The sequence below is a fragment of the Streptomyces sp. NPDC006739 genome (assembly GCF_042869815.1).
Classification (GTDB): Bacteria; Actinomycetota; Actinomycetes; order Streptomycetales; family Streptomycetaceae; genus Streptomyces.
Genome location: NZ_JBIAGM010000003.1, coordinates 505,357 through 560,068, shown reverse-complemented (window position 1 = coordinate 560,068; position 54,712 = coordinate 505,357). Strand labels below are relative to the sequence as shown.

At 72.5% G+C, this 54,712-nt stretch carries 56 protein-coding genes (2 of these 56 running past the window's edge); 35 read left to right on the top strand and 21 right to left on the bottom strand.

Translation table 11 applies throughout. From position 1 onward, the window contains the following. The 4 genes in view from ACFYMM_RS09410 to ACFYMM_RS09395 are tightly spaced (each overlapping or abutting the next) and all read left to right on the top strand, a layout consistent with a single transcriptional unit that may run on beyond the window. Window positions 1-163 carry the final stretch of a phytoene desaturase family protein gene (locus ACFYMM_RS09410; RefSeq protein ID WP_388385214.1) on the top strand. It extends 1,247 nt beyond the left edge of the window, so 163 of the gene's 1,410 nt are visible here — the last part of the coding sequence; its start codon lies off the left edge, out of view; the stop codon is at window positions 161-163. Next, window positions 160-666 (top strand): O-acetyl-ADP-ribose deacetylase, encoded by a 507-nt coding sequence (locus tag ACFYMM_RS09405; RefSeq protein ID WP_388385213.1) that lies wholly within the window; start codon window positions 160-162, stop codon window positions 664-666. The genes ACFYMM_RS09410 and ACFYMM_RS09405 overlap by 4 nt, the downstream gene beginning before the upstream one ends. Continuing rightward, window positions 663-980 carry an ATP-binding protein gene (locus ACFYMM_RS09400; protein WP_388385305.1) on the top strand — a complete coding sequence of 106 codons (318 nt, stop codon included), beginning with the start codon at window positions 663-665 and terminating at the stop codon, window positions 978-980. The genes ACFYMM_RS09405 and ACFYMM_RS09400 overlap by 4 nt, the downstream gene beginning before the upstream one ends. Next, on the top strand, window positions 977-1,654 hold the full coding sequence (locus tag ACFYMM_RS09395; RefSeq protein WP_388385212.1) for a response regulator: 678 nt from the start codon (window positions 977-979) through the stop codon (window positions 1,652-1,654). The genes ACFYMM_RS09400 and ACFYMM_RS09395 overlap by 4 nt, the downstream gene beginning before the upstream one ends. Before the next feature lie 19 nt (window positions 1,655-1,673). Here the strand turns inward: ACFYMM_RS09395 and ACFYMM_RS09390 are convergent, their stop codons facing one another. Continuing rightward, the gene (locus ACFYMM_RS09390) at window positions 1,674-2,540 is read right to left on the bottom strand and encodes a LysR family transcriptional regulator (RefSeq protein WP_388385211.1); all 867 of its coding nucleotides are present in this window, start codon (window positions 2,538-2,540) and stop codon (window positions 1,674-1,676) included. A gap of 98 nt (window positions 2,541-2,638) precedes the next feature. On the opposite strand from ACFYMM_RS09390, the gene ACFYMM_RS09385 reads away from it, so the two are divergent. Together ACFYMM_RS09385 and ACFYMM_RS09380 are read left to right on the top strand one after the other, a co-directional pair. After that, complete coding sequence (locus tag ACFYMM_RS09385) at window positions 2,639-4,129, top strand: AlkA N-terminal domain-containing protein (RefSeq protein ID WP_388385210.1); 1,491 nt, start codon at window positions 2,639-2,641, stop codon at window positions 4,127-4,129. 50 nt (window positions 4,130-4,179) lie between these two features. Beyond that, window positions 4,180-4,665, top strand: a complete 486-nt coding sequence (locus ACFYMM_RS09380) for a methylated-DNA--[protein]-cysteine S-methyltransferase (protein WP_388385209.1) — start codon at window positions 4,180-4,182, stop codon at window positions 4,663-4,665. Here ACFYMM_RS09380 and ACFYMM_RS09375 read toward each other — a convergent pair. Then, entirely contained in the window at window positions 4,662-5,414 is a 753-nt protein-coding gene (locus ACFYMM_RS09375) for an NAD-dependent deacetylase (RefSeq protein ID WP_388385208.1), read from the bottom strand. The two genes, ACFYMM_RS09380 and ACFYMM_RS09375, sit on opposite strands and share 4 nt — an antisense overlap. A gap of 77 nt (window positions 5,415-5,491) precedes the next feature. Here ACFYMM_RS09375 and ACFYMM_RS09370 point away from each other — a divergent pair, with 77 nt between their 5' ends. Continuing rightward, window positions 5,492-5,692, top strand: a complete 201-nt coding sequence (locus ACFYMM_RS09370) for a type II toxin-antitoxin system VapB family antitoxin (RefSeq protein WP_388385207.1) — start codon at window positions 5,492-5,494, stop codon at window positions 5,690-5,692. A gap of 3 nt (window positions 5,693-5,695) precedes the next feature. Here the strand turns inward: ACFYMM_RS09370 and ACFYMM_RS09365 are convergent, their stop codons facing one another. Together ACFYMM_RS09365 and ACFYMM_RS09360 are read right to left on the bottom strand one after the other, a co-directional pair. Continuing rightward, window positions 5,696-6,190 (bottom strand): NUDIX domain-containing protein, encoded by a 495-nt coding sequence (locus ACFYMM_RS09365; RefSeq protein ID WP_388385206.1) that lies wholly within the window; start codon window positions 6,188-6,190, stop codon window positions 5,696-5,698. A gap of 25 nt (window positions 6,191-6,215) precedes the next feature. Then, complete coding sequence (locus tag ACFYMM_RS09360) at window positions 6,216-7,295, bottom strand: ADP-ribosylglycohydrolase family protein (protein ID WP_388385205.1); 1,080 nt, start codon at window positions 7,293-7,295, stop codon at window positions 6,216-6,218. 165 nt (window positions 7,296-7,460) lie between these two features. Here ACFYMM_RS09360 and ACFYMM_RS09355 point away from each other — a divergent pair, with 165 nt between their 5' ends. Next, a complete protein-coding gene (locus ACFYMM_RS09355; RefSeq protein WP_388385204.1) occupies window positions 7,461-8,597 on the top strand; it encodes a glycerate kinase in 1,137 nt (378 codons plus the stop codon). An 81-nt stretch (window positions 8,598-8,678) separates the two neighbouring features. Here the strand turns inward: ACFYMM_RS09355 and pssA are convergent, their stop codons facing one another. From pssA to ACFYMM_RS09310, 9 genes are all read right to left on the bottom strand, one after another. After that, window positions 8,679-9,500 (bottom strand): CDP-diacylglycerol--serine O-phosphatidyltransferase, encoded by an 822-nt coding sequence (gene pssA, locus ACFYMM_RS09350; RefSeq protein WP_388385304.1) that lies wholly within the window; start codon window positions 9,498-9,500, stop codon window positions 8,679-8,681. Between the two features lie 22 nt (window positions 9,501-9,522). Beyond that, on the bottom strand, window positions 9,523-10,179 hold the full coding sequence (locus tag ACFYMM_RS09345; RefSeq protein ID WP_388385203.1) for a phosphatidylserine decarboxylase: 657 nt from the start codon (window positions 10,177-10,179) through the stop codon (window positions 9,523-9,525). A 171-nt stretch (window positions 10,180-10,350) separates the two neighbouring features. Next, complete coding sequence (locus tag ACFYMM_RS09340) at window positions 10,351-11,556, bottom strand: acyl-CoA dehydrogenase family protein (protein ID WP_388385202.1); 1,206 nt, start codon at window positions 11,554-11,556, stop codon at window positions 10,351-10,353. A gap of 3 nt (window positions 11,557-11,559) precedes the next feature. After that, window positions 11,560-12,066, bottom strand: a complete 507-nt coding sequence (locus ACFYMM_RS09335; RefSeq protein ID WP_059195327.1) for a MaoC family dehydratase — start codon at window positions 12,064-12,066, stop codon at window positions 11,560-11,562. A 5-nt stretch (window positions 12,067-12,071) separates the two neighbouring features. Then, window positions 12,072-13,031 (bottom strand): HpcH/HpaI aldolase/citrate lyase family protein, encoded by a 960-nt coding sequence (locus tag ACFYMM_RS09330; RefSeq protein ID WP_388385201.1) that lies wholly within the window; start codon window positions 13,029-13,031, stop codon window positions 12,072-12,074. Then, a complete protein-coding gene (locus tag ACFYMM_RS09325; protein ID WP_388385200.1) occupies window positions 13,028-15,151 on the bottom strand; it encodes a protein meaA in 2,124 nt (707 codons plus the stop codon). The genes ACFYMM_RS09330 and ACFYMM_RS09325 overlap by 4 nt, the downstream gene beginning before the upstream one ends. Further along, window positions 15,093-16,436 carry a crotonyl-CoA carboxylase/reductase gene (gene ccrA, locus ACFYMM_RS09320; RefSeq protein ID WP_388385199.1) on the bottom strand — a complete coding sequence of 448 codons (1,344 nt, stop codon included), beginning with the start codon at window positions 16,434-16,436 and terminating at the stop codon, window positions 15,093-15,095. The genes ACFYMM_RS09325 and ccrA overlap by 59 nt, the downstream gene beginning before the upstream one ends. 382 nt (window positions 16,437-16,818) lie before the next feature. Then, window positions 16,819-17,628 carry a TetR family transcriptional regulator gene (locus ACFYMM_RS09315; protein ID WP_388385198.1) on the bottom strand — a complete coding sequence of 270 codons (810 nt, stop codon included), beginning with the start codon at window positions 17,626-17,628 and terminating at the stop codon, window positions 16,819-16,821. A gap of 157 nt (window positions 17,629-17,785) precedes the next feature. Then, the gene (locus ACFYMM_RS09310; protein WP_388385197.1) at window positions 17,786-19,591 is read right to left on the bottom strand and encodes a 3-hydroxyacyl-CoA dehydrogenase family protein; all 1,806 of its coding nucleotides are present in this window, start codon (window positions 19,589-19,591) and stop codon (window positions 17,786-17,788) included. Window positions 19,592-19,992: 401 nt separating this feature from the next. Between ACFYMM_RS09310 and ACFYMM_RS09305 the strand changes: the two genes are divergently transcribed. Then, window positions 19,993-20,568 carry an adenylosuccinate lyase gene (locus ACFYMM_RS09305; protein ID WP_388385196.1) on the top strand — a complete coding sequence of 192 codons (576 nt, stop codon included), beginning with the start codon at window positions 19,993-19,995 and terminating at the stop codon, window positions 20,566-20,568. A 35-nt stretch (window positions 20,569-20,603) separates the two neighbouring features. Here the strand turns inward: ACFYMM_RS09305 and ACFYMM_RS09300 are convergent, their stop codons facing one another. The 3 genes from ACFYMM_RS09300 to ACFYMM_RS09290 form a co-directional block, all read right to left on the bottom strand. Then, the gene (locus ACFYMM_RS09300; RefSeq protein ID WP_388385303.1) at window positions 20,604-21,101 is read right to left on the bottom strand and encodes a GNAT family N-acetyltransferase; all 498 of its coding nucleotides are present in this window, start codon (window positions 21,099-21,101) and stop codon (window positions 20,604-20,606) included. A gap of 199 nt (window positions 21,102-21,300) precedes the next feature. Further along, window positions 21,301-22,881 carry an alpha/beta hydrolase gene (locus ACFYMM_RS09295; protein ID WP_388385195.1) on the bottom strand — a complete coding sequence of 527 codons (1,581 nt, stop codon included), beginning with the start codon at window positions 22,879-22,881 and terminating at the stop codon, window positions 21,301-21,303. A gap of 135 nt (window positions 22,882-23,016) precedes the next feature. Then, entirely contained in the window at window positions 23,017-24,066 is a 1,050-nt protein-coding gene (locus tag ACFYMM_RS09290; RefSeq protein WP_388385194.1) for an Rv2578c family radical SAM protein, read from the bottom strand. A 159-nt stretch (window positions 24,067-24,225) separates the two neighbouring features. Here ACFYMM_RS09290 and ACFYMM_RS09285 point away from each other — a divergent pair, with 159 nt between their 5' ends. The 10 genes from ACFYMM_RS09285 to ACFYMM_RS09240 all read left to right on the top strand — a co-directional run bounded on the left by ACFYMM_RS09285 (window position 24,226) and on the right by ACFYMM_RS09240 (window position 38,424). Continuing rightward, window positions 24,226-24,669, top strand: a complete 444-nt coding sequence (locus ACFYMM_RS09285; protein ID WP_388385193.1) for an SRPBCC family protein — start codon at window positions 24,226-24,228, stop codon at window positions 24,667-24,669. Window positions 24,670-24,836: 167 nt separating this feature from the next. Further along, window positions 24,837-27,245: an MFS transporter gene (locus ACFYMM_RS09280; RefSeq protein ID WP_388385192.1), complete on the top strand. Its 2,409-nt coding sequence runs from the start codon at window positions 24,837-24,839 to the stop codon at window positions 27,243-27,245. A 153-nt stretch (window positions 27,246-27,398) separates the two neighbouring features. Continuing rightward, a complete protein-coding gene (locus ACFYMM_RS09275) occupies window positions 27,399-29,921 on the top strand; it encodes a SpoIIE family protein phosphatase (protein ID WP_388385191.1) in 2,523 nt (840 codons plus the stop codon). Between the two features lie 99 nt (window positions 29,922-30,020). After that, entirely contained in the window at window positions 30,021-30,740 is a 720-nt protein-coding gene (locus ACFYMM_RS09270; RefSeq protein ID WP_388385190.1) for a class I SAM-dependent methyltransferase, read from the top strand. Between the two features lie 68 nt (window positions 30,741-30,808). Further along, window positions 30,809-31,642, top strand: a complete 834-nt coding sequence (locus ACFYMM_RS09265) for a M55 family metallopeptidase (RefSeq protein WP_388385189.1) — start codon at window positions 30,809-30,811, stop codon at window positions 31,640-31,642. Beyond that, window positions 31,635-32,939: a M20/M25/M40 family metallo-hydrolase gene (locus tag ACFYMM_RS09260; protein WP_388385188.1), complete on the top strand. Its 1,305-nt coding sequence runs from the start codon at window positions 31,635-31,637 to the stop codon at window positions 32,937-32,939. The genes ACFYMM_RS09265 and ACFYMM_RS09260 overlap by 8 nt, the downstream gene beginning before the upstream one ends. Window positions 32,940-32,960: 21 nt before the next feature. Beyond that, window positions 32,961-34,916: a prolyl oligopeptidase family serine peptidase gene (locus ACFYMM_RS09255; protein ID WP_388385187.1), complete on the top strand. Its 1,956-nt coding sequence runs from the start codon at window positions 32,961-32,963 to the stop codon at window positions 34,914-34,916. Continuing rightward, entirely contained in the window at window positions 34,913-35,836 is a 924-nt protein-coding gene (locus ACFYMM_RS09250) for an LD-carboxypeptidase (RefSeq protein ID WP_388385186.1), read from the top strand. The genes ACFYMM_RS09255 and ACFYMM_RS09250 overlap by 4 nt, the downstream gene beginning before the upstream one ends. Window positions 35,837-35,855: 19 nt before the next feature. Then, window positions 35,856-36,407: a GNAT family N-acetyltransferase gene (locus ACFYMM_RS09245; RefSeq protein ID WP_388385185.1), complete on the top strand. Its 552-nt coding sequence runs from the start codon at window positions 35,856-35,858 to the stop codon at window positions 36,405-36,407. Between the two features lie 64 nt (window positions 36,408-36,471). Beyond that, the gene (locus tag ACFYMM_RS09240) at window positions 36,472-38,424 is read left to right on the top strand and encodes a DUF5107 domain-containing protein (protein WP_388385184.1); all 1,953 of its coding nucleotides are present in this window, start codon (window positions 36,472-36,474) and stop codon (window positions 38,422-38,424) included. Between the two features lie 8 nt (window positions 38,425-38,432). Here ACFYMM_RS09240 and ACFYMM_RS09235 read toward each other — a convergent pair whose 3' ends face one another. After that, entirely contained in the window at window positions 38,433-38,780 is a 348-nt protein-coding gene (locus ACFYMM_RS09235; protein WP_388385183.1) for a VOC family protein, read from the bottom strand. A 41-nt stretch (window positions 38,781-38,821) separates the two neighbouring features. Between ACFYMM_RS09235 and ACFYMM_RS09230 the strand changes: the two genes are divergently transcribed. After that, window positions 38,822-39,256, top strand: a complete 435-nt coding sequence (locus ACFYMM_RS09230; RefSeq protein WP_388385182.1) for a phage holin family protein — start codon at window positions 38,822-38,824, stop codon at window positions 39,254-39,256. 85 nt (window positions 39,257-39,341) lie between these two features. Here ACFYMM_RS09230 and ACFYMM_RS09225 read toward each other — a convergent pair whose 3' ends face one another. Continuing rightward, on the bottom strand, window positions 39,342-40,298 hold the full coding sequence (locus ACFYMM_RS09225; protein ID WP_388385181.1) for an LLM class F420-dependent oxidoreductase: 957 nt from the start codon (window positions 40,296-40,298) through the stop codon (window positions 39,342-39,344). A 148-nt stretch (window positions 40,299-40,446) separates the two neighbouring features. Between ACFYMM_RS09225 and ACFYMM_RS09220 the strand changes: the two genes are divergently transcribed. From ACFYMM_RS09220 to ACFYMM_RS09160, 13 genes are all read left to right on the top strand, one after another. After that, window positions 40,447-41,778, top strand: coding sequence for an NAD(P)/FAD-dependent oxidoreductase (locus ACFYMM_RS09220; RefSeq protein ID WP_388385180.1), 1,332 nt, complete (start codon window positions 40,447-40,449; stop codon window positions 41,776-41,778). Between the two features lie 95 nt (window positions 41,779-41,873). Next, on the top strand, window positions 41,874-43,721 hold the full coding sequence (locus tag ACFYMM_RS09215) for a transketolase (protein ID WP_388385179.1): 1,848 nt from the start codon (window positions 41,874-41,876) through the stop codon (window positions 43,719-43,721). Next, window positions 43,718-44,644: a non-homologous end-joining DNA ligase gene (gene ligD / locus ACFYMM_RS09210; protein WP_388385178.1), complete on the top strand. Its 927-nt coding sequence runs from the start codon at window positions 43,718-43,720 to the stop codon at window positions 44,642-44,644. Before ACFYMM_RS09215 ends, ligD begins: the two co-directional genes overlap by 4 nt. A gap of 54 nt (window positions 44,645-44,698) precedes the next feature. After that, window positions 44,699-45,121, top strand: a complete 423-nt coding sequence (locus ACFYMM_RS09205) for a gas vesicle protein (protein WP_388385177.1) — start codon at window positions 44,699-44,701, stop codon at window positions 45,119-45,121. Between the two features lie 75 nt (window positions 45,122-45,196). Next, complete coding sequence (locus ACFYMM_RS09200) at window positions 45,197-45,628, top strand: gas vesicle structural protein GvpA (RefSeq protein ID WP_388385176.1); 432 nt, start codon at window positions 45,197-45,199, stop codon at window positions 45,626-45,628. Next, window positions 45,625-46,398 (top strand): GvpL/GvpF family gas vesicle protein, encoded by a 774-nt coding sequence (locus tag ACFYMM_RS09195; RefSeq protein WP_388385175.1) that lies wholly within the window; start codon window positions 45,625-45,627, stop codon window positions 46,396-46,398. Before ACFYMM_RS09200 ends, ACFYMM_RS09195 begins: the two co-directional genes overlap by 4 nt. 4 nt (window positions 46,399-46,402) lie before the next feature. Further along, the gene (locus tag ACFYMM_RS09190; RefSeq protein WP_388385174.1) at window positions 46,403-46,666 is read left to right on the top strand and encodes a gas vesicle protein GvpG; all 264 of its coding nucleotides are present in this window, start codon (window positions 46,403-46,405) and stop codon (window positions 46,664-46,666) included. Further along, window positions 46,663-47,364, top strand: a complete 702-nt coding sequence (locus tag ACFYMM_RS09185; protein WP_388385173.1) for a DNA primase — start codon at window positions 46,663-46,665, stop codon at window positions 47,362-47,364. The genes ACFYMM_RS09190 and ACFYMM_RS09185 overlap by 4 nt, the downstream gene beginning before the upstream one ends. After that, the gene (locus ACFYMM_RS09180; RefSeq protein ID WP_388385172.1) at window positions 47,361-48,503 is read left to right on the top strand and encodes an SRPBCC family protein; all 1,143 of its coding nucleotides are present in this window, start codon (window positions 47,361-47,363) and stop codon (window positions 48,501-48,503) included. Before ACFYMM_RS09185 ends, ACFYMM_RS09180 begins: the two co-directional genes overlap by 4 nt. Next, window positions 48,500-48,841, top strand: coding sequence for a gas vesicle protein (locus ACFYMM_RS09175; RefSeq protein WP_388385171.1), 342 nt, complete (start codon window positions 48,500-48,502; stop codon window positions 48,839-48,841). Before ACFYMM_RS09180 ends, ACFYMM_RS09175 begins: the two co-directional genes overlap by 4 nt. Continuing rightward, window positions 48,838-49,596, top strand: coding sequence for a GvpL/GvpF family gas vesicle protein (locus ACFYMM_RS09170; RefSeq protein WP_388385170.1), 759 nt, complete (start codon window positions 48,838-48,840; stop codon window positions 49,594-49,596). Before ACFYMM_RS09175 ends, ACFYMM_RS09170 begins: the two co-directional genes overlap by 4 nt. Further along, on the top strand, window positions 49,593-49,781 hold the full coding sequence (locus tag ACFYMM_RS09165) for a gas vesicle protein (protein ID WP_388385169.1): 189 nt from the start codon (window positions 49,593-49,595) through the stop codon (window positions 49,779-49,781). The genes ACFYMM_RS09170 and ACFYMM_RS09165 overlap by 4 nt, the downstream gene beginning before the upstream one ends. Before the next feature lie 16 nt (window positions 49,782-49,797). After that, window positions 49,798-50,079 (top strand): gas vesicle protein K, encoded by a 282-nt coding sequence (locus ACFYMM_RS09160; protein WP_388385168.1) that lies wholly within the window; start codon window positions 49,798-49,800, stop codon window positions 50,077-50,079. A 41-nt stretch (window positions 50,080-50,120) separates the two neighbouring features. Here ACFYMM_RS09160 and ACFYMM_RS09155 read toward each other — a convergent pair whose 3' ends face one another. The 3 genes from ACFYMM_RS09155 to ACFYMM_RS09145 form a co-directional block, all read right to left on the bottom strand. Next, a complete protein-coding gene (locus ACFYMM_RS09155; RefSeq protein ID WP_388385167.1) occupies window positions 50,121-50,291 on the bottom strand; it encodes a hydrophobic protein in 171 nt (56 codons plus the stop codon). Between the two features lie 42 nt (window positions 50,292-50,333). Next, a complete protein-coding gene (locus ACFYMM_RS09150) occupies window positions 50,334-51,155 on the bottom strand; it encodes a class I SAM-dependent methyltransferase (RefSeq protein ID WP_388385166.1) in 822 nt (273 codons plus the stop codon). A gap of 111 nt (window positions 51,156-51,266) precedes the next feature. Then, a complete protein-coding gene (locus tag ACFYMM_RS09145; protein ID WP_388385165.1) occupies window positions 51,267-52,766 on the bottom strand; it encodes a bifunctional phosphatase PAP2/diacylglycerol kinase family protein in 1,500 nt (499 codons plus the stop codon). Window positions 52,767-52,923: 157 nt separating this feature from the next. Here ACFYMM_RS09145 and ACFYMM_RS09140 point away from each other — a divergent pair, with 157 nt between their 5' ends. Further along, complete coding sequence (locus ACFYMM_RS09140) at window positions 52,924-54,543, top strand: ABC-F family ATP-binding cassette domain-containing protein (protein WP_388385164.1); 1,620 nt, start codon at window positions 52,924-52,926, stop codon at window positions 54,541-54,543. A 61-nt stretch (window positions 54,544-54,604) separates the two neighbouring features. Beyond that, on the top strand, window positions 54,605-54,712 hold the start of the coding sequence (locus ACFYMM_RS09135) for a DUF6158 family protein (RefSeq protein WP_388385163.1). 177 nt of this gene lie beyond the right edge of the window; the window shows 108 of its 285 coding nt (coding positions 1-108); it begins with the start codon at window positions 54,605-54,607; its stop codon lies off the right edge, out of view.

The window sequence follows — 54,712 nt, the reverse complement described above, 5'->3', positions numbered from 1 at the left end:
CCTGCAGACCCTGCTGCGCCCCAAGCTGTCGCTGTCGCCGTACAGCACCCTCCACCCGGCGGTGTTCATCTGCTCCTCGGCCACCCCGCCCGGCCCCGGTGTGCACGGCATGTCCGGACACAACGCGGCCAAAACCGTATGGAGGAGGCTGCGCCGGCCATGACCACGATCACGTTCGTCCAGGGCGACATCACCCACCAGAGTGCCGACGCGATCGTCAACGCGGCCAACTCCTCGCTGCTGGGCGGCGGAGGCGTGGACGGCGCCATCCACCGGCGCGGCGGCCCCGCGATCCTGGCGGACTGCCGCAGGCTGCGCGCCTCCCGGTACGGCAAGGGCCTGCCCACCGGCCAGGCGGTCGCCACGACGGCGGGTGAACTGGACGCGCGCTGGGTCATCCACACCGTCGGACCGCGATTCAGCCGCGAGGAGGACCGGTCGGAGCTGCTGGCCTCGTGCTACCGGGAGTCGCTGCGGGTGGCGGACGAGCTGGGCGCCCGCACCGTCGCCTTTCCGGCGGTCTCCGCGGGCATCTACGGATGGCCGGTCGAGGACGCCGCCCGGATCGCGGTGACGACGGTACGGGCGGCGCGGACCTCGGTCGAGGAGGTCAGGTTCGTCCTCTTCGACGAGACGGCGTACGCCGCGTTCGAACGGCAGAGCTGAGTCCCGCGCGGACGACCTCTCGGATCCTCCAGGAAGCCCTCACCAACGTCACCAAGCACGCGGCCACCTGCACCGCGCGGGTCCGGCTCGCCCACACCGCCCACCACCTGACCCTGACCGTCACCAACGACACCCCGACCGCCGGCCGCCCCGCCGCCCCGGCCACCTCGAAGGGCGGCTTCGGCCTGCTCGGCATGCGCGAGCGCGCCGCGGCCGTGGGCGGCACCTTCCACGCCGGACACCGGCCGCGGGGCGGCTTCGAGGTCGCCTGCGCCCTTCCGCTCGACAGCCACGACGAGAGCCCCTCCCCATGACCATCCGCGTCCTGCTCGCCGACGACCAGGCCCTGCTCCGGGCCACCTTCCGCATCCTCATCGACTCGGTCGAGGACCTGACGGTGGTCGCGGAGGCCGCCGACGGCCGGGAAGCCGTCGACCTCGCCGCCGAACACCGGCCCGACGTGGTGATCATGGACATCCGCATGCCCGACCTCGACGGGGTGGCGGCCACCGCGGCCATCTGCGCGCGACCGGAGCTGTCGGGGATCCACATCCTCGTCCTCACCACCTTCGAGAACGACGAGAACGTGGCCAAGGCCCTGCGCGCCGGCGCGAGCGGCTTCCTCGGCAAGGGCGTACGCCCCGGGGAACTCGTGTCGAGCATCCGCACCGTGGCGGCCGGCGACTCACTGCTGTCACCCATGGCCACCCGGGCCCTCATCACCCGCTTCCTGGCCACCCCGGACACCGACGGCCTCCTCGCGTTCCCCGACGCCGTCAAAGCCCTGACCGACCGCGAACGCGAGGTCACCGCCCTGGCCGCCTACGGCAGGTCCAACGCGGAGATCGCCGACCGGCTCGTCCTGAGCCCGCTGACCGTACGCAGCCACATCCAACGGGCCATGACCAAACTGCACGCCCGGGACCGCGCCCAGCTCGTCGTCATCGCCTACCAGAGCGGCCTGGTGAAACCGCAGCCCCCCAACTGATCCGGCCGGCCGCCACCGGTCAGCCCTGGGTCAGCCGGGCCCTCGCCGACCTGCGGAAAGCCGGCAGCAGCGGGTTGCGGTCGGCGGGGCGGGAGGCCAGGACGACCTGGACCGGCTCGGCATCCGCCACCCGCACGGCGGTGAGGTCGGGACGCAGGTTGGCGGTGAAGCCCGCCGGGGCGAGGGAGACCAGCTCGCCGCCGGCGACCAGCTCCAGCTTGTCCTCCACGGTCTCCACGAGCGGACCCTCGGCCGCCCCCTGCCGGCAGGCCGGGCGCTCGCCGCCGGAGAACCGAGGGAGCGTCTCACCGGCGAGGTCGTCGAGCGCCACCGACTCCTTGCCGGCCAGCCGGTGGTCCAGCGCGACCAGCAGCACCCGGGGCTCCTCGTAGAGGACCGTCACGTCCAGCCCGTCGGTGGGGAACATCAGCCGGGCCACCGCCACGTCCACCCGGTGGTCCAGCAGCGCGGCGAGCGGCTCGTTCCACGCCAGGTGCCGGGTACGGATGTCGGCCGTGGGATGCCGGTGGCGCAGATCGCGCACGGCCGGGGTGACGATCAGGTTCGTGGTGTAGCCGACGGTGAACCGGTCCGGACCGGCGGCCGCCCGGGTACGGGCCGCGGCCCGGGAGGCGGCCCGCAGCAGCTCCCTGGCCTGCGGCAGGAACACCTCGCCCGCCTCCGTCAGCCGGGTCCCCCGCGAGGTGCGGTCCAGCAGCCGGGCCCCCAACTGCTGCTCCAGCCGCCGGATCTGACGGCTCAGGGACGGCTGCGTGAGACGCAGTACGGCGGCGGCACGGCCGAAGTGCAGCTGCTCGGCGACGACGGTGAAGTACCGCACCAGACGCAGATCCAGGTCCGCCGGCAGCAGGGGGGAATCGGGCACCCCTCGACTGTAGCCCCGGCCCGCGCGGCCGGGACCGCCCCAGGGCCATGTCGGATTTCCGCCAGCGGTGCCGCCGTCGCATGGCCGATGCTGGAGCCATGCAGACAGGGACGCACCTCGACCGGGACCACTGCGTACGCGCCGTGCGGTCCAAGGACGCGCGGTTCGACGGCTGGTTCTTCACCGCCGTCCTGACCACCCGCATCTACTGCCGGCCCAGCTGCCCGGCCGTCCCGCCCAAACCCGAGAACATGACCTTCTACCCGAGCGCCGCCGCCTGCCAGCAGGCCGGATTCCGGGCATGCAAGCGCTGCCGCCCCGACACCAGCCCCGGCTCCCCGGAGTGGAACCAGCGCGCCGACCTGGTGGCCCGCGCCATGCGGCTCATCGCCGACGGCGTCGTGGACCGCGACGGCGTGCCCGGACTCGCCGCCCGCCTCGGCTACAGCGCGCGGCAGGTGGAACGGCAACTGCTCGCCGAACTGGGCGCCGGACCCCTCGCCCTGGCCCGGGCGCAGCGCGCCCAGACCGCCCGCCTGCTGGTGGAGACGACCCCGCTGCCGATGGCGGAGATCGCCTTCGCCGCCGGTTTCTCCTCGATCCGGACCTTCAACGACACCGTCCGCGAGGTCTTCGCCCTGTCCCCGAGCGAACTGCGCGGTCGCGCCCCGAAGTCCGGCGCCACCGGCACCGGCGGCACGCCCGGCACACTGTCCCTGCGGCTGCCCTTCCGCGCCCCGCTCAACCCCGACAACCTCTTCGGCCACCTCGCCGCCACCGCCGTACCCGGCGTCGAGGAGTGGCGCGACGGCGCCTACCGGCGCACGCTCAGGCTGCCCTACGGCCACGGGATCGTCGCCCTGGCCCCCACCCCCGACCACATCGCCTGCCGCCTCACCCTCAGCGACCTGCGCGATCTGACCGTCGCCAGCAGCCGCTGCCGCCGCCTGCTCGACCTGGACGCCGACCCGGTCGCCGTCGACGAGCAACTGCGCGGCGACCCGCTGCTCGCCCCGCTGGTGGACAAGGCACCGGGCCGGCGTGTGCCGCGCACCGTCGACGAGGCCGAGTTCGCCGTCCGGGCCGTGCTCGGTCAGCAGGTCTCCACCGCCGCCGCCCGCACCCACGCCGCCCGGCTGGTCACCGCCCACGGAGAGCCGGTCGACGACCCCGACGGCGGCCTCACCCATCTCTTCCCGTCCCCCGAGGCGCTCGCCGCCCTGGACCCCGAGTCGCTGGCGATGCCCCGCACCCGGCGCACCACCTTCACCACCCTGGTCCGCGAACTCGCCGACGGCACCCTGCGCCTGGGCGTGGAGAGCGACTGGGCGCAGGCCCGCGCCCGGCTCCTCGCCCTGCCCGGCTTCGGGCCCTGGACGGTCGACGTCATCGCCATGCGCGCCCTCGGCGACCCCGACGCCTTCCTCCCGACCGACCTCGGCATCCGGCGCGCGGCGGGCGAACTGGGCCTGCCCTCCACCCCGGCCGCACTCACGGCACGGGCCGCGGCCTGGCGGCCCTGGCGGGCGTACGCGGTCCAGTACCTGTGGGCGACCGACAGCCACCCGATCAACTTCCTGCCCGTATGACGACAGACCGTATGACGACAGCCCCGCATGACGACAGTCAAGGACCTCCAGTGAAGCACCACACCGTGATCGACAGCCCCTACGGCCCGCTCACCCTGGTCGCCGCCGACGACGGCGCGCTGTGCGGCCTCTACATGACCGACCAGCGCCACCGCCCGCCCGAGGAGACCTTCGGCGCCCGCGACGACACCCTCTTCGCCGAGGCGGAAGAACAGCTGACGGCGTACTTCGCGGGCGAACTGAAGGAGTTCAACCTCCCGCTCCGCCTGGACGGAACGCCGTTCCAGCGCACCGTCTGGGAACAGCTGACCAGGATCCCGTACGGCGAGACGCGCTCCTACGGCGAACTCGCCGACGCCCTCGGCAACCCCAAGGCCTCCCGCGCGGTCGGCCTCGCCAACGGCCGCAACCCGGTCGGCATCATCGTCCCCTGCCACCGCGTGATCGGCGCGAGCGGCAGCCTCACCGGGTACGGCGGCGGCCTGGACCGCAAGAAGCGCCTGCTGGACTTCGAGCGGGGAACGGCGCTCTTCTAGGCCCCCGGCCGCTCGTCGGCGTACTCCTGTCCCAGCCGCTTCAGCAGCCGGGGCAGGGCGGTGCCGATCGGCTCCCGCACGACCTCCTCGGCACGGTCGTCGTACGGCGTCGGCTCGGCGTTGACGACGACCAGGCGGGCGCCGTGGTCGGCGGCGACGCCGGCCAGCCCGGCCGCGGGCTGCACCTGGAGGCTGGTGCCGACGGCGATGAACACCGTGCAGGCCTTGGTGATGGCGACGGCCTCCCCGAGGACCACCGGGTCGAGCCGCTCGCCGAACATCACCGTCGCCGACTTCAGGATCCCGCCGCACCGCAGACACGGCGGATCCTCCTCACCGGCCTCGACCCGGGCGAGCGCGTCCTCCATCGGCCCGCGCACATGGCACCCGGTGCACACCACGGCACGCGCGGTCCCGTGCAGTTCCAGCACCTTGCGGGCCGGCATCCCGGCGAGCTGGTGCAGCCCGTCCACGTTCTGCGTGATCACCCGCACCGGGATCCCGGACCTCTCCAGCTCGGCCACGGCCCGGTGGGCGACGTTCGGCTCGGCCCCGAGCGTCCGGTTCGCCCGCCGCATCCGCCACGACCGCCGCCGGATCTCCGGATCCGCCATGTAGTACTCGTACGTGACGAGTTTCTCGGCCTCCGGATCCCTGCGCCACAGCCCGTTGGGACCGCGGTAGTCGGGGATGCCGGAGTCGGTGGAGATCCCGGCCCCGGAGAGCAGCGCGACGAGCGGCTTGGTCATGGCACCGAGGGTAGGGCGGACGGTGCGGGGGCGGCGAACGGATATCGCCGGCCCCCTCGCGGTGCTAACGTCCGTCCATGGCCAAGGTCACCGTGTCGCTGGACGCCGAGCTGGTCGTCGAAGTCATGGTCCTCGCGGGTGTCGGCAACCCGCAGGACGCCGTCGAGCTGGTCGTCCGGGACTACATCCAGCGCGGACACCGCACGGAGGCCCGGGTCGTCGAGCGCGACGACGCCATGCGCGACAGGGACGGAAAGCCGCGCCAGCCCGAGGGCTGACGGTCAGGCCACCCGGTGGCCGTTCTCCAGTTCGGCCGTGCCGGAGCCGTCGGCCAGGACGTCCAGGGCCGTCAGTACGCGGTCGCGGAGGGTGCCCAGCAGATGGTCGCCCAGTTCCTCGCGGGGAACGAGCCGCCAGGACAGCAGCTCCTCCTCCTGCAGCCGGATCGCCTTGAGGTCCTCCGCGGACAGGACGCCACCGTCGTACAGGTACGCCACCAGCGGCGGGAAGCCCGGCCGGTACACCCAGTCCACCGCGAGCAGCCGCCCGAGTTCACGGTCCAGGCCGATCTCCTCCAGGGTCTCCCGGTGGGCGCCCTGGCGCGGGGTCTCGCCCCCGTCGGACTCGATCGTGCCGCCGGGCAGCGCCCAGCCCTCGCGGTAGTTGGGCTCGACGAGCAGGACCCGTCCCTCCTCGTCACGGAAGAGGGCGGCGGCACCGGACAGGACACGCGGCAGACCCGCGAGGTACGCGGCGAATTCTTCAGAGCTGGCCATTGAGGAAGGGTAACCACCCCGCCGGTCAGCCCTCCGCCTTCACCTCCGCCAGCCGCAGCGTCCGCTCCGCAAGCTCGCTGATCCGTACCCCGTCGAAGCCGAAGACCGCGCTGCGGACCATGTCCTCCAGCGGCTCCGTCCACTGGGCCGGGATCGCGCGGGCCCCGGTGAACACCCCGGCCACCGAACCCGCCGTCGCCCCGTTGGAGTCGGTGTCCAGGCCGCCGCGGACGGTGAGGGCGAGGGTGCGGGTGAAGTCGCCGTCGCCGTACAGCAGCCCGGCGGTCAGGACGGCGGCGTTCGGCACGGTGTGGATCCAGCCGAGCCCGGCGGTCTCCCCGGACACCGTCGCCAGGGTCTCCTCCCAGCTCAGCCGGGCCTCGTGCAGGGACACCACCCGCCGCACGGTGCGGGCCAGCCGGCTGCTCGCCGGGATCACGCCGAGCGCCGTGTCCACCGCGTGCCGTACGGTCGGGGCGGTGAACGCCGCCGCGATCAGCGCCGCGGCCCACTGGGCGCCGTACACGCCGTTTCCGGTGTGGGACAGCACCGCGTCCCGGCGGGCCAGCCCGGCCGCGCGCCGGGGGTCGCCGGGACAGGTCCAGCCGTAGACGTCGGCGCGGATCAGGGCGCCGATCCACTCCTGGAAGGGGTTCTCGTGCGTGGCCGTCAGCGGGGGCTTGAGCCCGCCAGCGAGGTTGCGGTACGCCGCCCGTTCCGCCGTGAAGGTCTGCAGGTACGGCAGCCTCAGCAGCCACAGGTCGCCGACCTGTTCGGTGCTGAAACCGAAGCCGTGGGTCTCCAGCAGGTGCAGACCGAGGATCGCGTAGTCGACGTCGTCGTCGCGGCAGCTGCCGTGGATGCGCCCGCGCACGCACTGGCGCCACTCGGGTCTGAGCGCGCTCCCGTCCCTCTCGTCGGCCGGCTCGGGGAGGTAGTCGGTGAGCGGCAGGGCCGACGCCCGCCGCAGATAGCGGTCGATGCGCTCGCGGGTCCACACCTCGCCCTGCTCGACCGGCTTGCCGAGCATGTTGCCCGCGATCCGGCCCAGCCAGCCGCCGAGCAGACGGTCGGCGAGGTCCGGTTCACTGCCCACAGCGGTCATGGCTGGGATGTACCCGTTTTTCACAGGCCGCTCCCAGCCGCCGCCCAGGGTTCGGGCGCGGCATGACGCCGGGGGCGTCCTGCGGTTATGGTCGCAGCGGCGCGACTGGCCCTGACGTGCGCGGGGCCCGGAGAGCAAGGGGAAAGCAAGGTGGCGGACGCTGCAGTGAACGAGACCCGTCGGGTGCTCATCGCCGCGGACAAGTTCAAGGGCTCGCTGACGGCCGTGCAGGTCGCCGAGCGGGTGACGGCCGGGCTGCGCCGGGTCGTACCGGGCCTCGACGTGGAGGCGCTGCCCGTGGCCGACGGCGGCGACGGGACCGTGGACGCGGCGGTCGCGGCCGGGTTCGAGCGACGGGAGATCCGGGTCGCGGGCCCGCTGGGGCAGGAGGTCACCGCCGCGTTCGCGCTGTGCGGCGACACCGCGGTGGTGGAGATGGCCGAGGCCAGCGGCCTGCAGCGGCTGCCGGCCGGCGTCTTCGCGCCGCTCACCGCCTCCACGTACGGCTCCGGAGAGCTGCTGCGCGCCGCGCTGGACGCGGGCGCGCGGACGATCGTGTTCGGTGTCGGCGGCAGCGCCACCACCGACGGCGGTGCCGGGATGCTGACGGCGCTCGGCGCGCGGTTCCTGGACGGGGACGGGGAGCCGGTGGCGCCGGGTGGCGGCGGTCTGGCCGGTCTGGCGCGCGCCGATCTGTCCGGGCTCGACACCCGGCTCGCCTCGGTCGAGCTGGTGCTCGCCAGCGACGTCGACAACCCGCTGACCGGGCCGACGGGCGCGCCGGCGGTGTACGGCCCGCAGAAGGGCGCCTCGCCGGACGACGTGGCGGCCCTGGACGCGGCGCTCGCACACTTCGCCAAGGTGCTGGAGGCGGAGGCCGGGGCGGACGCCGCGCGGTACGCGGCGGCGCCGGGCGCGGGTGCGGCGGGCGGCATCGGATACGGCGCGCTGCTGCTCGGTGCCCGGTTCCGCCCCGGCATCGAGGTGATGCTGGACGTCCTGGGCTTCGCCCCCGCGCTGGATCGGGCCTCGCTGGTCATCACCGGTGAGGGGTCCCTGGACGAGCAGACGCTGCACGGCAAGGCCCCGGCGGGGGTCGCCGCGGCGGCTCGGGCGGCCGGCAAGGACGTGGTCGCGGTGTGCGGGCGCCTCGCGCTGCCCCCGCAGGCGCTCGAGCGGGCGGGGATCGGGCGGGCGTACCCGCTCACCTCGGTGGAGCCGGACGTCGCCCGGTGCATCGCGGACGCGGGGCCGATCCTGGAGCGGGTGGCCTCCCGGATCGCCGAGGACCTCTTCGGCTGACCCGGGCGGGACACGGCGAAGGGCCCCGAACCATCGGGTTCGGGGCCCTTCGTACGAAGGCCGGTGCGGGCTCGCGCGGGCTTACGGCAGCTGCGCCGCGCGCGCCTCCCGCCGGTTGTCGCGGAAGTTGTTCACCCGGCGGGCCGTGGCGAACAGGGGGATCACCGCGCCCGTCACCAGCTGCAGGGCGCAGCCGGTCTGCAGCAGCAGCTGGCCGCTCGGGGCGTCGAAGGCCCATGCCGCCAGGAGCCCCATCGACACGACGATCCAGGACAGCATCGCCACCGCGAGGCGGCCGCGCGGCTTCGGGTACTCGACGCGGCTCACCATCAGCCAGGCCGTGCCGAGGATCGCCAGGAGCGTCGCCACGAAGGGCAGCTCCAGGAGCACGATCGAGACCACCGTCAGAGCCCCGAACGGCGAGGGCATGCCCTGGAACATGCCGTTCGGGACGGTCACGCAGGAGAAGCGTGCCAGACGCAGTACGACGGCCAGGAGCACCACGATTGCCCCGAGCGCCGCGACTCTCTGGTGCGCGTCGTCCGCGACCATGCCGTAGACGAGCACGAAGTAGGCGGGTGCCAGTCCGAAGCTGATCAGGTCGGAGAGGTTGTCCAGCTCGGCGCCCATGGGGGAGGAGCGCAGCTTCCGCGCCACCAGGCCGTCGAACAGGTCGAAGACCGCCGCGCACAGCATCAGGATGACGGCCGTGGCCGCGCTGTGACGGGCCATGCCGGCCGACTCGTCGTTGCCCGTCAGGTGCGGGATCAGGATGCCGGTGGTGGTGAAGTACACCGCCATGAAGCCGCAGGTGGCGTTGCCGAGGGTGAGGGTGTCCGCTATTGAGAGGCGGAGCGAGAGGGGCATCTCCTCCTCTTCGTCCACCTCGTCGGCCTCGGGCACCCAGCCCGCCTGTGTCTCCGGATCAATCACGGTCAATGCGAGTCACCCCAGCCACGGTCTTCTGCCCGACCTCGACCGCGACCTCCACGCCCTCGGGCAGGTAGAGGTCGACGCGCGAGCCGAAGCGGATCAGACCGATGCGGTCACCCTGCTCGACCTTGGTGCCCCGCGGGAGGTAGGGCACGATGCGGCGGGCCACCGCGCCGGCGATCTGGATCATCTCGATGTCGCCGAGTTCGGTGTCGAAATGCCAGACTACGCGCTCGTTGTTCTCGCTCTCCTTGTTGAACGCGGGAACGAAGCCGCCGGGGATGTGCTCGACCGACGTCACGGTGCCCGCGAGGGGCGCGCGGTTGACGTGGACGTTGAGCGGGCTCATGAAGATCGCGACGCGGGTACGCCCGTCCTTCCACGGCATGATGCTCTGCACCACACCGTCGGCGGGGGAGATGACCCGGCCCGGGGCGATCTCCCGCTCGGGGTCGCGGAAGAACCACAGCATGCCCGCCGCGAGCGCGGTGGCGGGTACGGCGACGGCCCTGGCGGCGCCGGAGCGGCGTGCGCGGACCAGACTGAGGGCTGCGGTGGCGACGGTCGGCAGAAGCCACGGCGATGCTCCGCGCGCGAGGCGTACGCCGGCTCGGCTGTCGCGAGGTGCAGAGGTTTGGCTGTGGGGCATGGATGACCTTCGTAGCGGATGATGCCGCGCTGCAGTTGGGGGACGGCGGCTTTCCCGGGATCGTACCGGTCGCGGGCCGCAACTGGGCAAGCCAGGAAGCCGAGTCGGCGGCCGAAGAGTGCCTACGGGGTGTGATCTTCTTCTCGAAGAAAACACCCCGCATGCGGACATTCAGCCTTGGAATCGATACTCTTCGAGCAACCTTCGCCCGATGATCATTTTCTGGATCTCGGCGGTACCTTCGCCGATCAGCAACATCGGCGCCTCACGGTAGAGACGTTCGATCTCGTACTCCTTCGAGAAGCCGTACCCGCCGTGGATCCGGAAGGCGTCCTCCACGACCTCCTTGCAGTACTCGGAGGCGAGGTACTTCGCCATCCCCGCTTCGAGGTCGTTTCGCTGCCCGGAGTCCTTTTTGCGTGCCGCGTTGACCATCATGGCATGCGCGGCCTCGACCTTGGTGGCCATCTCGGCCAGTTTGAACTGGATGGCCTGGTGCTGGGCGATCGCCTTGCCGAAGGTGTGACGCTGCTGGGCGTACCGCACGCCCAGTTCGAACGCACGCTGCGCGACACCGCAGCCACGCGCCGCCACGTTGACGCGGCCGACCTCCACGCCGTCCATCATTTGGTAAAAACCTCGGCCGGTGACCCCGCCGAGCACCCGATCGGCCGGTACCCGCAGGCCGTCCATGATCAGCTCGGTGGTGTCGACGCCCTTGTAGCCCATCTTGTCGATCTTGCCGGGGATGGTCAGGCCGGGGCGGACCTCACCGAAGCCGGGCTCCTTCTCGACCAGGAACGTCGTCATCGACTTGTGGGGGGCCGTGCCCTCGGGGTGTCCTTCGTCACTTCGGACCAGGACGGCCACCAGAGACGACGTACCGCCGTTCGTCAGCCACATCTTCTGACCGTTCAGGACGTACTCGTCGCCGTCCTTGACCGCCTTCGACGTGATCGCCGACACGTCGGAGCCGAGCCCCGGCTCCGACATCGAGAAGGCGCCCCGGATGTCGCCGGCCGCCATGCGCGGCAGGAAGTGGTCCTTCTGCTCCTGCGTGCCGTGCTGCTTGAGCATGTACGCCACGATGAAGTGCGTGTTGATGATGCCGGAGACCGACATCCAGCCGCGGGCGATCTCCTCGACGCAGAGGGCGTACGTCAGGAGCGACTCGCCCAGACCGCCGTACTCCTCGGGGATCATCAGACCGAACAGGCCGAGTTCCTTCAGGCCGTCGACGATCTGCTGCGGGTACTCGTCGCGGTGCTCCAGCTCGGTCGCGACCGGGATGATCTCTTTGTCGACGAAGTCGCGGACGGTGGAGAGAATCTCCTGCTGGACATCGGTCAGACCGGCGGTCTGGGCGAGGCGCGCCATCGATCAGCCTTCCTGAAGTTCCGGGCGGCCGGGCTGCTCGCCGCCGCGCTCCTTGATGTACGTCTCGGTCGGCACCATCACCTTGCGGCGGAACACGCACACCAGCGTGCCGTCCTGCTTGTAGCCCTTGGTCTCGACGTAGACGATGCCGCGGTCGTTCTTCGACTTCGACGGCCACTTGTCGAGCACGGTGGTCTGGCCGTAGATCGTGTCGCCGTGGAAGGTCGGCGCCACGTGCTTGAGCGACTCGATCTCCAGGTTGGCGATCGCCTTGCCGGAGATGTCCGGCACGGACATGCCGAGCAGGAGGGAGTAGATGTAGTTGCCCACCACGACGTTCTTGCCGAAGTCGGTCGTCTTCTCCGCATAGTTGGTGTCCATGTGGAGCGGGTGGTGGTTCATGGTGAGGAGACAGAACAGGTGGTCGTCGTACTCGGTGACCGTCTTTCCCGGCCAGTGCTTGTACGTCGCCCCGACCTCGAACTCCTCGTAGGTGCGTCCGAACTGCATCGCGCTCAGGCCTCCGGGATCTCGAACTTCGACGTGCGCCGCATACCGGCCGCGCGTCCCTTGCCGGAGATGACCAGCGCCATCTTGCGGCTGGCCTCGTCGATCATCTCGTCGCCGAGCATCGCGGAGCCCTTCTTGCCGCCCGCCTCGGACGTGTAGTAGTCGTACGCGTCCAGGATCAGCTCGGCGTGGTCGTAGTCCTCCTGGGAGGGCGAGAAGATCTCGTTGGACGCCTCGACCTGGCCCGGGTGCAGCACCCACTTGCCGTCGAAGCCGAGCGCGGCGGCGCGCCGGGCGACCTCGCGGTAGCCGTCGATGTTGCGGATCTGCAGGTAGGGGCCGTCGATCGCCTGGAGGTCGTTGGCGCGGGCGGCCATCAGGATCTTCATCAGGATGTAGTGGTAGGCGTCCGCCGGGTAGCCGGGCGGCTGCTCGCCCACGACCAGCGACTTCATGTTGATCGACGCCATGAAGTCGGCCGGGCCGAAGATGATCGTCTCGACCCGCGGGGAGGCCTGCGCGATCTCGTTGACGTTGTTGAGGCCCTGCGCGTTCTCGATCTGCGCCTCGATGCCGATCCGGCCGACCTCGAAGCCCATGGTCTTCTCGATCTGGGTCAGCAGGAGGTCGAGGGCGACGACCTGCTGGGCGTTCTGCACCTTCGGCAGCATGATGCAGTCGAGGTTGGGGCCGGCGCCCTCCACCACGGTGACGACGTCGCGGTACGTCCACTCGGTCGTCCAGTCGTTGACACGGACCACCCTGGTCTTGCCGGTCCAGTCACCCTCGTTGAGGAACTTGACGATGGTGTGCCGCGCCTCGGGCTTGGCGAGTGGCGCGCACGCGTCCTCCAGGTCGAGGAAGACCTGGTCCGCCGGGAGGCCCTGCGCCTTCTCCAGGAAGCGGGGGTTCGAGCCCGGCACGGCCAGGCAGGAACGCCGCGGGCGGAGACGGTTGACGGTCATGCGGGGACCTCCAGGGGGTCGAGCTTGTTCGCTTTCCGGATCTCGTCGACGATACGGCCGATGATCCCGGTGATGTCGAAGTCCTTCGGGGTGAAGACCGCGGCCACTCCGGTGGCCCTGAGCTGCTCGGCGTCCGCGTTCGGGATGATCCCGCCGGCGATCACCGGGATGTCCGGCGCGCCGGCCTCGCGCAGCCGCTCCAGCACGTCCGGCACCAGCTGGGCGTGCGAGCCGGACAGGATGGACAGGCCGACCGCGTGCACGTCCTCGGCCAGGGCCGCGTCCACGATCTGCTCGGGCGTGAGCCGGATGCCCTGGTAGACCACCTCGAAGCCGGCGTCCCGGGCGCGCACGGCGATCTGCTCGGCGCCGTTGGAGTGCCCGTCCAGACCGGGCTTGCCGACCAGGAAGCGCAGCTTGCCGACGCCGAGGTCGCGGGCGGTGGCGTCCACCTTGGCGCGCACCTCGGCCAGCGCCGAGCCCGCCTCGGTGGCGACGGCCACCGGCGCGGAGGAGACCCCGGTCGGCGCCCGGAACTCGCCGAACACCTCGCGCAGCGCGCCCGCCCACTCGCCGGTCGTGACCCCGGCCCGGGCGCACTCCAGGGTGGCCTCCATCAGGTTGTCGGTGCCCTTGGCGGCCTCCTTCAGCCTCTCCAGAGCCTTGCAGGGGCGCGGGTGGTTGAAGGGCGGCTGGTAGCGGGTGTCCCGCCAGTGCTGGAGCGCGGCGATGACCTGGGCCTCGACCGCCGGGTCGACGGTCTGGATCGCGGTGTCCAGGTCGGCCGTCAGCGGGTTCGGCTCGGTCGTCTCGAAGATGTTGACGCCGACGATCTTCTCCTGCCCGGACTCGATCCGGGCCCGCCGCTCGGCGTGCGAGGCGACCAGCTGCGACTTGAGGTAGCCGGACTCGACGGCGGCCATCGCGCCGCCCATCTCCTGGATGCGGTCGATCTCGGCGAAGGACTCCTCGACGAGGGCGGCCACCTTCGCCTCTATGACGTGCGAGCCGTCGAAGATGTCCGCGTACTCCAGCAGGTCGCTCTCGTGCGCCAGGACCTGCTGGATGCGCAGCGACCACTGCTGGTCCCAGGGACGGGGCAGGCCGAGGGCCTCGTTCCAGGCGGGCAGCTGCACGGCACGCGCGCGTGCGTCCTTGGAGAGGGTGACGGCCAGCATCTCCAGGACGATCCGCTGGACGTTGTTCTCCGGCTGCGCCTCCGTCAGGCCCAGGGAGTTGACCTGGACGCCGTACCGGAAGCGGCGCTGGCGGGGGTCCTCGATGCCGTAGCGCTCGCGGGTGATCCGGTCCCAGATGCGGCCGAACGCCCGCATCTTGCACATCTCCTCGACGAAGCGGACGCCCGCGTTCACGAAGAAGGAGATGCGCGCGACCACGTCGCCCATGCGTTCCTGCGGCACCTGGCCCGAGTCACGGACGGCGTCCAGCACGGCGATCGCCGTCGACATCGCGTACGCGATCTCCTGCACCGGCGTGGCCCCGGCCTCCTGCAGGTGGTAGCTGCAGATGTTGATCGGGTTCCACTTCGGCATGTGGGAGACCGTGTACGCGATCATGTCCGTCGTCAGCCGCAGCGAGGGCTCCGGCGGGAAGACATGGGTGCCCCGCGACAGGTACTCCTTGACGATGTCGTTCTGGGTCGTGCCCTGGAGCCGGGCGATGTCCGCGCCCTGCTCCTCGGCGACGACCTGGTAGAGCGCCAGCAGCCACATGGCGGTGGCGTTGATCGTCATCGAGGTGTTCATCTGCTCCAGCGGGATGTCCTGGAACAGCCTGCGCATGTCACCCAGGTGCGCCACCGGCACGCCGACCCGGCCGACCTCGCCGCGGGCGAGGATGTGGTCGGAGTCGTAGCCGGTCTGCGTCGGCAGGTCGAACGCCACCGACAGACCGGTCTGGCCCTTGGCGAGGTTGCGCCGGTACAGCTCGTTGGACGCCTCGGCCGTGGAGTGGCCGGCGTAGGTGCGCATGAGCCACGGCCGGTCCTTCTCGCGTATGCCTTCGGCGGGCTGACGCTCAGTCATCTTGACCCCGGGTGTCTCAGATGTTGCGGAAGCGGTTGATGGCGTCGATGTGCTGGGCGCGCTTCTCCGTGTCACGCACGCCGAGGCCCTCCTCGGGGGCCAGGCACAGCACGCCGACCTTGCCCTGGTGGAGGTTGCGGTGCACGTCGTAGGCCGCCTGGCCGGTCTCCTCCAGGGAGTAGACCTTCGACAGGGTCGGGTGGATCTTGCCCTTCGCGATGAGCCGGTTGGCCTCCCAGGCCTCGCGGTAGTTGGCGAAGTGCGAGCCGATGATCCGCTTCAGGGACATCCACAGGTAGCGGTTGTCGTACTCGTGCATGTAGCCCGAGGTCGAGGCGCAGGTGGTGATGGTGCCGCCCTTGCGGGTGACGTAGACCGAGGCGCCGAAGGTCTCGCGGCCGGGGTGCTCGAAGACGATGTCGATGTCCTCGCCGCCGGTCAGCTCGCGGATGCGCTTGCCGAAGCGCTTCCACTCCTTCGGGTCCTGGGTGTGCTCGTCCTTCCAGAACTTGTAGTCCTCGGCGGTGCGGTCGATGATCGCCTCGGCGCCCATCGAGCGGCAGATCTCCGCCTTCTGCGGCGAGGACACGACACAGATGGGGTTGGCGCCGCCGGCCAGCGCGAACTGCGTGGCGTACGAGCCGAGTCCGCCACTCGCGCCCCAGATGAGCACGTTGTCGCCCTGCTTCATGCCGGCGCCGTTGCGGGAGACCAGCTGCCGGTAGGCGGTGGAGTTGACCAGGCCGGGGGCGGCGGCCTCCTCCCAGCTGAGGTGGTCCGGCTTGGGCATCAGCTGGTTGGACTTGACCAGCGCGACCTCCGCGAGGCCGCCGAAGTTCGTCTCGAAGCCCCAGATGCGCTGCTCGGGGTCGAGCATCGTGTCGTTGTGGCCGTCGGAGGACTCCAGCTCGACGGACAGGCAGTGCGCGACGACCTCGTCACCGGGCTTCCAGGCGTTGACGCCCGGGCCGGTGCGCAGCACGACGCCGGCGAGGTCGGAGCCGATGATGTGGTACGGCAGGTCGTGGCGCTTGGCCAGCTCGTTGGTGCGGCCGTAGCGCTCCAGGAAGCCGAACGTCGACAGCGGCTCGAAGATCGACGTCCACACGGAGTTGTAGTTGACCGAGGAGGCCATGACGGCCACCAGGGCCTCGCCCGGGCCCAGCTCGGGCAGCGGCACCTCGTCGAGGTGGATCGACTTGCGGGGGTCCTTGTCGCGGGTGGTGAGCCCGGCGAACATCTCCGTCTCGTCCTTGTGCACGGTGATCGCGCGGTACGAGTCGGGGAGCGGGAGGGCGGCGAAGTCGGCGGACGTGGAGTCCGGGGACTGGATCGCGGCCAGGATGTCCTTGACGGTCACGGTGTTGCCTCCGGCGGTGAGCGCCCTGAGGGAGGGGCGCTGAGGGTTGCGTCGGTGCTGCTGAGGGTTTTTTCGAGAAGTGCCGTCGGTTCGGCGGGTGGTGCTTCGGCAGCGCTTTGTGGCGCGGGAGGTTGCCTGTGACGCAGGCGTCCGGGCGCGCAGGCCATGGGGCTTGCGGGGACAGCCGACGCGCGAAAGGTCGCTGCGCGCCGGCCGCCCGGACTCCCTTCAACGTATGACACCGCGTGTCAGGTGGCAAGGCACTGAGTGCCAGGAACCGCTCTCAGGTGAAATCTTTACGTAACAAATGAGCGATGATCGATCAGAGTTACCGCGGAGTAGGCGCGGGGGCGCACCGGGCCGCCCCCCCGTCGCCCCGGTGTCACCGCTCCTTGAGCGCCTGCTCGATCGTCCGCATGACCTCGTCCAGCGAGGCGTCGGTCCGGGCCACCGTCACCAGGACCTCGCCCTGGACGGAGGAGGCGGCCGGGGCCGGCCGCGGAGCGCTGCTGCGGCCCGCGCCGATCCCGGTGCCGAAGGTCCTGCGCACGATCGCGAAGGCGTGGTCCAGCTGGGCCTCCACGTCGCCCTGGCCGCCGGCCCTGAGCCAGCGGCGCAGGACGTGGTTGTGGGCGGTGACCACGGCGGAGGCGGCGACCTCCGCCAGCAGCGGGTCGTCGTTGGCGTCGTCGTCGTGCGCGTGTTCGTCGAAGTGACCGAGCAGATAGCGGGTGAAGAGGCGCTCGTAGCGGGCCACCGACGCGATCTCGGCCTCGCGCAGGGTGGGCACCTCGCGGGTCAGCTTGTAGCGGGCGACCGAGATCTCCGGCCGGGCCGCGTACATCCGCATGACCTCCTTGATGCCGCGGCACACCGTGTCGAGCGGATGCTCGTGCGCCGGGGCCGCGTTGAGGACCGCCTCGGCGCGCACCAGGGTGTCGTCGTGGTCCGGGAAGATCGCCTCTTCCTTGGAACGGAAGTGACGGAAGAAGGTACGGCGGGCGACGCCGGCGGCGGCCGCGATCTCGTCGACGGTGGTCGCCTCGTACCCCTTGGTCGCGAACAGCTCCATCGCCGCGGCCGCCAGTTCTCGGCGCATCTTGAGCCGCTGGGCGGCGGCGCGACTGCCCGCGGCACTTTCCGGTGCGTCGGGCGCGGCGGGTGTACGTGAGGACTTGGCGGGCTGGGGCATGACCCGAACGTACTGCATGCGCGCAGCTCGATGCGCAGGTCCGGGGTTTCCCCCGCCCTCGTCGGGCGGGGGAAGGGCGGTCCGGGCGGGCGGGACGTACGCCGGGTCGAGCAGCCCGCCCCAGTCCGTCTCCGTGCGCGGCCGGTCGCCGGGACGCTCAGCGGCGGGCATATTCGCGGAAGCCACGGCCGGTCTTGCGGCCGAGGCAGCCCGCGGCCACCAGGTGCTCCAGGAGCGGGGCGGGAGCCAGCCCCGGGTCACGGAACTCACGGTGCAGGACCTTCTCGATCGCGAGCGAGACGTCGAGTCCGACCACGTCCAGCAGTTCGAAGGGGCCCATCGGGTAGCCGCCGCCGAGCTTCATCGCCGCGTCGATGTCGTCCAGGGACGCGTAGTGCTCCTGGACCATCTTGACCGCGTTGTTGAGATACGGGAACAGCAGCGCGTTCACGATGAAGCCGGCCCGGTCACCGCAGTCGACCGCGTGCTTGCGGATCCTGGCGCACACCTCGCGGACGGTCGCGTGGACATCGTCCGCCGTCAGCACCGTACGGACCACCTCGACCAGCTTCATGGCCGGCGCCGGGTTGAAGAAGTGCATCCCGATCACGTCCTCGGGGCGCGAGGTGGCGCGGGCGCAGGCGACGACGGGCAGCGAGGAGGTGGTGGTGGCCAGGACCGCGCCCGGCTTGCAGACCTTGTCCAGGGTCGCGAACAGCTGCTGCTTGACCGCCAGGTCCTCGGCGACCGCCTCGACGGCCAGGTCCACGTCGGCGAAGGCCTCGTAGGAGCCCGCGGGGGTGATCCGGCCCAGGGTCTCGGCGGCGGCCTCGGCGGTCAGCCGGCCCTTGTCGACAGAGCGCGAAAGCGACTTGCCGATACGGGCCTTGGCCGTCTGCGCCTTCTCCTCGCTGCGGGCCGCCAGGACGACCTCGTAGCCGGCCTTGGCGAAGACCTCGGCGATGCCGGAGGCCATGGTGCCGGAGCCGGCCACGCCGACCGAGCGGACCTCGCGGCCCGGCGTGAGGGAGGCGCCCGCCAGTGGGGTCAGCGCGTCCGGCACGACCGTGGCGCTGCCCGGCGCGTCGTAGCTGTAGAAGCCGCGCCCGGACTTGCGGCCGGTCAGGCCCGCCTCGCTGAGCTGCTTCAGGATCGGCGCGGGGGCGTGCAGCCGGTCGCGGGACTCGGCGTACATGGCGTCCAGGACCGTACGCGCGGTGTCGATCCCGATCAGGTCCAGCAGCGCGAGGGGGCCCATCGGCAGACCGCAGCCGAGCCGCATCGCCGCGTCGATGTCCTCCCGGGAGGCGTACTTGGCCTCGTACATCGCGGCGGCCTGGTTGAGGTAGCCGAACAGCAGTCCGTCCGCGACGAAACCGGGACGGTCGCCGACCGCGACCGGCTCCTTGCCCAGCTCGATCGCCAGGTCGGTGACCGCGGCGACGGCCTGGGGCGCGGTCAGCACCGACGAGACGACCTCGACCAGCCGCATCGCCGGGGCCGGGTTGAAGAAGTGCAGGCCCAGCACCCGCTCGGGCCGGGCCGAGTCGGCGGCCAGCCGGGTCACCGACAGCGCGTTGGTGCCGGTCGCGAGGATCGCCCCGGGGCGGACGATGCCGTCCAGTTCGCGGAAGACCTGGTGCTTGACGTCGTACGACTCCGGGGTCACCTCGATGACGAGGTCGGCGTCGGCCGCGGCCCGCAGGTCGGTGGAGGTGCGGACCCGGGCCAGCAGCCCCGTGCGCTCCAGGCCGGAGAGCCGGCCGCGCTCGACGGCGCGGGCGGTGGAGGTCTCCAGGGCGGCGACGGAGGCGGCGGCCTGGGCCTCGCTGACGTCGATGCCGATCACCTCGCGGCCGGCCTTCGCGAGGACCTCGGTGATGCCGGTGCCCATGGTGCCGAGACCGACGACGGCGATCGTCTTGAGGGGGGACAGGGGCGTGTCGGACAGGGGAGTGGCCATCGCGGGACTCCAGGGATGAGGGTGACGACGAGGAGCGCGCCGGGTGTGCCCGAGGGCACACGCCGGGGCGGAGAGGGATGCGGGTGATGCCGGGCTGCGAGCGCACACGCCCGGGGCCGTTGCCACGGGCGCGCACACGCCCGGGGCCGTTGCCACGGGCGCGCACACGCCCGGGGAGCGGCTGGATCCGACCGGCCCTGTCCCGGAGCCGGGTCGTACTGCGGTACCGATGTACCGAACCGACCTGCACCCACGACGGCTGCGTCACCAAACCGTCGTGAGCGAATACGCGAGAGGGTTACCTCGCTCGTCTGAGCTTAACCGGCGGGTAACGAGCGCGCCAGCCCCCGACTTTGTGATGTAGCTCCCGATGGCCGCGCCACCCGCCTAATCTGGGCTTCGTGGACGAAGAGTGGCGAGCGCTCACGGAACGCTTACGGCAGGAGTCGCGGGGCACGGCGGCGTACGACCGTCTGGTCGCGACCGAGGACCACGAGGAACTGGCGGAGGTGCTCACCGCCGCCGGACAGCCGCTGTGGGCCAGGGAACTGGCCGCGTTCCGGCTGGGGGTCGCGGGCGACCGGCGGGCCTTCGAGTCGCTCGTCCTGCTGCTCAACCACCGCGATCCGCCGCGCTGCGCCGGCGCCGCCCACGCCCTGGCCCGCCTCAAGGACCCCCGGACCGCGCGGGCGGCCGCCGCCCTCGCCACCAACGAACTGCGCGTCGCCTACGCCCTGCACCCGGTCCGGCTGCTGGTCGAACTGCGCGCCCCCGAGTCCGTGCCCGCGCTCGTCACCACCCTGGAGCGGCGGCTGCGCCCCCACGACCCCTACCGCCGGGTCGCCCTCGCCTGTGTGGAGGGGCTCGGCGTCCTCGGCGACGGCCGGGCCAGACGCGTCCTGAACGAGGCGCTGGCCCACCCGGCCCTCGCCGAGGCGGCGGTCCACGCGCTGGCACGGCTGCCGCGGGAGACGTGACCGCCCTGTCCGCGACGACCGGAGGTGATGCCCCGTCAGCCGCCGAGCGGCCTGCAGTACCGCACCTCCGGCACCGCCACCCCGTCCGTCTCGAAGGGCTCCTCGGCGCCGTCCGCGGCGAAGCCGGCCCGCTCGTAGAAGCGGCGGGCGCGCGTGTTCTCCTTCAGCACCCACAGGAGCATGCGCGGGCGCGCCGAGCATCCCGCGAGCGACGCCTCCAGCAACGCCCGTCCCGCCCCGCTCCCCAGGTGCGCGGTGTCGACGTAGATCGCGTACAACTCCGCGTCCGCGGTGTGCGCTTCGCCGTCCCGGTACGGCCCGTACGCCGCCCAGCCGACGACCTCGCCACCGCGCTCCGCGACCAGGTTCACCACGCCGTCCGCCGGCCGCGCCGAGAAGCCGGCCCGCCGCCGCTCGGCGTCCCGGGCCACGCTCAGCGCGTCGAGGTAGGACTGCGGCACGATCCCCCGGTAGGCGCTCCGCCAGCCATGGACGCGTATCCCGGAGACCCGCTCGCAGTCGGCGAGGACCATGTCCCGCACCACGAGCCCGCTCACCGGGCCACCCGCACGGCCGAGGCGGCGACGAAACCGCCCGTGACGGCGACGGCACGGCCGGACCGGGCGGCGGGCGCGAGGCCGTCGGGAACGGGGATCCGGGTTGGTTCGGTCATGCGTCCATGGTGGACCACGGGTCTGACAATGCCCGACGAGCCCCGGCCGTGCGGTCCGTTCAGTGGCGGAAGCCGATCATGCGGTGCAGGTCCCAGGCGGGGGACGACGGGGAGGCCGCCTTCGTCGCCGGAGGCTTCGGGTCGGGTGACCTCGGGCAGACCGCGTCGGCGTCGCCGGTGCCGTGCGGGACCTCGCCGTCCGTGAGGTATGCGGCGAGGTACTTGTCCAGGCACGTGTTCCCGGTCAGTGTGATGCCGTGGTTGCCGCCGCCCTGCTCGACGACCAGGCTGGAGCGGGCCAGCAGCCGGTGGACCGCAACACCGCCGGGGTAGGGGGTCGCCGCGTCCCGCGTCGCCTGGAACAGCAGCGACGGCGGCAGCTCGGCGTTGGCGAGGTTCACCGGCTTCAGCGGGGCCGTCGGCCAGAACGCGCACGGCGCGTTGTACCAGGCGTTCTGCCAGACCATGAAGGGCGCCTTCGCGTACGCCGCCCAGCTGTCCCGGTGCCAACGGTTCCAGTCACGCGGCCAGGACACGTCACGGCACTGCACCGCCGCGTAGACGCCGTAGCCGTTGTCGCCGGAGGCGTCCACCGCGCCGAGGTTGTCGTACGCCTCGACCAGCGCGTCCGCCTTCCGGTCGTTGACGTAGGCGGAGAACGCGTCGGCGAGGTAGGGCCAGTAGCCGTCGTAGTAGCCGCCGGGGATGAAGGTGTCGTCCAGTTCCGCCGGGCCGACCTTGCCGTCCGCCGGCCTCTTGGCCAGCGCCGCCCGCATCGCGTACCACTTGGCCTCGATCTTCGCCGGATCGGTGCCCAGCCGGTAGGTCGCGTCGTACTTCGCGATCCACGCCATCAGCGCGCGGTGGCGGTCGTTGAAGGCGTAGTCCTGGCTCAGGTTGTCGCCGTACCAGACGCCCGCCGGGTCCACGATCGAGTCCAGCACGAGCCGGTGCACCCGCTGCGGGTAGAGCTTCGCGTAGACCGCGCCGAGGTAGGTCCCGTAGGAGTAGCCGAAGTAGCTCAGCCGCTCCGCGCCGAGGGCCTGCCGGAGGGAGTCGAGGTCCCGGACGGCGCTGACCGTGTCGATGTACGGCAGCAGGCCCGCGTACTTGCGGCCGCAGGCGGCGGCGAAGGACTTCGCGCGCGCGAGACCGGCCCGCTCCAGCGCGGCCGTGGCCGGCACGGTGTCCGGGCGGACCGGCTTGAAGTAGCCCGGGTCGCAGTCCAGCGCCGGTGTGCTCCTGCCCACCCCGCGCGGGTCGAAGCCGATCACGTCGTACTGGGCCGCCACCGCCTTGGGCAGTGCCGCCGCGACGAACCCGGCCAGTCGCAGCCCGCTGCCGCCGGGGCCGCCGGGGTTGACCAGTAGCGGGCCCTGGGAGACGGGGGCGGTGTGCGGGACGCGGTCCACGGCGAGGGTGATCTGCCGCCCGGAGGGATCCGCGTGGTCCAGCGGCACCGTCAGGGACGCGCACTGGAGGGTGGGGAAGTCGGACGTGCCGCAGTCGTGCCAGGTGAGTCCCTCGGCCCGGGCGGCGGACGGGGCCTCGGGTGTGCCGGCGCCGGCGGGCACGGCCGTGAGCGAACCGGTCACCACGGCGGCGGCGGCGCACAGCACGGCGGCTGCGCATGTTCTCATGCGTCCTCCCGGGACGGAGGGTCTGCGGACCGCGGGGGCCACGGTCCTCGCCGCATCGTCCCGGCATCGGAGTCCCGAAGAACACGATCTGGCAATACTTGACCCAATTGGTCCGAGATCTGCCCTCGAACGCCCTCAGATGAGGGTCAGCTGAGTCGGACCGGAGACTTCCGCCGGCGCCACCGGCGGCGCGGACTCCGCCGGCCGGATCCTGCGTGCCGTCCCCGCGCGCGTGGGGCCGATGCCGTACTCCTCGGCCAGCTCGTGCACCTGACGGGTGATCCGGCGCTGGTACCACTTGGGCGCGTAGGCGCCCTCCGCGTACAGCCGCTCGTAGCGCCGCACCAGATGCGGGTGGTGCCGGCCCAGCCAGGCCATGAACCACTCCCGCGCGCCGGGCCGCAGATGCAGCGTCAGCGGCGTCACGGAAGTGGCCCCGGCGGCCGCGATCGCCCGCACGGTGGCCCGCAGTTCGGCCGGGTGGTCGCTCAGGAAGGGGATCACCGGCGCCATCAGCACCCCGCACCCGATGCCGTGTTCGCCCAGCGTCCGTACGACGTCCAGACGGCGCTCGGGCGCGGGCGTGCCCGGCTCCACGGTGCGCCACAGCTCCTGGTCCGTGAAGCCGACCGAGACCGAGATGCCGACGTCCGTGACCCGGGCGGCCCGGGTGAGCAGGTCGAGGTCGCGCAGGATCAGCGTGCCCTTGGTCAGGATCGAGAAGGGGTTGGCGCGGTCGGTGAGGGCGGAGATGATCCCCGGCATCAGGCGGTAGCGGCCCTCGGCGCGCTGGTAGCAGTCGACGTTCGTGCCCATCGCCACGTGCTCGCCCTGCCAGCGCGCCGAGGCCAGCTGGCGGCGCAGCAGTTCGGGCGCGTTCACCTTGACCACGATCTGGGTGTCGAAGCCGGTCCCCGTGTCCAGGTCCAGATAGCTGTGCGTGCGGCGCGCGAAGCAGTACACGCACGCGTGCGTGCAGCCCCGGTACGGATTGACCGTCCACTCGAACGGCATGCGCGAGGCGCCCGGCACCCGGTTGAGGATCGACCGGGCCCGCACCTCGTAGAAGGTGATACCGCGGAACTCCGGTGTGTCGAAGGTGCGCGTGGTGACCGCGTCCGCGCCGAACAGGGCCGAGTCGGTCCGGCCGGGTTCCGGCTCCACTGTGAGGTTCTCCCAGCGCATGACGCCTCCTAGGTAGCGCTGTACGCAGAATAGAACACCCGTTCGCATGATCGTGCAAGGGCGGATTCCGACCGCTTGCGCCACCCCGATTTGGGCGCCCGGCCACCGGGGTGGTTGGCTTTCCCCAACCCCTGAGCACCGAGGTCCTGGAGGAGTCCAATGGCGCAGGTCGAGGCCACTACCGAGCGGGTCGTCGCGGCGGACGCGGAGAAGGTGTTCGACGCCCTCGCCGACTACGCCGGCACGCGCGCGAAACTGCTGCCCGAGCACTTCAGCGAGTACGAGGTGCGCGAGGGCGGCGACGGCGAGGGCACCCTCGTCCACTGGAAGCTCCAGGCCACCAGCAAGCGCGTGCGCGACTGTCTCCTGGAGGTCAGCGAGCCCACCGACGGCGAACTGGTCGAGAAGGACCGCAACTCCTCCATGGTCACCACCTGGCGCGTCACCCCCGCCGGGGAGGGCGGCTCCCGGGTCGTCGTCACCACCACCTGGAACGGCGTCGGCGGCATCGGCGGCTTCTTCGAGAAGACCTTCGCCCCCAAGGGCCTGGCCCGCATCTACGACGCCGTCCTCGCCAACCTCGCCCGCGAGGTGGAGGCGTAGGTGGAGGCGTGACCCCACGGCACCACCGGGGACGGGCGGCCGCCCCCGCTCACCGGTTCGGGTGGATCTCCCCGCGAGCCGTCCCGACGCCGTAACTCGTCGCACGCGCCGGTAGTTGTCGCCCTTGCGCGGGAACTGTGCGACGGGTGCGGCGAGGGGAGCGGCAGGTGGGCGGGACGACTCTGGTGCAGCACGAGCCGGCCGCGGCGCCACCGGCACCCGCACCCCCGGCGGCCGGGACCGGGCCGCGCCGGGTGCGGCTGGTCTTCCTCGGGCTGATGCTCGCGCTGCTCCTCGCCGCCCTGGAGCAGATGATCGTCGCCACCGCGCTGCCGAAGATCGTCGGCGAGCTGCACGGCGTGGACCGGATGTCCTGGGCGATCACCGCCTACCTGCTCACCGCCACCGCCGGGCTGCCCGTCTACGGCAAGCTCGGCGACCTCGTGGGCCGCAAGGGCGTCTTCCAGTTCGCGATCCTCGTCTTCGTCATCGGATCCGCGCTGGCCGGACAGGCCCGCACCATGGACCAGCTCATCGCCTTCCGCGCGGTCCAGGGCGTCGGCGCGGGCGGGCTCATGACCGGTGTGCAGGCGATCATCGCCGACATCGTGCCGCCCCGCCGGCGCGGCCGGTACATGGGCCTGACCGGCGCCGCCTTCGGCCTCGCCTCGGTGGCCGGACCCCTGCTCGGCGGCTACTTCACCGACCACCTCTCCTGGCGCTGGTGCTTCTACGTCAACGTCCCCTTCGGCCTGCTCACCCTGGCCGTCGTCAGTATCGCCCTCAAGCTCCCCAAGCCGACGGCCAGGCCCCGCTTCGACGTCCTCGGCGCCCTGCTGCTCGCCGCCGCCTCCGCCTGCCTGGTGCTGCTGACCAGCTGGGGCGGCACCGAGTACGCCTGGGACTCGCGGGAGATCCTCGCGCTCGGCGCCGGCGCGCTGGCCGCCACCGTCCTCTTCCTCCTCGTCGAGCGTGTCGCGGTCGAACCCCTCATCCCGCTACGACTGTTCCGGGACCCCGTCTTCGACGTCACCGGCCTGGTCGGCCTGGTGATCGGCGTCGCCCTGTTCGGCGCGGCCGGATATCTGCCGACCTTCCTGCAGATGGTCGACGGGGCCTCGGCCACCGAGTCCGGCCTGCTGATGCTGCCGATGATGGCGGGCATCGTCGGCGCCTCGGTCATCGGCGGACAGCTCGTCAGCCACACCGGCCGCCACAAGGCCCTGCCCGTCCTCGGCGCGGCGCTGGCCGCCGTCGGCATGTATCTGCTGTCCGGGCTCGCGGTGGACACGCCCCGGTCGCACTACAGCGTCTGGATGGCCGTCCTCGGCGCCGGCATCGGCCTGGTGATGCCCGTCCTGGTCCTCGCCGTGCAGAATTCCGTGCCCGCCGCCGACCTCGGCACCGCCACCAGTGCCCACACCTACTTCCGGCAGATCGGCGGCAGCGTCGGCGCAGCCGTCTTCGGCACCCTCTTCGCGCACCGGCTCACCGGCGCCCTGCGCACCGAGCTGCCCCCGCGTCCGGGGGCCCGGCTGCCCGACCCCGAGTCCATCACCCCGCAGCTGGTGCACGCGCTGCCCCCGGCCCTGCGCGACGCCTACGCACGCGCCTACGCCGACGCCATGCCCCGGATCTTCCTCTATATCGTCCCGGTGCTCGTCCTCGGCCTGCTCATCGCCTTCCTCCTCAAGGAGAAACCGCTGGTGTCCCACCACGCCGCCGAAACGGAGCCCGAGTCCGAGAACGCCCCGATCCCCCAGGCCCGCCCCCGGCCCCCGGCCGGGAGCACGCCCCTGCCGCCCCGCCCGCCGCAGCCGGCAGTCCCGCTCCACGGCACCGTGCAGCACTACGACGGGACCGTGGTGCCCCGAGCCGCGCTCACCCTCGTCGACGCCACCGGGCAGCAGATCGGGCGGGGCGCCAGCGGCGAGGACGGGCGGTACGGGCTGTCCACGCCCGGCGCCGGGTCGTACGTCCTGATCGCCGCCGCCGGCGGCCACCAGCCACGGGCCGTCACCGTGACCGTCGGCGAACGGCCCGTCGAACTCGACATCGTCCTCGGCGGCGCCGGACGCCTCGCGGGCCGGGTCCGCACCGCCGACGGCACCCCGGTACGGGACGCGTCCGTCACCCTCACCAACGTGCACGGCGAGGTCGTCGCCACCACCCGCAGCGGCCGCGAGGGCGGCTACGTCATCACCGAACTGGTCGCCGGCGAGTACACCCTGGCCGCCAGTGCGCCCGCCTTCCGCCCCGCCGCGCTCCCGGTCACCGTGCAGGCCTCCAGGGAGACCCGCCAGGACGTCGAACTCGCGGGCGGCGCCGTACTGCGCGGCACCGTGCGCGCCGGGGGCGGACGGCCCGTCGAGGACGCCCGGGTGACCCTGCTCGACGCGGCCGGCAACGTCGTCGACACGCTCACCACGGGCGCCGACGGGACGTTCCGGTTCATCGACCTGTCCTCCGGCGAGTACACGGTGATCGCGGCCGGATACCCGCCGGTGGCCACCGTCCTCCAGGTGGCCGGCGGCGGCCGCACCGAGCGTGACCTGCAGCTCGGCCACGAGGACTGAGCCGCCGGGACGCGGCGGGACGCGGGCCTGCCCGCGGGTGCGATCCGGTGAGACCAATTACCGGATTGCCACACATCGCAACTGGCCATCGCCGTACCGTAGTGGCGGGCGGCACAGATCTATGCGGAGCCGTGGGGAGAGAGGGCCTTGGCCATGGACCGTGGCAGCGAGCGGGACACACCTCCCAGCCGCGGTGTTGGGGGCGGCGGGACAGGCCCCGCCGCGCCCGGGAGCATCCCGCTGGCCGTGGTGGTCGTCGACCGCGACGGCCTCGTCTCGCACTGGAGCACCGGCGCGCGCAGGCTGTTCGGGCTGCCGAGGGAGGCCGCCGTCGGGAATCCGGCCGTGGACCTGCTGCCCGTCTCCGGCGCCCTGCGCGACGACCTCGGCACCGACCCGATGCCCGACGCCTACGGGCCCTACGAGGCGTACGACGGTCTCGGGCCCGATCTGGAAGCCTCGCTCGGCGGCCACACCGCCTACCCGACGGCGGGCCGGGCCCGGGTCTCCGTGCACAAGGACGGACACCAGGACCGACACCAGGGCGGACCCGAGGGCGGCGACCGGGGCGGCGACCAGGACGAGCGGCTCGACGTGCTGTGGTGGGCCTACCCGCTCATCGGTCCCGGCCCCGCCCGCCTGCTGGTGCTCGCCGCCGACGCCACCCGGCTGCACGGCGAGCGCGGCTACGACGAGGAGACCAGCGAGCGCATCTCACCCGGATTCGCCCGCCACACCGAACTCCCCTCCTCCGACGAACTCGCCCGCCGGCTCCCGGAGATCCTGCCCAAAATGGGCCCCGGCCTGAGCACCCGCATCGTCTCCCAGATACTTGAACTGGGCTATCCGGTGCTGGAGTTCAGCCAGTTCGACCGGGTGCCCGTGACGCCGTACTGGGGCGTGCCGCGCCGTGCCGGACGCCGCCGGGTGGAGGTCGTACCGCAGGGCAGGCCGGTGGCCCCGGTGGTCCCGACAGGCGCCGAGCACGATCTGGAGTACGCCGCCGTGCGCGAGCGGCTGGAGTTCCTGAACGAGGTCAGCTCCCGCATCGGCTCCTCCCTCGACCTGGGCGAGACCATCCGCGAGGTCACCAGCGCCGCCGTGCCCCGCTTCACCGACTTCGCCGGCACCCATCTGCGCGCCGCCGTACTGGCCGGCGAGGGCTTCCCGGACGGCCCGCCGGACGCCCACACCGTGATGCACCGCGTCTGGGTCGAGCACAACGACGAACCGGGCCGCTGGGACGACACCGTGCCGGTCGGCGAGACCTTCGCCTTCCCCGAGCACACCCCGTTCTACCGGTGCATGGTCACCGGCGAACCGGTCCTCATCCCGAGGGTCGACGAGGCCTTGGCCGACCGCATCTCCGGCGAGTTCGAGAAACGCGACCTCAGGCCGCTCATCACCGGCCGCTCCCTGCTGATCGTCCCGCTCAAGGCGCGCAACGTCGTCCTCGGCTTCATGGTGCTGATGCGCCGCCCGGACCGGCCGCAGTTCGACGACATGGACCGCACCACCGGCGCCGAACTCGCCGCCCGTGCCGGACTCGTCCTCGACAACGCCCGCATGTACACCTACCAGGAGAACGTCGCCGACACCCTGCAGGACAGCATGCTGCCGCAGGTGAACCCGCGGATGGCCGGGTGCGACGTCGCCACCCGCTACCTTCCCGGCACCCGGCTCGGCCGGATCGGCGGCGACTGGTTCGACACCATCAAACTCCCCGGCTCCCGCACCGCCCTGGTGGTCGGCGACGTCATGGGCCACGGCCTCAACTCGGCCGCCATGATGGGCCAGTTGCGTACGGCCGTGCAGACCATGGCCGCCATGCAGACCCCGCCCGCCCAACTGCTGCGCAACCTCGACGACCTGGCCCGGCGGCTCGGCGAGAACTACCTCGCCACCTGTCTGTACGCGGTGTACGACCCGATCCGCGGTGAACTCCACATGGCCAACGCCGGCCACATCCCGCCCGTCCTGGTGCGCGCCGAGGACGGCCGCAGCCAACTGCTCGACCTGCCCACCGGCGCCCCCATAGGGGTCGGCGGCGTCGCCTTCGAGTCCACCGTCGTCCGGGTCGCGCCCGGTGACCGGCTGGTGCTGTGCACCGACGGCCTGGTGGAGGTGCGCGGCTCCGACATCGGCGAGGGCCTCGCCGCCCTCTGCGAGTCCGCCGCGCACCCCGCCGCCTCCATGGACAGCGCCTGCGACACGATCATCAGGGCCCTCAACACCCACGGCGGCCGCAAGGACGACGTGGCGCTGCTCATGGCCCGGCTCAACGGCATCCCGGACGAGCACGTCGCCGAGTGGCACCTCGACGCCGACCCGCGCGATGTGGCCCGGGCCCGCCGGCTGGTCGCCGCCCAGCTGTCCCGGTGGGGCCTGTCCCACGCGGTGGACACGGCCCGGCTGCTGGTCAGCGAGGTCGTCACCAACGCCGTGCAGCACTCGGGCGGGGAGCGGATCGGACTGCGGCTGGTGCGCACCGACGCGCTGCTGTTCGAGGTCACGGACGACGAGCCGGCCCTGCCCGCCATGCTCGCCGTCGGCCCGTACGACGAATCGGGCCGCGGCCTGCGCGTGGTCAGCCGGCTGGCCCGGGAGTGGGGCGCCAGCGCCACCGGACATCGCAAGACCGTTTGGTTCGAGCAGGCCCTTGCGCCGCCGAGGTGAGCCGAGGCTCGAACATCCGGTGAAGGTGGCCTCCCACCCCTTGTCGGGAACCCCGTGAACGCGATATCTCGATCACGGAACCGACCCTGGGGAGCACGCATGACCGTCTCACAGAACTACCGGGCCAACTGGGAGAGTTACTGGCGGGAGACCTCCGACGCGCACGGCGAGGCGATCTGGGACGCGGACCCGTCCCTGACCGCGCAGCCGCACAGCGAGCTGTTCCTGCCCCACGCGGACACCACCCGCACCATCGTCGACCTCGGCTGCGGCAACGGCACCCAGACCAGGTACCTCGCCACCCGCTTCGCCCGCGCCGTCGGCGTCGACCTCTCGCACGCCGCCATCGAGCACGCCCGGCGCGCCACGACCGGCGCGGGCGTCGAGTTCCAGCAGCTCGACCTCACCGACAGCGAGGCCGTACGGGACCTGCACGGCCGCATCGGGGACAGTCACGTGTACATGCGGGCCGTCATCCACCAGAGCGAGCCGGCCGCCCGCGCCTCGGTGGCCGCCGCCGTCGCCGAGATCATCGGTACCGGGGGACGGGCATTCGTCGTCGAACTCACCTCCGGCTCGCGGGACGTGCTCAAGCGGGCCGCCGCCGACCCGGACGGCCCGCCGCCCAAGCTGCGCCGGGTCTTCCACCACAACCTCAAGCCCGCCGACGCCCCCGACGAGGAGATCCCGGAGCTGCTGCGCGAGGCGGGCCTGGAAATCCTCGCCACCGGCGACACGACGCTGCCGCAGACCGAGTACCTGGCGGACGGTACCCGCATCGACCTGCCGGCCCGCTGGTTCGTCCTGGCACGCGGCTGACCGGCCGCCACTCCCACCTGGCCCGGCCTCGTGGCCGCCTCCCGGCGCACCGCGTAACGTGACGGACCATGAAGATCCTCATCAGTGCGGACATGGAGGGCGCCACCGGCGTCACCTGGCCGGCCGATGTGCTGCCGGGGACGCCGCAGTGGGAGCGCTGCCGGACCCTGTTCACCTCGGACGTGAACGCCGCCGCCCTGGGTTTCCTGGACGGCGGCGCCGACGAGGTGCTGGTCAACGAGGCCCACTGGACCATGCGCAACCTGCTGCTGGAGCAGCTGGACGAGCGGGTCGAGATGCTCACCGGCCGGCACAAGTCGCTGTCCATGGTGGAGGGCGTCCAGCACGGGGACGTGGACGGCATCGCCTTCGTCGGCTATCACGCGGGCGCCGGCATGGAGGGCGTCCTCGCCCACACCTACCTCGCCAACTCGATCACCGGGGTGTGGCTGAACGACGTCCGGGCAAGCGAGGGGCTGCTGAACGCGCACGTCGTCGCCGAGTACGGCGTGCCGGTCGTGCTCGTCACCGGCGACGACGTGGCCTGTGAGGACGCGCTCGGCTACGCGCCCGGCGCGCTGAAGGTCGCCGTCAAGGACCATGTCTCCCGGTACGCCGCCGTGTGCCGCACCCCGGCCCGCACCGCCGCCGACATCCGCGCGGCGGCCAAGGAGGCGGCGGGGCTGGCGGTGCGTCAGGAACCGGTGCACGGCGGGCCGTTCACCGTCATGCTGGAGTTCGACGCCGAGCATCTCGCCCTGGCGGCGACGGTCGTGCCGGGGGTGGAACGGGTGGGGGAGCGCCGGGTGGGGTACACCAGCGGAACGATGTACGAGGGGATCCGGACCTTCAAGGCGGTCACCACGATCGTCTCGGCCGCGGTGGAGGAGCAGTATGGCTGACGAGCGGGCGCTGGAGGAGGTCGTCGACTTCACCTCCGGCCTGATCCGGATCGACACCACCAACCGGGGCGGCGGGGACTGCCGGGAGCGCCCCGCCGCCGAGTACGCGGCCGAGCGGCTGGCCGGAGCCGGCCTCGACCCGCTGCTGCTGGAGCGCACCCCGGGGCGGACCAACGTCGTCGCCCGGATCGAGGGCACCGACCCGTCCGCCGACGCCCTGCTGGTGCACGGTCACCTCGACGTGGTGCCCGCGCGGGCCGCCGACTGGCGGGTCCACCCGTTCTCCGGGGAGGTCCGGGACGGAGTGGTGTGGGGGCGGGGCGCGGTCGACATGAAGAACATGGACGCGATGATCCTCGCGGTCGTCCGGGCCTGGGCCCGGCAGGGCGTACGGCCCCGCCGGGATCTCGTCGTCGCGTTCACCGCCGACGAGGAGGCCAGCGCCGAGGACGGCTCGGGATTCCTCGCCGACCGGCACCCGGAGCTGTTCGAGGGGTGCACGGAGGGCGTCGGCGAGTCGGGCGCGTTCACCTTCCACGACGGTACCGGGCGGCAGATCTACCCCATCGCCGCCGGTGAGCGCGGCACCGCCTGGCTGAAGCTCACCGCGCGCGGCCGGGCCGGACACGGCTCCAAGGTCAACCGGGAGAACGCGGTGACCCGGCTGGCCGCCGCCGTCACCCGCATCGGCGAACACGCTTGGCCGACGAGGCTCACCCCCACCGTGCGCGCCGCCCTCACCGAACTCGCCGCCCTCTACGGCATCGAGACGGACCTGCGGGACGTGGACCCGCTGCTGGAGAAGCTCGGCCCGGCCGCCCAGCTGGTCGAGGCCACCGTCCGCAACAGCGCCAACCCGACCATGCTGGACGCCGGTTACAAGCTCAACGTGATCCCGGGCGAGGCCGTGGCCTTCGTCGACGGCCGCTTCCTGCCGGGCGGCGAGGACGAGTTCCGCACCACCCTCGACGCACTCACCGGCCCGGACGTCGACTGGGAGTTCGCCCACCGGGAGGTCGCCCTCCAGGCGCCGGTGGACTCGCCGACGTACGCCCGGATGCGGGCCGCCGTCGAGGAGTTCGCCCCGGAGGGACATGTGGTGCCGTACTGCATGTCGGGCGGCACCGACGCCAAACAGTTCTCCCGCCTCGGCATCACCGGCTACGGCTTCTCGCCGCTGAGACTCCCCGAGGGCTTCGATCACCAGGCGCTCTTCCACGGGGTCGACGAGCGGGTCCCCGTCGAGGCCCTCCACTTCGGCGTCCGCGTCCTCGACCGCTTCCTGCGGTCGGCCTAGGGGAGAGGGGAGGGGGACGAGGTGCGGACGACGGCGTACGGTTCCTGGCCCTCGCCGATCGACGCGGCGCTGGCCGCCGCGCACGACGGCCACCCCGATTGGGTGGGCTTCGTCGGGGACGAGACCTGGTGGACGGAGCCCAGACCGGGCGAGGGCGGCCGGCGGACCCTGGTGCGACGCGCGGCGGACGGCGCCGAGGAGTCCGTGCTGCCCGCGCCGTGGAACGTGCGCAGCCGGGTCATCGAGTACGGCGGCCGGCCCTGGGCCGGGACCATGGGCGACGACGGCCGGCCGCTCGTGGTCTTCACGCACTTCGCCGACCAGCGGCTGTACCGGTACGAACCCGGGGGCGAGCCGAGCCCCCTGACCCCGCTGTCCGCGGTGGGCGGCGGACTGCGCTGGGCGGAGCCGCTCCTGCGGCCCGAGCGCGGCGAGGTGTGGTGCGTACTGGAGGAGTTCACCGGGGAGGGGCCGGGCGAGGTGCGCCGGGTGCCCGCCGCCGTACCGCTGGACGGTTCGGCGGCCACCGACCGGGCCGCCGTACGCGAACTCACCGACGCCCGGCACCGGTTCGTCACCGGCCCCAGGCTGTCGCCCGACGGGCGGAGCGTGGTGTGGCTGGCCTGGGACCATCCGCGCATGCCGTGGGACGGTACCGAGCTGGTGCGGGCCGAGGTCGCCGACGACGGCACCCTGCACGGCGTACGCACGGTCGCCGGCGGACCCCGTGAGGCCATCGCGCAGGCCGACTGGTCGGCGGACGGCCGGCTGCTGTACGCGAGCGACCGCACCGGCTGGTGGAACCTCTACCGCGACGGCACCCCCCTGTGTCCGCGCGAGGAGGAGTTCGGCGGGCCGCTGTGGACGCTCGGCCAGAACTGGTTCGCTCCGCTGGACAGCGGGCTGGTCGCGGTCGTCCACGGGCGCGGGTCGACCCGGCTCGGGATCCTGGACCCCGACTCCGGGGAGGTCGTCGACGCCGCCGGGCCGTGGACCGAGTTCGCGCCCACGCTCGCCGCGCTCGGGGAGAAGGTGGTCGCCGTCGGCGCCAGCCCGCGCAGCGCCCACGAGGTCGTCGAACTGGACGCCGTCACCGGCCGCGCCCGGGTCGTCGGCGCCCCGCACCAGGACCCGGTGGACCCGGCGTACTACCCGGAGCCGCAGATCCGCACCTTCACCGGACCGGCCGGCCGGGAGGTGCACGCCCACATCTACCCGCCGCACCACCCCGGGTGCGTCGCCCCCGGCGGCGAGCTGCCGCCGTACGTCATCTGGGCGCACGGCGGACCCACCAGCCGGGCACCGCTGGTCCTGGACCTGGCGATCGCCTACTTCACCTCGCGCGGCATCGGGGTGGCCGAGGTCGACTACGGCGGCTCGACCGGGCACGGCCGGGCCTACCGGGAGCGGCTGCGCGAGCAGTGGGGCGTGGTCGACGTCGAGGACTGCGCGGCCGTCGCGCTCGCCCTCGCCGACGAGGGCACCGCCGACCGGGACCGGCTCGCCATCCGCGGCGGCAGCGCCGGCGGCTGGACCGCCGCAGCCTCCCTGACCACGACCGACGTGTACGCCTGCGGCACCATCGCCTACCCGGTCCTGGACCTCACCAGCTGGGGCTCCGGGGAGACCCACGACTTCGAGTCGCGCTACCTGGAGTCGCTGATCGGCCCCCTCGACCAGGTGCCCGCCCGGTATGCCGAGCGCTCTCCCAGCGAGCACGCCGACCGGCTCACCGCGCCCTTCCTGCTGCTCCAGGGCCTGGACGACGTCATCTGCCCGCCCGCCCAGTGCGCACGCTTCCTGGCTCGCGTGCGGGGGCGCGGGGTGCCGCACGCCTACCTCGCCTTCGAGGGGGAGGGGCACGGATTCCGGCGGGCCGACACCATGGTGCGCGCGCTGGAGGCCGAGCTGTCCCTGTACGCTCAGGTGTTCGGGCTGCGGGTGCCCGGAATACCGGAGCTGGAGCTGATCACGTGAAGGAACTCCTACGGCCCGCGCGACTCGCTCCCGGCGCCCGGGTCGCGGTCGTCGCCCCCAGCGGGCCGGTGGTGGAGGAGCGGCTGCAGGCCGGGCTCGACATCCTGCGCGGCTGGGACCTCGACCCGGTGGTCGGCGACCACGTCCTGGACCGGCACGGCGAGCTGGGCTACCTCGCGGGCCGTGACGCCGACCGGGCCGCCGACCTGCAGCGGGCCTGGTGCGATCCGGCCGTGGACGCGGTGCTGTGCGCCCGTGGCGGCTACGGCGCCCAGCGCGTCGCCGACCTGCTCGACTGGCGGGCCATGCGGGCGGCCGGGCCGAAGGTGTTCGTCGGCTTCAGCGATGTCACCACCCTGCACCAGGCCTTCGCCACGAGGCTGGGCCTGGTCACTCTCTACGGCCCGGCGGCCGCCGGCGTCGACTTCGTCAAGAACCAGCGGTCCCAGGACCACCTGAAGGCCACCCTGTTCGCCCCGGAGACCGTGCGCACCCTGACCGCCGCCGGGCCGGCCCTGGTACCCGGCCGGGCACGGGGGGTGACCCTCGGCGGCTGTCTGAGCCTGCTCGCCGCCGACGTCGGCACCCCCCTCGCCCGCACCGGCGCGCGCGGCGGCCTGCTGCTGGTCGAGGACGTGGCCGAGCAGCCGTACCGCGTCGACCGGCTGATCACCCAGCTGATGCGCTCGGGCCTGCTCGACGGGGTGGCCGGCATCGGGCTCGGCTCCTGGGAGCGGTGCGGGCCGTACGACGAGCTGCGTCCGGTCCTCGCCGACCGGCTCGGCGGCCTCGGGGTGCCGGTCGTGGAGGAGTTCGGCTTCGGGCACGGCCCGGGGGCGCTGACCGTGCCGTTCGGGGTGAGCGCCGAACTCGACGCGGACTCCGGCACCTTGACGCTGGACGAGCCCGCCCTGCGGTGACCGGCGTTACGCTGGCCCGATGCCGCACACCGCATCGCGTCACCTCGCCGAGAGCCCCCGCGTGGGCGTCCGTCACTTCACCTACGAGGACGGCCCGGAGTTCACGGCCAGGGTCACCGAGAGCAAGGACCTGCACCGGCCCTGGCTGTTCCCGCCGGACACCGAAGCCGCCTACACCGCCTACGCGGGGCGGCTGATCGAGGACCCGACGAAGGCCGGGTTCCTGGTGTGCGAGAAGGACGGCGGCGGCATCGCCGGGTTCATCAACATCAACAACATCGTGCAGGGCGGCTTCCAGTGCGGCGCCCTCGGCTACGGCGTGTTCGCGCACGCGGCCGGGCGCGGGCTGATGCGCGAAGGCCTCGACCTGGTCATCGGGTACGCGTTCGGGCCGATGCGGCTGCACCGGCTGGAGATCAACGTCCAGCCCGGCAACGCCGCCTCCATCGCCCTCGCCCGGGGCGCCGGATTCCGCCTGGAGGGCTTCTCCCCGAACATGATCTACGTCGACGGCGCCTGGCGGGACCACGAGCGGTGGGCGCTCACCACGGAGCTGCGCGCCGCCCACTGACCCCGCCTTTGCGCAATCCTGACCGGCAGCTCCCCTGGCCGTCCTCCCGCACCACGGGTTCCATGTGATCGTGACGAGGATCCGACGTGAGGTACTGACGCTTCCCGCCGCGCAGTTGGGCCCGGACAACCCGCTGCCACCGCTGCGACCGCTCGACGAGTTCCACCGTGCCGACCCGGGCGAGGACCTGGCCCGTGACATGGCCCGCCAGATCCGCTACGCACCCCTGCGCGGCCCGCTGCCGGTACGCGTCCGCGACGGATACGGCCGGACCCGCCGGCCGTCCAGCGTCGAGGCGCTGGTGATCGAGAACGACCGGCTGCGGGCCACCGTCCTGCCCGGCCTCGGCGGCCGGATCGCCTCCCTGGTCCAGCTGCCCTCCGGTCGTGAACTCCTCTACCGCAACCCGGTGTTCCAGCCGGCGAACCTCGCCCTCAACGGCGCCTGGTTCTCCGGTGGCATCGAATGGAACATCGGTGCCACCGGCCACACCACCCTCTCCTGCTCCCCCCTGCACGCGGCCCGCGTCCCCGCCCCCGACGGCGGCGAGATGCTCCGCCTGTGGGAGTGGGAGCGACTGCGCGACCTGCCCTTCCAGATCGACCTGTGGCTGCCGGACGGCTCGGACTTCCTCTACGCGGGGGTACGCGTCCGCAACCCGCACGAGCGGCCCGCACCCCTCTACTGGTGGACCAACATCGCCGTACCCGAGGAACGCCGCGTACTGGCCCCGGCCGAGGATGCCTGGCGGTTCGGCCCCGAGCGCCGGCTGCGCCGCGTCCCCGCCCCGTCGTACGACCGCACCGGCGGCGCCCAGCCCCTCGACCACCCCTACCCCGCCGACTACTTCTACGACGTCCCGGACGGCCGGCGCCGGTGGATCGCCGCGCTGGACGCCGACGGGCACGGGCTGGCGCAGACCTCCACCGACGAGCTGCTCGGCCGCAAGCTGTTCGTGTGGGGCTCGGGGCCCGGCGGACGCCGGTGGCAGGAGTGGCTCACCGAGCCGGGCACCGGCGGCTACTGCGAGATCCAGGCCGGGCTCGCCCGCACCCAGCTGGAGCACATCCGGCTGGAGGCGGAGAGCGAGGTGTCCTGGCTGGAGGCGTTCGGGCCGCTGGACGTACCACCGCACGGGGCGTGGACCGAGCCGGGGGCGACGGCCGAGGCGCGCCTGGAGGCCGCCCTGCCGCGCGCCGCCGTCGACGCCGCCCGCGCGGCCTGGCAGCCGTACGCCGACACCGAACCCGCAGAGAGCCTGGCCACCGGCTCCGGCTGGGGCGCCCTCGAAGTGCTGCGCGCCGACTGGAAGCTGCCCGGCACCCCGTTCGCCGAGTCCACGCTCGGCGAGGAGCAGGCGCCCTGGCGGGAACTGCTGCGCACCGGGTCCCTGCCGGAACCGCGCCGGGTACGGCCGCCCGGCCCGACCCTGGTCGCCGCGCACTGGCGGGACATGCTGGAGACCGCGCCCGCCACCCCGCTCACCGAGTACCACCTGGGCATCGCCCAGTGGCACGCCGGCGACCGGGCCCAGGCGGTGCGCAGCTGGGAGCGGGCCCTCGCGCTGGCGCCCTCCCTGTGGCCGCTGCTGCGCTGCCTGGCCGTCGCCGACCAGCACACCGGGCACCACGAGCGGGCCGCCGAACGCTACGCGGACGCCTTCGACGACCTGTGCCGCGAGCGGCGCGACGAGGGCGAGACCTGGACGGCCGCCACGGCCGCGCTCGGCCGGGAGGCCCTTGAGGCGCTGCTCAGGGCCGGCCGGCCGGCGGACGCCCGCGCGGTGTGGGAGCGGCTCGGCCCCGAGGTCCGCAGGCGTGGCCGGTTCCGGCTGCTGGGGGCCGAACTGCTGCTGTGCGAGGGGCGGCCGCAGGAGGCCCGGGCCGTCTTCGACGCCGGTTTCGAGGTCGCCGACCTGCGGGAGGGCGAGGACGTCATCGGCCGGCTCTGGTCCCGGCTCACCGACGACCCGCTGCCCGCCCGCCACGACTTCCGGACAGGGCCCAGCGCGCCCTGACGCCCGGCTCAGCCCTGCTGGTCGACGTACTCGAACACCGCGCCGTCCGGATGCATCGCCAGCAGATTGCGGCCCCCGGGCGTCGGCACCGGGCCGGCCAGGATGTGGGCGCCGAGGCCGGTGAGCAGCCGGTGGGCCTCGTCCACGTCCTGGACGGCGATGGTGGCCGCCACCTTGCGCAGCACCTCCAGTTCGGCCTCCGGGCCGCTCATCAGCAGGAAGGAGCCGATCGCGGCGACCTGGACGCCCCCGCGCTCGAACCGGAGCGCTCTGCCGTCCGCGAGACGTTCGTAGAAGGGGATCGCGGCTTCGAGGTCGTCGACGCAGATGCGCAAGCTGGCGCCCAGAATCTCCATGGACGCGAGCCTAGTTCGTCCTGCCGGGGTACCCGCAGGGGATGGACCGTTTGGATCACCTGGAACATCTGGACAAGCACCTCGTCGACGAACTGGCGCAGGTGGCCCGCGAGACGGTGCGCGACGAACTGCGCGAGCAGACCCGCAAGCAGCGCCGTACGGCGATGATGTACGCGGCTTCCGGCGCGGTCGCCCTGTACGCGGGCGGCGCCCTCGCCCTGGCCGTGGGCCTGGCCCTGGCGATCGGGCTGCCCGGCTGGGCGGCCGCGCTGATCACCGCCGCGATCCTGGGCGCCATCGCCTACCTGCTGCGCGGCGCCGCCCACCCGAAGGCGGTGCACGCGCCGCACCGGGTGGTGGGCGGCACGCCGCCGCCCGCGCCGCCGGGCGGGCTCGGCATGCCGTACCCGCCGATGCCGCCCGAGGCCCCGGCCCGCCCGGGACTCCACCCCGAGGGCCCGCACCATCAAGCCTGAGGCGCACCAGGCGCAGAAGGCGGACAAGGCAAGGGGGCCGTCCCGCGTCGAACGCGGGACGGCCCCCTTGCCTTGTCGTCCTCTTTCAGCCGTTCAGCTGCGGCAGCACCTTGGTGCGGTAGAAGTCGAAGAAGCCGCGCTGGTCCGGCCCGATCTGGTTGACGTAGACACGGTCGAAGCCCGCGTCGGCGAAGGACTTCAGGGTGGCCACGTGCTCGTCGACGTCGTCTCCGCACACCGTGTTCTCGCGGACCATGTCCTCCGTCACCAGCGGGGACAGCTGCTCGAAGTGGCGCGGGGTGGGCAGGATCTGGCCCATCTCACCGGGCAGGAACTGGTTCGGCCACAGCTTGCGCACGGTACGCACCGCCTCGTCGCGGTCGGGGCCGTAGCAGACTTTGGTGCCGCCGCTGACGAGCTTGCCGCCCCCGCCGCCCTTGCGGTACTGGGCAACCATGTCCTCGTCGGGCATCATCGTGATGAACCCGTCGCCGACCCGGGCCGCGAGCGAGGTCGCCTTGGGGCCGAAGCCGGAGATGTCGACCGGGACGGGCTCGTCGGGAACGGTGTAGAGGCGGGCGTTCTCGACGGTGTAGTGCGGGCCGTGGTGGTTGACCTCCTCGCCGGTGAACAGCCGGCGCATGATCTGGATGGCCTCCTCCAGCATCTCCAGCCGGATGTGCAGCGGCGGCCAGCCGTCACCGAGGATGTGCTCGTTGAGGGCCTCGCCGGTGCCGACGCCGAGGCGGAAGCGGCCGCCCGTCATCACCGCGCTGGTCGCCGCGGCCTGCGCCACCACCGCCGGGTGCATACGGACGGTCGGACAGGTCACGGCCGTCTCGACGGGCAGGGACACCGCCTCCGACAGCGCGCCGATCACGGACCACACGAACGGGCTCTGCCCCTGCGCGTCGTTCCACGGGTGGTAGTGGTCGGAGATCCACAGCGCCTGGAAGCCCGCCTGCTCGGCCATCCGGGCCTGCTCGAGGAGTTCGGCGGGGCCGAACTCCTCGGTCGACAGGAAATAGCCGTACTCGGGCATGGGAGCACCTCCAGAACGGGGGGACGGTCGGATCGGGCGCCGGGTAACCCCCGCCGCCTGCGCGAAACGCCCGGCCGTGCGGCGTTTGGGCGCCCCTGCCTCGGTTACGCGGAAGGCCTCGGACGAGCCGTACCGCCGGAGGCACACCGTGACCCGACCCCGCATCGTGATCGTCGGCGCGGGCTTCGCCGGATACCGGGCTGCCCGCACCCTGGCCCGGCTGACCCGCTTCCGGGCCACCGTCACCCTGCTCAACCCCACCGACTACTTCCTCTACCTCCCCCTGCTGCCCCAGGTCTCGGCCGGGATCCTGGAGCCGCGCCGGGTCACCGTCTCCCTGCCCGGCACCCTGCGCCGGGTCCGGCTGGTGCTCGGCGAGGCGGACCGTGTCGACCTCGACGGGCGCACCGTGCACTACACGGACCCCGAGGGCGGCCGGGGCACCCTCGCCTACGACCGGCTGGTGCTGGCCGTCGGCAGCGTCAACAAGCTGCTGCCGATCCCCGGGGTCGCCGAGCACGCGCACGGCTACCGCGGCCTGCCCGAAGCGCTCTACCTGCGCGACCACGTCACCCGGCAGGTGGAGCTGGCAGCCGCCGAGGACGACCCGGTGACGCGCGCCGCCCGCTGCACCTTCGTCGTGGTCGGGGCCGGCTACACCGGCACCGAGGTGGCCGCGCACATGCAGCGGCTCACCGACGACCTGGTGCACCGGCATCCGCTGCGGGCCGGGATGCGGCCGCGCTGGATGCTGCTGGACGTCGCGCCACGGGTGCTGCCCGAGCTGGACGAACGGCTGTCGCGGACGGCCGACCGGGTGCTGCGGGAGCGGGGCGTGGACGTGCGCACGGGCACCTCCGTGAAGGAGGCGACCCATGACGGAGTCCTGCTCACCGACGGCGAGTCGGTCGCCTCACGGACCCTCGTGTGGTGCGTCGGCGTACGCCCGGACCCGCTCGTCGAGGCCACCGGACAGCCGTTGCGGCGGGGGCGGCTGATCGTCGACCCCTACCTCCAGGTGCCGGGCCGGCCCGAGGTGTTCGCCTGCGGGGACGCGGCCGCGGTACCCGACCTGGACCACCCGGGCCGGTCCACCCCGATGACGGCCCAGCACGCCTGGCGGCAGGGCGCGGTGGCCGGACGCAACGTGGCCGCCTCGCTCGGCCTGGCCCCCGCCCCCCGCCCGTACCACCACCGTGACCTGGGCTTCGTCGTGGATCTGGGCGGCGCACAGGCCGCCGCCAACCCGCTCGGGCTGCCGCTGGCCGGCCCACTCGCCGGTGCCGTCACCCGCGGCTACCACCTCGCGGCGATGCCCGGCAACCGCGCCCGGGTCACCGCCGACTGGCTCCTGGACGCCGTACTCCCGCGCCAGGGCGTCCAGCTGGGCCTGGTCCGCTCCTGGTCGGTGCCCCTGGACACCGCCTCCCCGGAACTGGCCCGGACGGCCGGCGGACCACCGGGCCGACCCGACACCTGACCGGCCGCACACGTAACCGGTCGCACACCTGACCGGACCGGTGACACCGGACAAGTCGCCGGACCCCCGCACGGAAACCCCTGCGAAGGAGACTCATGAACACCGCCGAACTCGTCGAACTCGGGCAGCAGCTGCGTGTGGACAGCGTGCGGGCCGCCGCCGCGGCGGAGTCCGGGCACCCGACGTCGTCGATGTCCGCCGCCGACCTCATGGCGGTGCTGCTCGCCCACCACCTGCGCTACGACTTCGAGCGGCCCGACCACCCGGCCAACGACCGCTTCGTCCTGTCCAAGGGACACGCCTCGCCGCTGCTGTACGCGGCGTACAAGGCGGCCGGCGCGATCGAGGACGCCGAACTGGTCACGTTCCGCAAGCTGGGCAGCCGGCTGGAGGGGCATCCGACGCCCCGCCGGCTGCCGTGGGTGGAGACGGCCACCGGTTCGCTCGGCCAGGGCCTGCCCGTCGGCGTCGGCATCGCGCTGGCCGGGAAGCGGCTGGACCGCACCGGTTACCGGGTGTGGGTGCTGTGCGGGGACAGCGAGCTGGCCGAGGGCTCCATCTGGGAGGCCGCCGAGCACGCGGGGTACGAGCACCTCGACAACCTCACCGTCATCGTGGACGTCAACCGGCTCGGCCAGCGCGGCCCCACCCGGCACGGCCACGACCTGGACGCCTACGCCCGCCGCTTCCAGGCCTTCGACTGGCACACGGTCGAGGTCGACGGCCACGACGTCGACGCCGTGGACCGCGCCTTCGGCGAGGCCGAGTCGACCACCGGGCAGCCCACCGTGGTCCTCGCCCGCACCCTCAAGGGCAAGGGCGTCGCCGCCGTCGAGGACCGTGAGGGCATGCACGGCAAGCCGGTGCCCGACGCCGAGGAGGCCGTCGCCGAGCTGGGCGGGCAGCGCGGCCTCGGCGTCCGGGTCGGCGAGCCGCCCGCCGCCCGCATGCTGCACTCCGTCCCCACCTCCGCGCTCGAATTGCCGCGCTACGACACCGGTGACGAGGTCGCCACCCGCGACGCCTTCGGCAAGGCCCTCGCCGCGCTCGGCCACGCCCGCGGCGACGTCGTGGCCCTGGACGGCGAGGTCGGCGACTCCACCCGCACCGAGATGTTCGCCAAGGAGCACCCAGACCGGTACTTCGAGTGCTACATCGCCGAACAGCAGCTGGTCGCCACCGCCGTGGGCATGGCGGCGCGGGGCTGGGTGCCGTACGCCTCCACCTTCGCCGCCTTCTTCACCCGCGCCTACGATTTCGTGCGGATGGCCTCCGTCAGCGGCGCCGGCATCAACCTCGTCGGCTCGCACGCCGGCGTCGCGATCGGCCAGGACGGCCCCTCCCAGATGGGCCTGGAGGACCTGGCGATGTTCCGGGCGGTGCACGGCTCCACCGTGCTGTACCCGTGCGACGCCAACCAGACCGCCCGGCTGGTCGCCGCGATGTCCGGCCTCGACGGCATCCGCTATCTGCGCACCTCGCGCGGCGCCGGCCCGGTGATCTACGGCCCCGACGAGGAGTTCGAGATCGGCGGCAGCAAGGTGCTGCGCTCCTCGGACGAGGACCGGCTGACCGTCGTCGCCGCCGGGGTCACCGTGCACGAGGCCCTCGCCGCGGCCGACGCGCTCGCCGAGGAGGGCATCCGGGTCCGGGTCGTCGACCTGTACTCCGTCAAGCCCGTCGACCGGGCCACCCTGCGCCGGGCCGCCGAGGAGACCGGCTGTCTGGTCACGGTCGAGGACCACCACGAGGAGGGCGGCCTGGGCGACGCCGTGCTGGACGCCTTCACCGACGGGCGGCCCGTGCCCCGGCTGGTCCGGCTCGCGGTCCGTACGATGCCCGGCTCGGCCGCCCCCGACGAGCAGCTGCACGCCGCGGGCATCGACGCCGTGGCGATCGCGGCGGCGGGCCGGCTGCTGGTGGAGGAGGCGGTCGTGCGATGAGCGACGACGTGCGGACGGTACGGGCGGGCCGCCGCACGGTGGCCGTCCACCGGCCCGGAAAGGTGCTCTTCCCCGGCGGCGGGAACGCCAAGGAGTACACCAAGGGCGACCTCGCCGACTACTACCGGGCCGTCGCGCCCTTCATGCTCCCGCATCTGCGCGGCCGCCCGCTGATGCTGGAGCGCCACCCGGACGGCCTGGACAGCCCCCGGTTCATGCAGAAGAACACCCCCGACCACTACCCGGAGTGGATCACCCGGGCCGAGGTCGCCAAGGAGGGCGGCACGGTCACCCATGTCGTGTGCGACGACACCGCCACCCTCCTCTTCCTCGCCGACCAGGCCTGCCTCACCGTGCACCGCTGGCTCTCCCGCACCGGTGGCCTCGACTACCCCGACCGGCTGGTCTTCGACCTCGACCCGCCCGGCGAGGACTTCGCCCCCGTCCGCGAGGCCGCCCGGTGGATCGGCGAACTGCTCGACGACCTCGGGCTGCCCTCGGCGCCGATGACCACCGGCTCCCGGGGAGTGCACCTCGTCGTCCCGCTCAACGGCCACCACGACTTCGACGAGGTACGGCAGTTCGCCCACGACGTCGCCGAGGTGGCCGCCGCCGCCCACCCCGACCGGCTCACCACCGCCGCCCGCAAGAAGGACCGCGGCGACCGTCTCTACCTCGACGTGCAGCGCAACGGCTACGCGCAGACCGCCGTGGCCCCTTTCACCGTCCGCGCCCGGCCCGGCGCCCCGGTCGCGGTCCCCGTCAGCCGGGAGCAGCTCGACGACCCGGCCCTCGACGCCCGCCGCTGGACCATCGCCGACGCCGTCGACCAGGCCCGGACCGACCCCTGGGCAGGACTGCTCGGCCGGGGCCGGGCACTGGGGCCCGCCCGGCGCCGGCTCGAGGCCCTTCGCGAGCGGTGACCGACGGCGAGGTTTGGCCAAGAGCCCAGCGGCCACCCGGAGTGAGAGGTGGCCATGACGAACACAAACAGCACATCAGAGTCCCAGAATTCACGGAACTCCCCCAAAGAGCGCAGAGAGGCCCAGGAACCCACAGAATCCGGAAACGGTGCGGAACGCCCAGAGCGTGAGGGGCGCCCGAAGCGGGCCGAACCGGCGGCCGAGGACCGGCTGAACCCGATGGAAGTGCTGCGCGAGGCGCGGGCACAGCTCACCGAGCTCACCGGTCTCACTCCCGAGTCGGTCACGTCCTTCGAGCAGTCCGAGGACGGCTGGCAGCTGGAGGTCGAGGTCCTCGAACTCGCCCGCGTGCCGGACACGATGAGCCTGATGGCCAGCTACCAGGTGGAACTCGATCCACAGGGCCGGCTCACCGGCTACCGGCGCGCCCGCCGCTACGAACGCGGCCGGTCCGACGCACGCAGGGGCGGCCGTTAGCGGGCCGCACCGACCCATGTCCACAGATCGATCCCTCGACAGACTTCACCCACTCGACGAGGAGGAATGACCGGCATGACCGTTGTCCCGGCACAGCAGTCCGGCGGCGGAGGCGGCAGCAGTGGCCTCTACGACGTCCTGGAACTCGTTCTCGACCGGGGTCTCGTCATCGACGCGTTCGTCCGCGTCTCCCTGGTCGGCATCGAGATCCTGAAGATCGACGTACGCGTCGTCGTGGCCAGCGTCGACACCTATCTGCGCTTCGCGGAGGCGTGCAACCGGCTCGACCTGGAGGCGGGGCCGCGCAAGGACCCGGGCCTGCCCGACCTGGTCGGCGAGGTCACCGAGTCGGGAGCCCGCGGCAAGTCCAAGGGCGCGCTGTCCGGCGCCGCGCAGACCGTCTCGGACGCCTTCAAGCAAGCCCGCGGGGAGCACGCGGAGGAGTCCGAGTCCCGGCCGCGGCCCCGTAAGTCCACGTCCGCCCGCCGGAAGGAGGAGCAGGAGTGAGCACCTACGTCTACGGCATCACGGCCGTCGGCCACGCGGCTCTGCCCGAGGGCATGGGAGGCGTGGGCGACCCGCCCCGCGAGGTGCGCGTCCTCAGGCAGGGCGAGCTGGCGGCCGTCGTCAGCGACGCGCCCGAGGGGCTGCGCCCCAAGCGCAAGGACCTGCTGGCCCACCAGAACGTGCTCGCCGAGGCGGGCGCGGCCGGCTGTGTGCTGCCCATGCGGTTCGGCAGCGTCGCCCCCGACGACGACGCCGTCACCGGCGTCCTCGCCGAACGCGCCGAGCACTACCTGGAGCGACTGCGGGCCCTGGACGGCAAGGTCGAGTACAACGTCAAGGCCAGCCATGTCGAAGAGGCCGTACTGCACCGGGTGATGTCCGAGGACCCCGAGCTGCGTGCCATGGCCGAGGCCAACCGGCAGGCGGGCGGCGGGAGTTACGACGACCGGCTGCGGCTCGGCGAGATGGTGGTGGCGGCCGTCAAGGCCCGCGAGGGCGAGGACGCCCGGGAGGTGCGGCAGGGCCTGGAGCCGCAGGCCGCGGCCACCAGCGCGGGACCGGAGTCCAGCGGCTGGCTCACCAACCTGTCGTTCCTGGTCGACCGCGGCTCGGCGGAGACCTTCCTGGCCGCCGTCGAGCAGATCCGCAAGTCCCACCCGCATCTCGAACTGCGGGTCAACGGGCCCTTGCCGCCCTACAGCTTCGTCGACCCGGGACCCGCCGAGCCGGCGGGCACCACGGCGGGCGGCGTGGGGGCCGGAACGGAGTAGGGCGATGGGTCTGATCTCGGAGGTGCTGCTGCTGCCGTTCGCCCCGGTGCGCGGCAGCGGCTGGGTCATCAAGCAGGTTCTGAACGAGGCGGAGCGCATCTACTACGACCCCGCCACGGTCCGGGCCGAGCTCGCCCGGCTGGAGGAGCGGCTGGAGGCCGGCGAGATCGACGAGGACGAGTTCGACCGGCAGGAGGACGACCTCCTCGACCGGTTGGAGACCGCCCTGAACAGGGGCACGGGACACGGCGACGGGACGTACTCATGAACCGAGTGGGACTGGGCCTCGCGGTAGGGGCCGGATATCTCCTGGGACGCACCAAGAAGATGAAATTGGCGTTCGCGATCGGCTCGCTGGTGGCCGGCAAGCGGATGAACCTCGGCCCGGGGGCGCTGGCGGACCTCGCCAGGCAGCAGCTGCGGGACAACCCGCAGTTCAAGGAGATCGGCGACCAGCTGCGACAGGATCTGCGCGGAGTCGGCAAGGCCGCCTCGGGTGCCATGGTCGAGCGGCAGATGGGCGCACTCGCCGACCGGCTGCACGGCCGGACCGCCCAGGTGCGCGATCAGCTGGCCGGGGTGCTTCCCGGCGAGGACTCCGAGGATGCTGAGGGCTCCGACGAGGAGCCCCGCGGCGAGGCCGACGAGGACGAGGAGCCCCGCGGCGAGGACGAGGAGGCTCCCGAGGAATCCGACGAGGACGAGGAGCCCGAGGAGCCCGAGGAATCAGAGGAGGACGAGGAGAACGAGAGCAGGAGCCGGCAGGAGGAGCGGACCCGCAAGCCGGCGGCGAAGAAGGCCCCGGCCAAGAAGTCCGTGGCCAAGAAGGCTCCGGCCAAGAAGGCTCCCGCCAAGAAGGCGGCGGCCAAGAGGACACAAGGGGCGGCCCGCAAGACGGCCGCGAAGAAGACGGCGGCGGCCGGCTCAGCCAGGCCCCGGCGCCCGAAGGGCGGTGGTGAACGATGACCGAGACCCTCGGATCCGCGGCAGGCCGGGCCACCGGCGCCGCGAAGGACAAGGCCGGACCGCTGACCGACCTCGCTCACAGCGAGGCGGCCGACCGGCTGAAGGCGGAGGCACAGGAATACCTCTCCGCCCAGGCCCAGCGCATGCTGGCCGGTGTCGGCCACAAGCTCGGCGAGACCACCGCCAAGCTGAACGACATCGCCGAGGGCAACAGTCCCGGCTTCGCGAAGCTCGCCCTGGACGGCGGCCGCAAGCTCGCCGAGGGCAAGGGACCCCTGCGTTCCGCGCTCGAACTCGGTGCCTCGCGTGTGAAGGACAATGTGATGGGCGCTTTCAAGAACCTCGGCGGGGGCGGCAGCAAGCGCAAGCGCTCGGCGGGCAAGAAGCCGACCGTCATCATCGAACACATCGACGTCGGCGTACCGCTGCGCACGGCCTACGACCAGTGGACCCAGTACCAGGACTTCAGCACCTTCGCCAAGGGCGTCAAGAGCGCGAACCGCTCCGACGACACCACCAGCGACTGGCAGGCGAAGATCTTCTGGTCCAACCGCAGCTGGAAGGCGAAGACCACCGAGCAGATACCGGACGACCGGATCTCCTGGACCTCGGAGGGCGCCAAGGGCACGACGAAGGGTGTCGTCTCCTTCCACGAACTCGCCGAGAACCTCACCCGCGTCCTGCTGGTCATCGAGTACTACCCCAGCGGACTGTTCGAGAAGACCGGCAACATCTGGCGCGCCCAGGGCCGCCGGACCCGCCTGGACCTGAAGAACTTCGCCCGCTTCATCACCCTCAAGGGAGAGACGGAGGACAGCTGGCGCGGCGAGATCCGCGACGGCGAGGTGGTCCGCAGCCACGAGGACGCGCTCGCGGAGGAAGAGGAAGAGGAACAGGGCGAGGGCGAGGAGCCCTATGGCGAGGAGGACGAAGAGGGCGCCCCGCGCGCCGAGGACGAGGACGAGGACGAAGAGGAGGAGTACGAGGACGAGGAGGAACCCGAGGACGAGGGCGAGCCCGAGGACGAGGGGGCGAACGAGAGGGCCGAAGGCGAAGAGGACGAGTACGAAGGCGAGTACGAGGACGAGGACGAACCGGCGGAAGAGGACGAGTACGCCGGCTCCGGGGGCCGTCGATGACGACGCCCGGCCGGTTTCCCGAGCCCTACGGACAGGGCAGCGGGGCCAACCTCGCCGACATCCTGGAGCGCGTGCTCGACAAGGGTGTCGTGATCGCCGGCGACATCAGGATCAACCTGCTCGACATCGAACTGCTCACCATCAAGCTCCGGCTCATCGTCGCCTCGGTCGACAAGGCCAAGGAGATGGGTATCGACTGGTGGGAGACCGATCCCGCGCTGTCCTCCCGGGCCCGCAAGAACGAGCTGGCCCGGGAGAACGCGGAGCTGCGGGAGCGCCTGGCGCGCCTGGAGGAACTGGAACTGGAGTCGGGGCGCGCGCGGAAGGAGGCACCATGACCGGACTGCGGTACGTCTACGCCGTCTGCCGGCCCTTCGGCGCGGCCCTGCAGTCCCAGCTCAAGGGGATCGGGGGCGCGCCCCCGGCGCTGCTGAACCACCATGGCCTGGTCGCGGTCGTCAGCACCGTCCCGGAGGCCGAGTTCGCGCAGGACGCCCTGCGCGCCCGGCTCGAGGACCTGGACTGGCTGGCCGCCACCGCCCGCGCCCACCAGGGCGTGATCGACGCCCTCACCACCGTCACCACTCCGCTGCCGCTCCGGCTGGCCACGGTCTTCCGGGACGACAGCGGGGTGCGGGTCATGATGGAGGAACGGGAGGACGACTTCCGGCGCGTTCTCGACCGGCTGGAGGGGCGCGTCGAATGGGGCGTGAAGGTCTACGTCGAGGGCGAGTCCGCCGAGCCCGCCACCGAGGGCGAGGAGAAACCCGCCAGCGGGCGGGACTATCTGCGCCGGCGCCGGCAGCGAAGCCACGCGCACGAGGAGAAGTGGCAGCGCGCCGAGGCATTCGCCCAGGCACTGCACGAGAAGCTTTCCGGGCACGCGGAGGATTCCCGGCTGCACGCTCCGCAGAACTCCGCCCTTTCCGGGGCGGCCGGGCAGAATGTGCTCAACGCGGCCTATCTCGTCCCCCGTGGCGACTCCGAGGAATTCGTGGAACTGGTGGACCGTACGAAGGACGACGCACCGGGAATGCGCGTGGAACTCACCGGGCCGTGGGCCGCCTACTCGTTCACCGGGGAGGAGCGGTGACCGTCGTGGAGCGCCGGGAGATCGCGCTGGTCGACCTGCTCGACCGGCTGCTGGCCGGCGGCGTCGTCATCACGGGGGACCTCACGTTGCGGATCGCCGACGTCGACCTGGTCCGCATCGATCTGAACGCCCTGATCAGCTCGGTGAACGCACAGGTCCCTTCCCCCTTCGAGGAGTCCCCATGACGTCCGAGGAGTCCGTATGACACCGCGCAACCGGCTCGACCTCGAACCCGACACCGTCGAGCGCGACCTGGTCAAACTGGTGCTGACCGTGGTGGAGCTGCTGCGTCAGCTGATGGAGCGGCAGGCCGTGCGCCGGTTCGACACCGGTGAGCTGACCGAGGAGCAGGAGGAGCGGATCGGGCTCACCCTGATGCTCCTGGAGGACCGGATGGCCGAACTGCGGGACCGCTACGGACTGCGGCCCGAGGACCTGAATCTGGACCTCGGGCCGCTCGGACCACTGCTTCCCCGCGAGTGAATCCACCCATTCGGTGAATTCAATGGGTACCGGTGGTGAAATCACCACCGGTACCAGCGGCCCCTGCCGCCTGCCGCGCTCGTGCCACGGACCAGGAATCCCAGGAGCCACACCACCAGGACCGCCAGTGCAATCCACCAGAGAATCTTCACCGCGAACCCGGCGCCGAAGAGAACGAGCGCCAGAAGCAGTACCAGCAGGATGGGAACCATAGTCTGAACCTCCTGCATTCCGGGTTTCCCGAAATCCGGGAATCAGGCCGGTTTCCGGCACAGAATTTCTCCGTGCAGTACGGCGAACCAGCCGTCCTCCTGTCGGCCCCACTCCCGCCAGGCCTCGGAGACGGCCCGCAGCCGCTCCGGGCCGGCGTGGCCGCCCTGGACGGCGCGTTCGGCGTAGGCGGTGGCGAGGGTGCGGTCCGCCCACAGGCCGCTCCACCACTCCCGCTCCTCGGGCGTGGCGAACGTCCAGGTGCTGGAGGTGGCCGTCACCTCGGTGAGTCCGGCCGCCGACGCCCAGGACCTCAGCCGGCGGCCGGCGTCCGGCTCGCCGCCGTTGGCCCGGGCCACCCGCCGGTACAGGTCCAGCCAGTCGTCCAGACCGGGTACGGCGGGGTACCAGGTCATCGCCGCGTAGTCCGCGTCGCGGACCGCTATGAACCCGCCGGGCCTGGTGACCCGGAGCATCTCGCGCAGGGCCCGCACGGGGTCGCCGACGTGCTGGAGCACCTGGTGGGCGTGGACCACGCAGAACGTGTCGTCCGGGTAGTCCAGGGCGTGCACGTCGGCGACCGCGAAGTCGACGTTGGCCAGTCCGCGTGCGGCGGCCGTGTCCCGGGCCCGGTCCAGGACGTCCGGCGCGTGGTCGACGCCGGTGACCCGGCCGTCGGGGACCAGGGCCGCCAGATCGGCGGTGATGGTCCCCGGGCCGCAGCCGATGTCCAGGATCCGCATGTGGGGCTTGAGCGAGCCGAGCAGGTACGCGGCGGAGTTGGCGGCGGTCCGCCAGGTGTGCGAACGCAGCACCGACTCATGGTGCCCGTGCGTGTAGACGGCGGTCTCCTGCGGCTTCGGCATGGCTCAACCCCTTGTCCTCGGTGGGTTCACGGTACGCGCGCATGCCGAATGATGAGACCCGCGTTTTACTATGTGGACAGTACGAGCGGGGGCCGCGGGGTCGTCGGCCGGTCAGGGGGTGGAGGGCAGCGGACGGTAGACCGTCAGTGCCTCGGGCAGCTTCTCCACCAGTACGTCGCCGTCCACCTCGGTGACCTCGCCGTCGTACGCGAGGGGCGTGCCCGGCGTGACACCGGTCAGCCGGAGCCGGCCGACCTGGACCGCCGCGTGCGCGGGGGAGCGGGTCAGCGGGCCCGCCGCCGCGGCGGCGAGCAGGCGCAGCGCCGGCTTGCCGCTGCCGTGCACCACCCGCACGTCGAGCAGTCCGTCCGCCAGGTCGGTACGGCGGCCGGGAGCGAGGCCCATCCGGCGGTAGACGCCGTTGCCGACGAACAACAGCCACAGCGGACGTTCCGCGCCGCCGAACCGGACCTCCAGCGGATGCCGGTCCGCGCGCAGGACGCGCAGCGCCCCGAGGACCCCGGCCGGCCAGCCGCCGATCCGGGGCGCCCAGCGCTCCCGCACCCGCACCAGCTCCGGGTAGACGCCCAGGCTGAGGGTGTTGAGGAAGATCCCCTCGCGCTCGCCGGCGACGAACCGGCCGGCGTCCACCCGGACCGCCTCGCCCTGCCGGACGGCCCGGGCCAGCGCGCGTTCGTCCTCCACACCGAGGTCGTAGGCGAAGTGGTTGAGGGTGCCGCCGGGCAGCACCGCCAGCGGCAGGTCGTAGCGCAGCGCGACGGCCGCCGCCGCGTTCACGGTCCCGTCGCCCCCGCACACGCCCAGCACCCGCGCCCGCGCCGCCGCCTTCTCCAGCTCGGCGGCCACGTCCTGGGGCGGGCACTCGACGACCTCCGCCGCCGGCAGCGCCTCGCTCAGCACCCGCACCCGGTCGGCGGTCCCCGAGGCCTGGTTGGCGACGACCACGAGACCCTCGCCCTCCGGCAGCGCCGGGGCGTCGTGGTCGCGCGGCCGGGCGGGCGTGGAGACCTGGGCACGGGTCGGCACCAGCCCCCGTACGGCGAACGCGGCACCGACGCCCAGGGCGGCCCCGGCGAGCACGTCGCTCGGGAAGTGGACGCCCGTGTAGACGCGGGACATGGCCACCGAGAACGCCACCGGCGCCACGACCGCGCCCCACCGCGGGGACTCCAGTGCCACGCCGGTGGCGAAGGCGGCCGCCGAGGCCGCGTGACCGGACGGGAACGACGTGGTGATCGGCTGCCGCTTCAGCTGCCGCACCAGCGGCACCGGGTCCAGCACCGGCCGGGGGCGGCGCACCGAGCGCTTGCCGAGGGTGTTGATGGTCAGCGAGGCCAGGCCGAGGGAGGCCAGGCCGCGGGTGGCGGCCCGGCGGGCGCGGGGGGTGCGGCTGGCCGCCAGCGCGGCCGCCGTGGCGAACCACAGCACGCCGTGGTTGGCGCTCCGGCTCAGCCGCGGCAGCACCCGCTCCGCGCCCGGCCAGTTCCGCTCGGCGGCGAACTCGAACAGCCGGGAGTCGAGCGCGAGCAGCCGTTCCCGCAGGGCGCCGCGGCCGGGCTTGAGGACGGTCAGATCGACATCAGGGCTCATGGCGTTCCGCTTACCCTGAAGCCGCCGTTTCGTGTGTGCCGCCGGTCCACCGACGCGGGAGGATCACCCGGATGCGGCTGCTGCCCGTCCGCGGCGCGCGGCCCCGCGTCCATAACGGTTTGCCCCGGCCCGCCGGCACCTCGGAGAATGGCTCCCCATGGGACACCTGGAAGCCGCGCATCTCGAGTACCACCTCCCCGACGGGAGGGCCCTGCTCGGGGACGTCTCCTTCCGGGTCGGCGAAGGCGCCGTCGTCGCGCTGGTCGGCCCCAACGGCGCGGGCAAGACGACCCTGCTGCGGCTGATCTCCGGCGAGCTGAAACCGCACGGCGGCACGGTCACCGTCACCGGCGGCCTCGGGGTGATGCGCCAGTTCGTGGGGTCCGTACGGGACGAGACGACCGTACGGGACCTGCTGGTGTCGGTGGCGCCGCCCCGCATCCGGGAGGCGGCGAAGGCGGTCGACGAGGCCGAGCACGCCCTCATGACCGTCGACGACGAGGCCGCGCAGCTGGCGTACGCGCAGGCCCTCGCCGACTGGGCGGAGGCGCGCGGCTACGAGGCCGAGACCCTGTGGGACATGTGCACCACGGCCGCGCTCGGGGTGCCGTACGAGAAGGCCCAGTGGCGGCAGGTGCGCACGCTGTCCGGCGGCGAGCAGAAGCGTCTGGTGCTGGAGGCGCTGCTGCGCGGCACCGACGAGGTGCTGCTGCTCGACGAGCCGGACAACTACCTCGACGTGCCCGGGAAGCGGTGGCTGGAGGAGCGGTTGAAGGAGACCCGCAAGACGGTCCTCTTCGTCTCCCACGACCGTGAACTCCTCGCCCGCGCCGCCGAGAAGATCGTCTCGGTGGAACCCTCGCCGGCCGGCGCCGACGCCTGGGTGCACGGCGGCGGTTTCGCCACCTACCACGAGGCCCGGCGGGAACGCTTCGCCCGCTTCGAGGAGTTGCGCCGGCGCTGGGACGAGAAGCACGCCCAGCTGAAGAAGCTGGTGCTGAGCCTGCGGCAGGCCGCCAGCATCAGCCACGAGCTGGCCTCCCGCTACCAGGCCGCCCAGACCCGGCTGCGCAAGTTCGAGGAGGCGGGACCGCCGCCCGAGCCGCCGCGCGAGCAGGACATCACCATGCGCCTGAAGGGCGGCCGCACCGGCGTGCGGGCCGTCACCTGCCAGGGCCTTGAGCTGACCGGCCTGATGAAACCGTTCGACCTGGAGGTCTTCTACGGCGAACGGGTCGCCGTCCTCGGCTCCAACGGCTCCGGCAAGTCGCACTTCCTGCGCCTGCTCGCCGGGGGCGACGTCGCGCACACGGGGGAGTGGAAGCTGGGGGCGCGGGTGGTGCCCGGTCACTTCGCCCAGACGCACGCCCACCCCGAGCTGGAGGGACGCACCCTCCTCGACATCCTGTGGAAGGAACACGCCCAGGACCGGGGCCCGGCCATGTCGCGTCTGCGCCGCTACGAGCTGACCCAGCAGGCCGAGCAGACCTTCGACCGGCTCTCCGGCGGCCAGCAGGCCCGCTTCCAGATCCTCCTGCTGGAACTCCAGGGTGTCACCGCGCTGCTCCTCGACGAGCCGACCGACAACCTGGACCTGGAGTCCGCCGAGGCCCTCCAGGAGGGACTGGAGTCCTTCGAGGGGACGGTCCTGGCGGTCACCCACGACCGCTGGTTCGCCCGTTCCTTCGACCGCTACCTGGTGTTCGGCACCGACGGCCGGGTCCGGGAGACCCCGGAGCCGGTGTGGGACGAACGACGGGTCGAACGGGTGCGCTAACCGCTCGCATGCGGAGGCCCGGCGGGGCGGATGTTCGTACAGTGGATTCAGGAACGCGAGGATGAACCACGACGAGCGGGGCACCACCATGACCGGAGTCGACCCCAGCCGGCTGGACGACCAGCAGCTCATGAAGGAGCTGGAGACCATCCACCGCACGCGTCACGAC

What these genes read in the sequence shown, in the direction of transcription:
- ACFYMM_RS09405 (WP_388385213.1), top strand. Translation starts at nt 160, where the DNA reads ATGACCACGATCACGTTCGTCCAGGGCGACATCACCCACCAGAGTGCC.
- ACFYMM_RS09395 (WP_388385212.1), top strand. Translation starts at nt 977, where the DNA reads ATGACCATCCGCGTCCTGCTCGCCGACGACCAGGCCCTGCTCCGGGCC.
- ACFYMM_RS09385 (WP_388385210.1), top strand. Translation starts at nt 2,639, where the DNA reads ATGCAGACAGGGACGCACCTCGACCGGGACCACTGCGTACGCGCCGTG.
- ACFYMM_RS09375 (WP_388385208.1), bottom strand. Translation starts at nt 5,414, where the DNA reads ATGACCAAGCCGCTCGTCGCGCTGCTCTCCGGGGCCGGGATCTCCACC.
- ACFYMM_RS09370 (WP_388385207.1), top strand. Translation starts at nt 5,492, where the DNA reads ATGGCCAAGGTCACCGTGTCGCTGGACGCCGAGCTGGTCGTCGAAGTC.
- ACFYMM_RS09365 (WP_388385206.1), bottom strand. Translation starts at nt 6,190, where the DNA reads ATGGCCAGCTCTGAAGAATTCGCCGCGTACCTCGCGGGTCTGCCGCGT.
- ACFYMM_RS09360 (WP_388385205.1), bottom strand. Translation starts at nt 7,295, where the DNA reads ATGACCGCTGTGGGCAGTGAACCGGACCTCGCCGACCGTCTGCTCGGC.
- ACFYMM_RS09345 (WP_388385203.1), bottom strand. Translation starts at nt 10,179, where the DNA reads ATGCCCCACAGCCAAACCTCTGCACCTCGCGACAGCCGAGCCGGCGTA.
- ACFYMM_RS09340 (WP_388385202.1), bottom strand. Translation starts at nt 11,556, where the DNA reads ATGGCGCGCCTCGCCCAGACCGCCGGTCTGACCGATGTCCAGCAGGAG.
- ACFYMM_RS09335 (WP_059195327.1), bottom strand. Translation starts at nt 12,066, where the DNA reads ATGCAGTTCGGACGCACCTACGAGGAGTTCGAGGTCGGGGCGACGTAC.
- ACFYMM_RS09330 (WP_388385201.1), bottom strand. Translation starts at nt 13,031, where the DNA reads ATGACCGTCAACCGTCTCCGCCCGCGGCGTTCCTGCCTGGCCGTGCCG.
- ACFYMM_RS09315 (WP_388385198.1), bottom strand. Translation starts at nt 17,628, where the DNA reads ATGCCCCAGCCCGCCAAGTCCTCACGTACACCCGCCGCGCCCGACGCA.
- ACFYMM_RS09310 (WP_388385197.1), bottom strand. Translation starts at nt 19,591, where the DNA reads ATGGCCACTCCCCTGTCCGACACGCCCCTGTCCCCCCTCAAGACGATC.
- ACFYMM_RS09300 (WP_388385303.1), bottom strand. Translation starts at nt 21,101, where the DNA reads ATGGTCCTCGCCGACTGCGAGCGGGTCTCCGGGATACGCGTCCATGGC.
- ACFYMM_RS09295 (WP_388385195.1), bottom strand. Translation starts at nt 22,881, where the DNA reads ATGAGAACATGCGCAGCCGCCGTGCTGTGCGCCGCCGCCGCCGTGGTG.
- ACFYMM_RS09290 (WP_388385194.1), bottom strand. Translation starts at nt 24,066, where the DNA reads ATGCGCTGGGAGAACCTCACAGTGGAGCCGGAACCCGGCCGGACCGAC.
- ACFYMM_RS09285 (WP_388385193.1), top strand. Translation starts at nt 24,226, where the DNA reads ATGGCGCAGGTCGAGGCCACTACCGAGCGGGTCGTCGCGGCGGACGCG.
- ACFYMM_RS09275 (WP_388385191.1), top strand. Translation starts at nt 27,399, where the DNA reads ATGGACCGTGGCAGCGAGCGGGACACACCTCCCAGCCGCGGTGTTGGG.
- ACFYMM_RS09270 (WP_388385190.1), top strand. Translation starts at nt 30,021, where the DNA reads ATGACCGTCTCACAGAACTACCGGGCCAACTGGGAGAGTTACTGGCGG.
- ACFYMM_RS09265 (WP_388385189.1), top strand. Translation starts at nt 30,809, where the DNA reads ATGAAGATCCTCATCAGTGCGGACATGGAGGGCGCCACCGGCGTCACC.
- ACFYMM_RS09260 (WP_388385188.1), top strand. Translation starts at nt 31,635, where the DNA reads ATGGCTGACGAGCGGGCGCTGGAGGAGGTCGTCGACTTCACCTCCGGC.
- ACFYMM_RS09245 (WP_388385185.1), top strand. Translation starts at nt 35,856, where the DNA reads ATGCCGCACACCGCATCGCGTCACCTCGCCGAGAGCCCCCGCGTGGGC.
- ACFYMM_RS09235 (WP_388385183.1), bottom strand. Translation starts at nt 38,780, where the DNA reads ATGGAGATTCTGGGCGCCAGCTTGCGCATCTGCGTCGACGACCTCGAA.
- ACFYMM_RS09230 (WP_388385182.1), top strand. Translation starts at nt 38,822, where the DNA reads ATGGACCGTTTGGATCACCTGGAACATCTGGACAAGCACCTCGTCGAC.
- ACFYMM_RS09225 (WP_388385181.1), bottom strand. Translation starts at nt 40,298, where the DNA reads ATGCCCGAGTACGGCTATTTCCTGTCGACCGAGGAGTTCGGCCCCGCC.
- ACFYMM_RS09215 (WP_388385179.1), top strand. Translation starts at nt 41,874, where the DNA reads ATGAACACCGCCGAACTCGTCGAACTCGGGCAGCAGCTGCGTGTGGAC.
- ligD (WP_388385178.1), top strand. Translation starts at nt 43,718, where the DNA reads ATGAGCGACGACGTGCGGACGGTACGGGCGGGCCGCCGCACGGTGGCC.
- ACFYMM_RS09205 (WP_388385177.1), top strand. Translation starts at nt 44,699, where the DNA reads ATGACGAACACAAACAGCACATCAGAGTCCCAGAATTCACGGAACTCC.
- ACFYMM_RS09200 (WP_388385176.1), top strand. Translation starts at nt 45,197, where the DNA reads ATGACCGTTGTCCCGGCACAGCAGTCCGGCGGCGGAGGCGGCAGCAGT.
- ACFYMM_RS09190 (WP_388385174.1), top strand. Translation starts at nt 46,403, where the DNA reads ATGGGTCTGATCTCGGAGGTGCTGCTGCTGCCGTTCGCCCCGGTGCGC.
- ACFYMM_RS09185 (WP_388385173.1), top strand. Translation starts at nt 46,663, where the DNA reads ATGAACCGAGTGGGACTGGGCCTCGCGGTAGGGGCCGGATATCTCCTG.
- ACFYMM_RS09180 (WP_388385172.1), top strand. Translation starts at nt 47,361, where the DNA reads ATGACCGAGACCCTCGGATCCGCGGCAGGCCGGGCCACCGGCGCCGCG.
- ACFYMM_RS09175 (WP_388385171.1), top strand. Translation starts at nt 48,500, where the DNA reads ATGACGACGCCCGGCCGGTTTCCCGAGCCCTACGGACAGGGCAGCGGG.
- ACFYMM_RS09170 (WP_388385170.1), top strand. Translation starts at nt 48,838, where the DNA reads ATGACCGGACTGCGGTACGTCTACGCCGTCTGCCGGCCCTTCGGCGCG.
- ACFYMM_RS09160 (WP_388385168.1), top strand. Translation starts at nt 49,798, where the DNA reads ATGACACCGCGCAACCGGCTCGACCTCGAACCCGACACCGTCGAGCGC.
- ACFYMM_RS09155 (WP_388385167.1), bottom strand. Translation starts at nt 50,291, where the DNA reads ATGGTTCCCATCCTGCTGGTACTGCTTCTGGCGCTCGTTCTCTTCGGC.
- ACFYMM_RS09150 (WP_388385166.1), bottom strand. Translation starts at nt 51,155, where the DNA reads ATGCCGAAGCCGCAGGAGACCGCCGTCTACACGCACGGGCACCATGAG.
- ACFYMM_RS09145 (WP_388385165.1), bottom strand. Translation starts at nt 52,766, where the DNA reads ATGAGCCCTGATGTCGATCTGACCGTCCTCAAGCCCGGCCGCGGCGCC.
- ACFYMM_RS09140 (WP_388385164.1), top strand. Translation starts at nt 52,924, where the DNA reads ATGGGACACCTGGAAGCCGCGCATCTCGAGTACCACCTCCCCGACGGG.